Source organism: Photorhabdus laumondii subsp. laumondii (assembly GCF_003343245.1).
Classification (GTDB): Bacteria; Pseudomonadota; Gammaproteobacteria; order Enterobacterales; family Enterobacteriaceae; genus Photorhabdus; species Photorhabdus laumondii.
On the sequence record NZ_CP024901.1, the window covers coordinates 3,229,603 to 3,287,273 of the forward strand.

A 57,671-nucleotide genomic window follows, 5' to 3' on the forward strand; every position below is an offset into this window, starting at 1 on the left:
ACACACTGATGTCGTCCCTGCGGGCGATGAATCTCAGTGGGAATATCCCCCATTTGAGCCCACTATCCGTAATGGCATGTTATATGGTCGGGGTGCGGCAGATATGAAAGGATCATTAGCTGCCATGATTGTTGCGGCTGAACGTTTCGTTGCCGCCCATCCCAACCATAATGGACGTCTGGCCTTTCTTATTACTTCAGACGAGGAAGCGAAAGCCACCCACGGCACCGTTAAAGTGGTTGAAGCCTTGATGTCCCGCAATGAACGATTGGATTATTGCCTGATAGGTGAACCTTCTAGCCAGCACCGTCTTGGCGATATGGTGAAAAATGGCCGTCGAGGTTCCCTGACGGCGAATCTCACTGTTCACGGTATCCAAGGCCACGTTGCCTATCCGCATTTAGCTGATAACCCTATCCACCGTGTCCTTCCTGCTTTACAGACATTGGTCAATACACATTGGGATGAAGGGAACGAATTTTTCCCGGCGACCAGTATGCAAATTGCCAATATCCACGCGGGAACAGGCAGCCACAATGTGATCCCTGGGAATGTGCAAGTTCAATTCAATTTCCGTTTCAGTACAGAACTGACTGACAGCCAAATCCGTGAACAGGTTGAAACTATCCTCAAAAATCACAATCTCAATTACACGATTGAGTGGATACTGGCAGGTCAGCCTTTCCTAACAGCCAAAGGTGAGTTAGTCAATGCCGTCATCCAGTCAATAGACCAATATTGTGGCTATCAACCTGAATTATCTACCAGTGGTGGTACATCCGATGGACGATTTATCGCTCAGATGGGCGCTCAAGTTGTCGAACTGGGGCCACTCAACTCAACAATTCATAAAGTTAATGAGTCCGTCAGCGCCGCCGATCTGCAACAACTTAGCCGGATTTATCAACGTGTTATGGAGCAGTTAATCCAGTGATCACAGCAAATATGTTAACCGGTCTGGCGACTGGCCACTTGATTGCCCTCTTTGGCAATCACCGATTACAACCAGAAGCCGCCAATGCTTTTTTTTCCATGCAGCAAGCCGCTGAAAAGGCCGGAATTAATCTGCAACCGGCCAGCACGTTCCGTGATTTTCAACGTCAGCAAGCTATCTGGAATGGAAAATTCCGTGGTGAACGCCCGGTGTTGGATGAAAACAGCCAGCCAATGGATATCACCCAGTTATCAGAAGGAGAACGCTGTAAGGCAATTCTTCGTTGGTCTGCCCTGCCCGGTGGTAGTCGTCATCACTGGGGAACCGATCTGGATGTCTATGATCCAACAATGCTACCGGCTAACCAGATGTTATTACTCGAACCTTGGGAATATGAAAATGGTGGTTATTTCGCACCATTAACTCATTGGTTGACCGAGAATATGGCTCATTTCGGTTTTTACCGTCCTTTTGTCGGTAACTGTGGCAGTGTCGCTGATGAACCGTGGCATATCAGCTACCAACCATTCGCCAAGCAATTGGAAAAATTGCTGACTCAGCAAATGTTACTGGATGTATGGCAGCAGCATGACATCGCCGGTATTGACTGGTTATCTGCTAACTTACCCTATATATTTGAAAATTACCTCCATGTTGCGCAGGAGACAACCTAATGCAATGGTTAGCTGATTACTGGTGGATTATTTTAATTTTATTGGTTGGCGTTCTTCTCAATGCCATTAAAGAGTTACGCCGACTGGATGTTAAAAAATTTCTGGACAATAAACCGGAACTGCCTCCTCATCGGGATCTTAATAGCAAGTGGGATGATGAAGATGATTGGCCTCAAAAAAAGCCGTAGTCCACTCTTGCCAATCTTTGGCAAGTTTCTTATCCAGACTTGATAACGCCTGTGCGGTTTCTTGCCGCCAGAGTCGCATTAATGCCTTATATCCACTCAACTGCAATACGGTGATGCATTGCTCAACACGCATTTCCTGCTGGAGATGATTTCTCAGCGCAATCAACGGCAAATCACTGTTCAGCAACAACCGTTGCAAGGACGGTAATGAAGCAGAAAATGGTCGGTGAGCAAATGCAAAACCTGACAGTTCCTGCCAATCATGTTGATTGAGATGATGGTCAGTTTGGTAATCAACAGGCAAGCTAAATCCAATCTGCAATTCCAGCCAATATGCATCACGGGCAAGCTGTTGCTGAGCTTGAATCCCCAGCAAAATCCCTTGTTCACTCAGGGGAAAAATAGCCATTGCCGTATAACAACCACTGCTGGCTTCTAAATGAGTTCCCATTCGCACTAATTGGAAGCCACATTTCTGCCACAATGCCCAGAGCTCCGCGGTATAACCAAAGCTAACAGAAATAAAATCCACCCCCTGTTTTTCTGCCCTTTCCCGTTGATACGCGATCATTCCCTGAGCAATACCGTGCCTGCGATGATTAGCCTGTACAGCAACTCTGCTGATCCGTTGAGATTTCAAAACCGCCGCCTGCGGTAAACCGCTATGGGCAGCTAACGATTGAACAACCAAATTTCCTCTTGGACGACGCCTGCCTGCCCATATTTCATGGGCTAACTCAAGCGTCAACCCACCCTCTTCAACCATCCACAAAGCCCCCATCAAGGCATTATTTCCAAGAGCCGCAACAAATTGCATGCCTTTAGCATCAAGTAAACGCCGTAAATCCAAAGGTGAAGTTTTGTAGTGAGCACTGGTTAATATGCCGTAAAACTGCCTCAGTAATTCAGGCTGTTTAATCCATTGCTGCTGATGATAGACCTGATAACTGATCGCCTGATCAGAATTGTTGACAGGAATTGCATCCTCAAACAGTAAAGCGCTTTCCAACCAATTTTCCAGCGGATCATTTTCCGCCCAACGCACAGGAGCTGTCAGGTTCAGGACATGACGATCAGGAAGCCCAACGCAAAATTTAAGTAAAAATCCGCGCCCTGTGCCTTCATATCCCTGTACCGTTGTGGTCAACAATATGCGGGGAAAATAGCCGATTAATTCAGATAATTGAGGCATTGGAATAGCAGCGGCTTCATCGATAAGCAACCAATCAATATCTGACACGCTATTTTGTCTACAATATTTGAGCAAATTATCTACGGCCCAGAATTTTCCCTTTTCCCCCGCATAGCACCTAATGACTGCTGTTGTTGCCTTCGCCGGTGCAGTTAACCAACAATTTCCTTGCCATTGCTGCATTAACATACCTGCAAGTGTCGATTTACCTCGCCCTCTTGGCGCAGTAATAACCCATACCCCCTGACTTGCCCGCAAAAGTCGCGCCAAAATGGCATGCTGGCTGGCTGTTGGGCTGCCATTAGGCAGTTGCCACGCGCTGTATTGTGGAAATACAGGGATGCATAAGGGATCATTTTGCCGCCATAGTAAAACTTGGGGATCGCTAACAATTTGCTGCTGAATATGCTGAACAAAATGCGGTGTTGGAATCGCCTCTAACTGTTCGTTCCAACGCGCGCTATCCTTATCGGGTTGATCACGCCATTGGTACCAAGATGGAACCATCATCACCAACCAACTTCCAGCTTTCAATGTACCTGCCAATATCGCCAGTGCTTCCGCATTAAAACCTTCGGTAGCATCAAATATTCCGTGCAGATATTCCTGACCTAATAAACTGACCGCCTTTTCTGGCAACACAGCGTGCTGTTTACGATGAGAGATCCATAACCAATCACCGATAAATCTCCGCTGTAATTCATTAGCCTGTAAATAGCACCAATGATCATCTCCACTCAACACCAGCAAACGACGTAACCCTTGCTGCTGCATTTCAGTCTGTATCACACTCAATTCTGGCAACATAAGGCTATGATTTACCAATCAACAATGACAAAATCCCTGCCGCAATCAGCGGTCCCACAGGAACACCTTTAAATAAAGCAACACCTAATACCGTCCCCACCAGCAAACCAGCAACTGTTGATGGCTGATTAGACATGAGTGAAACACCCCGGCTACCCAGCCATGACACTAATACACCTATTACTATCGCGAGCAACGATTTCCAATTCATAAACGAGTTGAGGACAGCTTGTACCGTAATTTTTCCACTGGCGATAGGCGCCATGACTCCCACGGTCAAAATAAGTACACCGATAGTCAACCCATATTTTTCCACCCACGGGAAAAAATGATTCAGTGGCGTTATGCGGATAACCAACAACAGCAGCATTGCAAGAGTGACGGTCATGTTGTGGCTGATGATACCCAGTGCTGCCAACACGAGCAGCACCAGTAAAGTAGGATCGAGATGACTCATAGATTTCAATACCCTATACCCGTTATCTTTCAAGTTGCTTCTTTGTTGGCTGCACTCGCTCACCCCGGTCACATAGTTTGCTATGCTCCCGGGGATTCACTCCCTTGCCGCCGCGATCCATCTTGAAATCTATAGGGTATATACCCGTTATCCTTCAAGTTGCTTCTTTGTTGGCTGCACGCGCTCACCCAGGTCACATCGTTATCGATGCTCCCAGGGATTCGCTCCCTTGCCGCCGCGATCCATCTTGAAATCCATAGGGTATTAATCCTATTAGGCTAGGGCAATTTTTCCTTACGTTACAGAAATGACAGGTATTTTCGTATTAATTCAAACAATTAACAAGCTAACGTCGCACCACCATCAACCACAATATCTTGTAGCGTTATATGGCTTGCCAAATCAGAAGACAAGAACAGTACGGTATGTGAAATTTCATTAACACTTGCAATTTTACCGAGGGGAATACCTAATTTATATCGCTCAGGATACCCGTTAATCGTATTTTTTTCATCATCATCGGTTTTCCACATAGAACGCTGCATAAATGTATCCGTCGAACCCGGCGATACAACATTACAACGTACACCAAACGGCGCAAGTTCTAACCCAACACAATGCGTTAAACTTGTCAGTGCTGATTTTGATGCACAATAAGCCGCCATTTGCATACGTGGAACACGTGCCGCATTAGAGCTGACGCTGATAATAGTGCCACCACGCTGACGTTTAAAATGGGGAATCACGCTACGAAATAGATAAAAAGCCCCAGAAGCATTCACATTAATACAACGATGCCAGTCACTAATATTTAGCTCATCAATATTTCCCAATTGTAATATACCGGCAGCATTAACCAGAATATCTAACTCGGCTGAGACAGACAGTTGTTGGGAACAGATCATTTCGACCTTTTCTGGATCACTGATATCGAGTTGTATACATTTATAAGGCAAATTATCTTGCTCAAATACGCGATCGAAACCTATTACGTTAGCGCCCAGCGCGGTAAAATCACGGGCAATTTGTTCACCAATACCACGTGCCGCCCCAGTTACCCAGACGGTTTTATGGCTAAAATCCATTTGTAAATTTTGTTTATTTTTCATCTTATTTCTTCTTTAATTTTAATAGCGATTTATTATGCATTTTTTATAAATTCAGTTTATCGAAATTTACCGATGAAATTATTTCTTTAGTACTCATGACCATTCCTGATTTTTCAGCAACATATTTTAAAGCCATGAGGTGATCTTCCAGCGTAAAATCCGCTATCGCATCACCCACTAAAAAAGGCTTTATATCTCTCATGAATGCGTCAACCGCAGTAATCATACAACCAATATGTCCATACACCCCGCAAATAATTAATTGATCCCGGCCTAAGTCTTTTATATTTTTTTCTAACGAAGAGCGTTGAAATGCACTATAACGCCACTTAACTATCACAATATCATCGTTATTAGGGGCCAAAGCAGGGTTAATATTTTGTAAATGGGGTGATCTATTCAAGCCGGCCCCCCATATATCATTAAGTAATGCGCGTTCTTCATCACTTTGCATTTTAGGTTGTGCTGTATATATAATGGGGATCTCTTTTTCTTTACAAAAGACTCTCAACAAATGGATATTTTCAATTAATTTATTGATTAGAGGGCTATTATCACCGAAAAACTGTAAGAAATAGTCCTGCATATCATGAATAAGTAAAATTGCCCTATGGGGTTCGAATAACCAAGATGCTTTATTGCCTGGAAAATCTTTTGGCTGAGGTAGCATATAATTTTTCAATGATGGAATGGTCATTTTAATACCTTCATGTCATTAATTAATTTTCTAATTTGTCTCGAATGAGTTTTCTTAATAATAATTTATCAATCTTTCCGACGGGTGTAACCGGCATAACATCAATAATCTCGAAACGATCAGGCAATTTATATTCAGCAATCCCCATTCCCCTTAAATATTTCCGCAGTTGCAACGTGTTTATATTCGGATCAGCCACCACAATAAAAGCACAGCTTTTTTCTCCCATCAAAGGATCAGGCATCGAAACCAAAGCGCTATGGATAACATCTTCATGTTTGAGTAGCAAAGATTCAATTTCTTCCGAAGCAATTTTTTCACCACCGCGATTAATTTGATCTTTCTCACGCCCGACAATACATATATAACCCTCTTTCGTCATATAGGCTAAATCACCGGTATAATAAAAACCTTCTTTGTCGAATACCTTCGCATTGTGCGCTGGGCTTTTATAATATCCCCGGAATGTATATGGCCCACGAATGATTAACATCCCCGCTGAACCTGGCGCTTGTATATTGCCGTTATCATCAACGATACGTACCTCATCATCTCCACTCATTGGGCATCCCTGAGTGGTAAATATACGCTCATCATCGTCATTAAGCCGGGTATAACATACCAACCCTTCGGCCATACCAAAAACCTGTTGCAACTTACATGAAAAAAGTTTCGGTATCACTCGCGCCACACTTTCACTTAACTTTGCTCCACCGACTTGTAATAGCCGAAGACTTTCTAGTGAATATTGGTATTTCCTCATCGTCTGAATCCATAACGCAACAGCCGATGGCACCAATGAGGTCATTGTTACTTTATGTTCACGTATAAGTGGAAAGCAGGTCGTAGGCCCAGGATCTGTTGCTAATATAAGACAACCACCAGCATAAAATACGCCAAGCGCCCCCGGAGAACTCAAAGGATAATTATGTTGCGCCGGCAAAGCACAAAGATAACGGGTCTGTTGTGTCAACTCACAAATTTCGACACTGCGCCTCACACTATAATAGTAATCGTCATGCGTCCTTGGAATTAATTTAGGTGTCCCTGTACTCCCGCCTGAAAGTTGAAAAAAAGCGACTTCATCTGAACGTGTCGCCTCAAAATTCAAAGGTAAATTTGTTGACTCTAACCACGATTTTAATTCATTGGTATATTGTATTTTTCGACCATCAACGACGATATTCCTTAACCGTGGGCAATGTATTTTTAATTGCTCCAGGAAATCATTATTCTGTAAAAGTGAATGCTCTGACGAAAGTACAATCAGACTTGGATCAATTTGTTGTGCATAAGCAAGTAACTCTAATTTATTATGGCTAAACAATGCATTAATAGGTACTACCCCCATTTTCAGTAGCGCAAAAAATGTAATATAAAATTCAGCTATATTTGGCAATTGTACGATAGCAGTATCACCTCTCTTTATTCCCGCTAAAGTTAAATTTGAGGCTAATGCAGATGATTGTTGATCAAGTTGATGATAACTAAATTTACGGTTACCACAGATAATAGCTATTGCTTCAGGTTGTCGCTGACATTGTTTATAAAGTATGTCAGTTAAGGGTTTACCCAGCCAATAACCCTTTTCACGATAACGCTCTGCTAACTCAACCGGCCAGGGTGTAAATTCAATAGACATGATTTTATTCCTTACAATAATATTCAATACCTTGAACAATCGTCGATTACTGTTTATACATATTTACTTTATCTCCCATCAGAAATATTTCGACTCTTATTTTGTGAGCTGCTTCTAAATAAATTCATTTCGTAACAAATCATACTTCGAGCAAACGCTCAAAATACAAATTTAATTACCTAATACATTGCAAAATAAAATCATATTGCTAATAGTTAGTAACGTATATGCCCTATGGATTTCAAGATGCATCGCGACGGCAAGGGAGCGAATCCCCGGGAGCATAGAAAACTATGTGACCGGGGTGAGTGAGTGCAGCCAACAAAGAGGCAACTTGAAAGATGACGGGTATCACCTTTAATCCAACAGGGGTAAATTATGCCATGCTTCCCTCCTGGATATTGGGAACAATATCCAAACACCGCCACCGTGATCACAACCTATACTTGCAATGCTGCTTGCAAAGAATGTTGTTTTGAATGTAACCCCTCGGTAAAAGCGCGTTTAAGCCTGGATGAAATTAAACAATTTATTGCACACTCAAAAGCTAATTTTCCAGGGCTAAAGTTAGTTGTTTTCAGTGGTGGGGAGTGTTTCCTGCTAGGTAAAGATCTGATTGAAGCCATTCGCTTTGCCTCAGATCACGGCTTATTAACTCGTTGCGTGACTAACGGTTATTGGGGGAAAAATAGAGAAAAGGCGCAAAAAATCGCTCAAGATTTAATAAATGCGGGCATCACAGAGATGAATATCAGTACAGGGAAAGATCACAGTGAATGGATTCCCCTTGATAGCGTAGTGACAGCGGCAGAAGCATTGGCCGAACAAAATATTACAACACTGATTACAGTAGAACAGGATACCTTTGATTCCGCCATTGCAACGCAAATCACCCAGAATCCCGTTATTAAGCGACTGAAAGAGCAAAACAAGATTAATTTACAGCGAAATACCTGGATGCCGTTTTATGACACCAGCGAAGAACGAAAAGATATTCCAAACCGGGATCAGCAACTGGCAAAAGGGTGCGATCAGGTCTTTGAAAATATTGTACTGACACCACACGGTGAAATTTCCGCTTGCTGTGGGCTGACATTAGAACATATCCCCGAAATGAAACTTGGCCGTTTACAAGGAGGCGATGTATCTCAGCTTTTTAAAGGTCAGGAAGAAGACTTTATGAAAGTCTGGTTAAGAACTGAGGGACCATACAACATCCTAAAAAAATATCGCCCGCAGGATAGCAATATTAATCTGGAAAAAATCGTTCATCCCTGCCAAGCCTGTGCTCATTTGCATAAAGACGAGAGGACACGCCGGAATCTGTTAGATAATTATCACAAAGAAATTATTCCGGTAATAAAGAAATTTAACGCTAAAGAACGGCTGGATCTCATCTACTACTCAGCAGAAAAAAATGCCGTTAACTTAATTGAAGAATGAAAATATAACAGAATCGAATCCATATTTTAACGTTATTACTAACAAATATCGCCAAAATAACTCTTTTTCGGTTAACAAATTTTTATTAAATGGGGAGGTAATCAAGGAAAAGAAATATTTTATTCTTCTTTATGAATATTTTTACTTGTTATTTTGTGATCGGACTCTAAATAAGGATATTTTGTCGAAAAATATATTTAGTCTAAACGCTCAAAATATAAATTTAATCAACTAACCTATTGCAAAATGTCACCATCCAGCTAATAGTTAGTACCATCTAACCTTTAATCGAACGGAGGGTAAATTATTCTATACCCAATGGATTTCAAGATGCATCGCGGCGGCAAGAGAGCGAATCCCCGGGAGCATAGATAACTATGTGACCGGGGTGAGTGAGTGCAGCCAACAAAGAAGCAACTTGAAAGATGACGGGTATATACCCAAATACTGTTATGGTCATCACAATATACACTTACAATTAATATAGCAGGTAAGAAATATCAGTTAGATAATTATTTCATGAAATTATCTCAGTAATGAAGAAGCTTAATAAGGAAAGGTTACATATTATCTTATATATACCCTATGGATGCATCGCGACGGCAAGGGAACGAATCCCCGGGAGCATAGATAACGATGTGACCGGGGTGAGTGAGAGCAGCCAACAAAGAAGCAACTTGAAAGATGACGGGTATAAAGCTCAATAAAAAAAGAATTCCGTTAACTTATAAAGGAACGAATGATGAAAAGACGTACATTTATTGGCGTGGCTGCCGGTGCAGCTATTGGCAGTGTCATACCCACCGTCAATGCTAGCACTGATAGCAACCGCCTGTTTGGCGTGCCACGTTCATTACTCTCTCCGGGAGAGGTTGAAGAAAATAAGCTAAGGTTGTCAATGTCAAACGCCAAACTCCCGGTTGAAGTTTGGGAAGAGATCATCACCTATAACCGATTCTGGGAAACCCTACAACAACAGCCCAATTTAGCATTAGAATACCGGGAGTCACCGGAAAAAGTGTTAGCTGAATTTGGCATAGACAAAGATATCGTTAGCCCCGGTTCCGCAGAGGAATTACTGTTATTCATCACTTATGATAAAGACTTAATGAATGCGGTAAAAATCAACGACTATGAAGCGCTCTTTTCCCGCCTAAAAACCTATGGTTTAAACGAAAGGGGCTCAAGTCTGAGAAGCCGAATCAATCACCATCTCAATCAAGATGCCAGCCTGTTCGCACATTTTAAAGAAAACATCGAATCCTATCAGCTCCAAGATACAAACAGTCCTCCTCTTCTCCGGCTGAAAGAAATTCTGGAACCCTTAAACAGTGAAGATGATACCAGTATTGAAATTGCTCGCCTTGCCGTAGGGGCCAATGTCGTTGCTGCGGTCAACGTGGCTGTCGGCACCCGAGTTGTCGCAGCAGTGAATGCGGCGGCGGCAGTTAACGTAGTAGCCTACTTAAGCCTCGCGGTACAAACAGCGGTGACTGTATGTATGGCAAATTATTTACCCAAACTTGATCATAGCGACCTTTCAGCCGGCACGGCTTCTCTTCATCTTGCCAGACTCTATAACAACCAAGAAATGGTCGATACACTGGTTAAAGAAGCTGTCAGAAGGGAAATCACCGCTTGCCTGTTTGCGGCGCAAAAGTGTGGTTATATCAATCTGCCCGCAACACGTGAAGAACGTAAAGAAGTGATTCATCTCTTTACCGAATTATCTTTAGGAATGGCAGCAGCATGAATAATATCGTGGGATTAAATCCAGACTTCAAAGTCATATTAATGAATGTCGCTATGCTCGTCCTGATCGCTTTAGTTTTTCTGCCTGTGCCATACTGGCTCAGTAACAGCAATCCCAACAAGCTGGCGGCAAGTATTGCGACGACTCTCTTTATCATCATTGCCTTATTTGTAGGCTATCAACTGTTATCAAATAAAGCCGTGGCCAAGGAAGGAAAATTATTGATGAAGTCCGGGGTATATTCACACGAATGGGTTATTTCCTCATTACGCCGGGAAGCAGGCGTTTCCTTGGAAGATTTTAGCCGAAGCAATGGTATACATATTATCCATTATTCGTCTGGATACTATCACAAGGGAAAAAATAAATATTTCATTCTGCGTGTAAGCAAACGCCCTCTGATCTGCTTTAATTCAGAAGGTAATATTGGATTATGCATAGATGAATCTATTTTTGAAAAAATAAAGGGCGAGTTGCAAGATAAAATATAGCGTGGAGCCGCACAATAATGGAATATAATAACAACTATTGGCCGTTGAATTATACACAGCTCCGCTTAGCTATTGCTAATACTGTTGCTGACGATAAGTCTGTCTTCAATGTCGGTGAATTCATCAGCTTCAGTGATAATATTAGTCTGGCAAGATTGAAGCAGGCCATTATTACCATTCATCAATTCAATGATGGTTTTTCCTTACGTTACCGTATTGCCGAACACAATATTTTTCAGGAAAAGAGCTCTACGCCGGTCGACGTTATACCAATAAAACTGTCAGATCCAGCAGTAGAACCAGCGGCAAAAGCGGATTTTGCAAAGAGAACAACTCAACCGCTAGCGCCTGAAAAGGGTGTGACGATAAGGCATTATCTTTACTTTAATGATGTTGGGTGCTGTTTCTGGGGAATCATCGCTCACCATATTGCCACAGATTATTGGGGCATAGGTCAGTTGATTCATGATGTTTTGTCTTGCTATGAACAACAAACATTCCACCCAACATCAGCACCGATCTTTACCTATCAGGCTTATCTTGACGAGGTTAAATATAAAGCAAACGTGCATTATGCTAACAACAAAGAGTATTGGAATAATTACCTCAACCAACTGCCCAAATTAGAGGATTATACCCGTAAACGTCTATTTCCCTCAAAAGCAATTAAAGTAAGCCGGCCGCTCACCGCAAACAACCATAGTTTTACTTTCAATGATAAATTAATGATGATGTTGGCTTTATGTCTGCAAATGAGCAAACGAGGCCGCGTATCAACAAATATCATCAATTTACCTTTCTCTAACCGACGTGATAAAGGAGAATACCGCTATTATCGTCCGGCAATGAACACGTTACCTCTGATGGTTTCTTTGGCCCCACAGGCAACCATAAAACAGATCCTCGTAGCAATGCAGTCGCAAATTAGTCTGCATAGCAAGCATAGCCGTATTGATATAAATGATTTGAATGATGAAGCAATCAATCGGGCAGATCAATTCATTGCCGCCCCCTATGTTAATTTGCTGCATGAGCTTGAACATGATCTTATGAAAGATAATCGCGCTATACGCGGTTGTATGACTTCTGGCGCGGTCAATAATTATGGTATTAACATCCGGTTTTCTCCTGATGGGATATCAGCATTAGTCGAATTGGATGTGGGGAGCCGCCTGTATAGTCATTTTGCCGCCCATACTCTGATCGACGATTATTTACATATTTATAGTACGATTGCAGAAAATATTAATGAAACCGTTGAGGCATATTGGGTGAAATATAAAGAAATTGAACCAACGGATAATATTATATCTAGCCTGGATAACCCCAAAAATATTGTTATTAATCATCCTATCAAAGAGAATATTATTGCCCGAATAGCACAAATCGTTGCAGTATCGCCGGATAAAAAATCAGTCATTCATGGAGATCAAACAGAAATAAACACCGTGCATCGCCTTAATTACGGTGAACTTTACCACAAATTATTCACTTTCAGTCAATTGCTATTATCCTGCCCACTACAAAATCGAAGGGTAGCCGTATTATTACCCAGAGGGATGGATTCCTTATTATCTATATTATCTATCCATACTGCGGGATTATGTTTTGTCCCAATCAATATGACATTTGGTCAAGAAGAGATAAATAACATATTAAATAGTCTGAATATTTCTTTATTAATCACTGCTCGTCATTACCATGAAAAAATAAACGGTGTTAATAATACGCATATTCTCTTTATTGAAGATATAGAAACTCGCCCTTCCGAGATATTTCTGGGGCATGATATAAAACGTCCGGCGACTCAAGAAGACGAAGCCTATATCTTTTTCACATCAGGCACCACAGGTGTACCGAAAGCAGTACCAATAACGTTTAAGGGGCTTTATGCCTATTTGGCTGCAATGACAGAGCAGTATGATATTAAACAAGATGACGTTATTCTCAATTTCAGCACACCCGTTTTCGATGCTTATATTGAAGAAGTGTTCGGATGTTTTTATCAAGGTGCCACATTAGCCATTGCCAACGATAATATGATCGTTGAACTTGAGACACTGTTTTCATTTTGCCATGCACAATCGGTCACTATAGTTAATTTTCCTACCAATTATTGGCATCAAATTGTCTTTTTCCTACATGCAGCCATTAAAGAACTCGCACCTTCGATTAGAATGACAATTATCGGTGGCGATCTGGCAATGGATAAAGCCATTCATCATTGGTTGGAAAAAGTCGGATGTGGTATTTCTCTGATTAACTCTTATGGCCCAACAGAATGTTGCGTTGTGGCTAGCAGTCACAAAATAGCTGATAAATTTCAACCCGGTAATATCATTGGTAAAGCGCTAGCCAATACCAATATCGTTATTCGGGAATATGGAACTAATAAGATCATTAATGGCAGTAATGGAGAAATATGCATCCGTGGCGATTCTATCTGTAGCGGATATATTAACGATAATCAGTCAACTTCACGTAGGTTCTTACAGTTGAACGATGGAGAAATCTATTATTTAACCGGAGACCGTGGATTTTATGATGCCCAAGGGAATTTAAATTTCATTGGCCGTCTGGATAAAGAACATAAAATTGACGGGAAACGTGTCGATCTGGATGAAATGCAAAAATTACTTACGGCGGCGATTAATATTGATGACATTCATTTAGCGATAAAAGAAAATGAAACTGGCTACCAATATATTAATATATTTATACCTGATAGATCATGCTCAATTACACGTCACGAAATCGTCTCATTCTTGCGTGGATGTTATCCAAAATTGCAGGTACCTTTTATTGTCGAATTATCATCATCCAACAATTCTGCTCCAATATCAGAATTGAATAAAGAAGATAATATTTCGCAGATTAAAGGAGAAAAACGAGAAATATTTTTTACTTTATGGCGGGAAGTTTTTGGCGATAGCGACGGCATTGTTGATGAAGAGACTAATTTCTTTGATGCCGGCGGTACTTCGCTTAAGGCATTATTATTAATAAACAAGATCCAGCAACGTTTTAATTGTTCTATTCACCTGGAAGATTTCTATCACACCCCTAGATTAGGTTATCTATTACAATCTGTCATTCAACAAGGGCAAATACCGGTTTTAATCGATAAAAATAGTTCTTGCCTGACAGAACAACACGACCAATATTATTGGATTATCGATACTATCTCTAATCGTTCCGGCGCTCATAATATCCCGCTATATTATCATCTGATCGGCGAGATTGATTTAAAGAAATTACGTTACGCTTTGCTGTATATCATGCAATATTTCCCTGCTCTCTGCCAAAGAGTCACCATAATAGATGGGCAGCTCTCTTTAACCTTCTCGCCTGCTATTGAAGAGAACCTGCCTTTCGAATATATTGATTTAACTCATGCTACCGGCATTAATATTGAAATTTCATTCCGCAAAATCTTAAATGATATGGCATTTAAGCCGATGGCGTTACAGGATAATCCACCGGTATATTTTAAGTTATTAAAAATAGCAGAACATGAGCACTACCTTTTATTAAATTTCCATCATGCGTTTTGTGACGGGATGTCGATTGCTCATGTGTTGCAAAAATTATCTTCCGCTTACGCAGATAATGTACCGAAGATTGAAGCTGCGACGGAAACAGGCATTAATGTCATTAATCAGCGCATGTCAGACGAAACATTAAATTTTTGGACAGAAAAATTATTCAACGTCCTTTCGGTTGTCGGACAGAATAATGAGTCATCGGAAACTCATCTTAGGGCCCGAGGCCGACGTTATTCAATGCCGTTGTCTCCACAATTAATGGCCGAACTATCCAGCACGCAGAAAAAATATGCGGTGACTCTGGAACATATTATGATTGGCGCATTTCTGATGACCATTAATTCATTACTCAATAAAGATGAGATTATCGTCGGTATTCCTTGTGCCAACCGAGCTCCTCCCATATCGTTTGACAGTGTTGGTAGCTTCGCAACCACACTACTGCTGCCCTACGTTACTGCGGAAACTTCGCTGATTAACCTATCCATATATGTCCGCGAATTTCTGGCCGACGCGAATACTCATTCCAATATCTCACTGGCCTATTTAAAACAACATCTTCATCACCATCACGGTATGCAATTGCCAGAAGTCACTTATTATTTTTCTTCTCAAATAGGGTTTGAAACCGGTTTATATCTTGGTGAAACCCGTTGCACCAAAGAAAAAATCAAGGGGCTTAAGCCTAAAGGAGATATTGCGCTCGAACTGATCAATTTGCCAACTGGAATAGGTCTGGAATGGCTCTACGATGATGATATTTTCTCTGAAGATATCATCAGCGACATGGGGCTGTTTTTGATTGATTTATTGGATTGCATAGGCACTCAGCATAACTTGATGCCTGGTGATACGGAACGATAACAAATCGTAAAATGGATGCTGATTGTGCTGGTCAAAAAAAAGAAATGGGTTGTTATCACCATCATCATGATCGCTTTTCTTGCCGTGGCTTATAACCACTTTAGCCAAAAAGAGACATCTACGGTGATGACAGAACAAATCGTCACCGGAACGTTAGGTGATGTTATTACTACGGTCAATGCTGCCGGTATTGTACAACCAACCAGTCAAGTCAATGTTGGTAGCCAAATTTCAGGCCAGTTAACCAAGTTATATGTTGAAGTCGGGGATATTGTTGAAACAGGTAAGCTGGTCGCTAGCATTGATGATACTTTTTATCGTACTAAAGTTGAGGCAAGCCGAGCGCGACTAGAAAAATTGCGAGCCATGTTGCAAGAAGAACAATACGCTTATCAACTTCTGGTCATCACGGAAAAACGCCAAAGAGAGCTTAACCTGCGTTCCGCAACCAGCCAGCAACTGCTGGATGAGGCTGCTTTTGGCGTCAAAAAAAGTCAGGCAAGAATTGAAAGTCTCAAAGCAGACATCAGGCAAAATGAACATATTTTGCACAGTGAAGAAGTCAGCCTCAGTTATAGCCAAATCTATTCGCCTATTGCTGGCGTCGTGACCGCAATTCATGTTGACCCCGGGCAAACACTAAATGTCAATCAACAGACACCGGTTCTCATGCAAATTGCCGACCTCAAAAATATGACGGTTTATGCAAAGGTTTCCGAAGCAGATATTAACCAAATCGTGACGGGGCAAAAAGCTTCCTTCAAGATCTATAGTACAAATCAGCATATATGGCACGGTAATGTTAAGAAGATTATGTATAAACCCGATCTCATTAATAATGCTGTTTATTATACTGTGCTATTTGATGTCCCTAATGATAATTTCCTGCTTAAACCCAGTATGAGTGCGGATGTCACTATTGTGACCCACGAAAGCACCGGAGTAGTGACTATACCCAGTGATATACTGAATAATAAACGGCATCAACCTTTGAACGATGATCTAACTACCTATTTTTTACGTGAGATGAAAGATGGAAACATCGTAGTAAGACAATTATTGATCGGTCATAACAATGGAAGGCGTTCAGTCGTTGTCAGCGGATTGCAGAGTAACGAGCAGATCGTTGTACTTTCCAAACAAGATAATCTTGGGAAGATCCAAAATGATAACGCTAAATAATATCTGCAAAACCTATGGTAATGAGGGTAAACAACATCTTGTCCTGAAAGATATTTGCTTAACCATAGACCAAAATGATTATGTTGCTATTCTTGGTCGCTCCGGTTCAGGGAAAAGTACCTTATTGAATATAATAGGACTTTTGGATATCGCCAGTGCGGGAGAATATCTTATTAATGATCTCACGGTAACTCAGCAAAAGATTCACTCATTGGCGCTTTTACGGCGAAAATATTTTGGCTTTGTCTTTCAAAATTATAACCTGCTGGAAAACTACCGCATTGATGAAAATATCTTGATGCCCATGTACTACTTAAAAAGAAACTTCGATTATGACAGAGAACATTTCCGTTACTTAATCGATCGTCTCCAACTTGACAATTTATTAGATAAATACCCGCGCCATCTATCAGGAGGAGAACAGCAGCGCGTTGCTGTCGCTCGCGCTTTGATCAACAATCCAAAGTTTATTATTGCCGATGAACCTACCGGCGCATTAGATACCACTAATGCGACCAACCTCATGCAACTTTTTACTGAGTTACATCATAATGGATGCGGCATCATTCTAGTAACACATGACCAAGTTGTTGCCGAATATGCCAAACGCCGACTATATCTGGACAGTGGTTCTTTGGTGGCTCAATGAGCATGAGTAAAATAACTTTAAAATTTAATATTTATTCAACCGTCATCCTATTTAATCTCAAGATGACGGTACGCTCTCTTGCCGCCCATAAAACACGAGTCTTCCTGACGCTATTATGCATTGCCATCGGCGTAGCTTCGATTGTGATCATGCAAGCAATCGGCGAAGAAACCAAGCATCATATTGTTAAGATGGTCTCCTCAATGGGAAGTAATATCATTTCAGTAAAATATAAGGGACAAGAAAACGGCGCTTTCGATTCCCATCATGATTATCTGACACAAGAGGATATAACGTCACTTTCAGGTAATCCCCATATTAGCCACAGCACTCTATTTTATACTGCGCCAGGAACAATCGTTTCTCCACAAGGCTCTGCTGATGTTCAATTAATTGGTGCCAATGCAGATATCGCGATTATCCGTAATCTGGTGATTGATCGTGGACGTTTTTACACACCACAAGACAATACTGCCCTAGCAAATGTCGTTGTCTTGGGAGCATCTCTGGCCGAGAGACTTTTTCCGCAAAAAGAAACCGCATTTGGGCAGAGCATCAAGATTAACGACATCTCGATGCAAGTTATCGGTATCCTGACACAGAAAGGCGAAGGTATGGACGCAGGGGTAGATGATGCCGCATTTTTGCCAAGCAACAGCTATCTGGTACGGCTGTTCGGTCATACGCCGCCTAGTGGCATGGTGTTGAAAGCCAAAGATGCCTCTCATATTGAACCGGTTAAATACGCTATTGAACAACGGTTGTCACGGTTTAAACATCAACAAAGTTACGAGATACGTAATACCACCGAATTGTTGAAAACCTTGCATGAAACCCAATCAAAAATTAACCTTTTCCTCTTATCAATATCATCAGTGACTCTCTTTGTTGCGGGTGTCAGTGTCATGAATACCATTCTCATTAGTGTTAGAGAACGTAGAAGAGAGATTGGTATACGGCTTGCCGTAGGAGCCAGTTATTCCGACATTTTTTACCAGTTTCTTACCGAAGCATTTTTGATTTCATTATTGGGAACATTATTAGGATTGTTATTTTCATTTATCGGTTTCAGAATTTTATTACTATTTGATATTACGGTTGGCTTCTCTTTCTATTCCTTTTTACTCGCTTCCCTTGCAGCCTGCTTTATTACCGTCGTGTTTGGTGTATATCCATCACATCGTGCAGCTGCATCAGCGCCAATCGAAGGTATCAGAGAATTGTAGTTTGTTTTGTTTCATAAAACTTTTTGGAGGCACAATGAAAAATCAGCTTATCTATGAAATTTTACATCGAGAAATCAAAGCGCTTCATCCAGAAGCAGAGACAATACCGGAGGATGAAAACCTTTTTGATATCGGTTTCGATTCGGTAAAAATGCTGATGCTGGTTGATCGGCTAAATGATGTGGGGTATCCAATTAACTTTGCAGATTTAGCCCGCTGGCCGACAATCAATGATTGGGTCAAGCTGCTCGCAAAAAATGAATAGCGCTGCCTATTTCATGACGAATGGTGGATGATCCATGCAGTCAAATCTGCAATTACCTGCGCCGGGATCTGACCTGGGTGCAGATAATCCTCTCCACCATCGCACCCCATTGTGGGCAATAAAATATGATTCAATCCAGTGTAGAGTTTGAACTCTGCCTGCCTATTATTTTGCAGTGCAGTTTTCCACATCGTGAAATCAACATTATGCAAAATCTGGCAATCCTGATCTCCCTGAGCAAAAAATAACGGCATGGCAGGCAAGCTGTTTAAGCAGTCAAATGCATGATAATTCTCAATCTGTTTGAGATAACTATCCGGCACTGATAAAAAGCTCGCAAGAGATATCGTATCTTGCTCTTTCCCACTGGGTAATTGGGATAAAATCACCCGGAGTAAATTACGGAAAGGCGCCGCCAACATCGCAATACCCGTAACATTTAAACCCGATTTTTGCTGTAAGTTCTCTGCAATTAATGGGCTGACATATCCGCCGAAACTGTGCCCAACCAGAAATACTGGCACATCGTGAAATTCAATATGTCCCATTAAACCGGTCAGTATATTACAAGCATCGTCAACAATTTCCGTATTGAGATCGACAACCTCAGGGTCCATATTTCTCTGCCGGATACGGTAATAGCGTTTGTCAAAACGTACACTCGCAATTCCATATTGACTTAATTCATGTGCCAGCATACGAAACAGTGAATTAGGCCCAACATCATAATCCATCGAATGAGGACCAGAACCTGCAAGCAATAGTACAAGTGCTTTGGCATCATTATGTGGTGATGGCAAACAGACCAAACCATCCGGGACATCTCTAAGACCAAACGTCTTTAACGTTTTTTCGATAAAAATACCCTGTTTTGCATACGCATCAGGTATTGGGCATCGAGATAACGAGAGAGAATTAATTTGCCGATCTTTAATCCCAATATAAAGATTGAACTTTCCATTGAGAGTATTTAGCCGCAGATGACAAGCACCTTGCTGCTGATAAATAATATCGATATCTGAGTTACACAAACTGTCTGCCAATACAGTTAAAGCTAAATCATCAGCCGCCATACGCAATGATTCATTCATTAATTCCCTAGCGGCTTCCCATTGCTCATTAAGCAATGTGGTTATTAATATCTGTATTTCACCTTCCAATGTGGCAATTAATTTCTTAATAAGCATGTAATTACTCAACTTCCTACGGCCACAATCGTGATGTATGCACTAAAGCTAAAATCCAGACAGTTCTCATAAACCAGTCGATGGCACCTGAGGTGTCCAAATTACGTTCACTTACGAGCCTTAAACTGTTCTCTTCGAGCCGCAAAAATCGCTTTTACGTCGCTATGTTCAACACCATTACCCTCTTTTACAGATTGGCGTGCGATATCAACCTTTTCCTGAAGGAAAGCACGATATTTATGACGCTGGACATATTCACACATCAGTTCACAGGCTGGGCGATATTCTGCTGCCTCAAGACGAGAATTAGACATTCAAAAAACCATTCCCCTGCTCATGGATGAGTCGTTCAATCAGCTGACGCTCTTGAAGTCCAAGCTTATCTTCTTCGATATATTTCCAATTGCGTTCGTAAAATGCAAGCGCATCACGATCAGTTAACTCAATATCCTCAGCCAAATACCAAGCATAATTTTTCATTTGTGGATAATCAGCGATTTTTACCATAACAACCTCTCTTTTCATATTTACAATATAACAGAGTGAACGACCAACTCAACCCTATTGCAAATATACACATATTCACCGCAATAGCAGCCACGAAGTAATCATGCAGATCTGATTCAAGTTTCATACTATAAATAGTTTACTTACTCATAATCCCCTTTCACCAGATATGGAAAAAATATATACCATTTCATTATTGACATCCACTCCTACCGACTTAGCCAGGAGTGGATATCCAATGGATTATGCTAATTCTCTCCGCTGTTGAACGGTAACAATATGATCCGCTTTAGCGAGAAGATCGGCATTATGCGAGACAACAATCCACAAACCAGGCCAATGCTCAGGTAAAACAGTCCATAAACGACGGGCCGTATCCGTATCTAATGATGAATCGCAGTTATCAACAATATAAACGTCAGCGGGACGGCATAACATCCGGGCCAATGCCAAACGTTGACGCTGACCGCCAGATAATTGACCGGCACAGCCAGAATTAATGACAGTATCGAGCCCGTCTGGCAATTCATATGAGCCGGGCGTCAAACCTACCGCCTCCAGCGCCCGTACCATGACATCATCATCGATATCCTTATCACCCAACGCGAGGTTTTGCCTTACAGTTCCACCAAAAAAACCGGCTTTCTGTCTGGCATATCCAATACGTGGATTCCGCCACCAGTTTTCATTGCCCAGAACCTCTCGGTTATTCCACAGTACACTGCCGGAACTGGATTTTTCCAGACCAATCAAGTAACGCAAAAAAGTGGTTTTACCCGAACCAATATCACCGACAATGCCAATAACCTGATTAGCCGTTGCCTCAAACGAAACTGGGGGCTGAGTTTTTGAGTAAGCGAGATGATTAACACTTAACTTATGCAGAATTTCATCTGGCTCATATTCTTTGGTCTCTTTTTTATCTACTTTATTATTTGCCAGAAACTGTCTGATTCGCCCATAACACACATCAGCATTTTTATAATAGGCAACTGACCGACCAAAGAAGAGTATCTGTTCACTGATCCAACCGATATAGGTCAAAAATAGTGCCAGATTCCCTACAGTAAAACTGCCATCAACGATCCGTTTACTCACTATCAATAAAACAGCCGACGTCCCAAGTATGACAATATTTTTGAACAGCCCAGAAAGAAGGTCAGTAAATACCTGATGTTTGGCTTGAATCGCCCGTCGACTGACAAATTTCTGCGATAATCGCTCAATCTGCCCTTCCATTTTGTTGCCAAGGCGCAAGTCGCGTATACCCGTTAAGACGTCAGTAATCTTGCCGGCAATATCCCCTTGCGATTGACGTTTACTCTTCTGTAAATTCCCTACCTTGCGTTTAAGTATCGCTCCAACCCAAAGGCCCACAATCATAGGCATAAGAGCAAGTGTGGTTATTATGTCAGTGTTGATAAGCACAACCAATGCGATAATTAAAAGTAATGCGCGGTAAATAAAATCAGAGGTCCAACTTAGAAACTCCGCAATTTCATCACTATCATCACGAATACGGTTCAGAATATCGCCTTGAGAAAAAGTCTGTCTCTGATTGCGGGAACAGTGGCTTACTCCCCATAAAACCCGCTCTTTCAGGTAAGCGCTGACTTTGAAGATTAACGTAAAATCAAAGGTTAACCCCAAGAACAGAAATAGTGATCGCAAGACCATTGTGGCAATCGCAGAGGCAAGCAACCACCAGACCACAGGGTTAGTTGGCTCATTCATCGCTCTATCGAGTAATTTGCTGATTTGGTAACCAATCAACAGAGGAAAACCATGCATCAATGTCCACACAAACATGGTAATGAAATAGAGAGGAGCAAACTTTTTTATCAGCTCAGTCAAGGCCGGTAACATTTTAACTTTAGTTGATACATTGGATATAGTCATACCATGAGCCCATGATTACTCGTTAACATTGCGATTTCTGTTTCAGGGATTCGCTGTTGAATCCGCCCATCATCGATAATGATAATTTCATCAACGACCGAAAGTGTGTGAAGGCGATGTGCGACCATCACAACCGTGCAATTGTGACTTAACTTTTCAAGCAATTTCAGCCAACTCTCTTCTGTTCGGGGATCAAGTTGAGAAGTTCCCTCATCAATAATCACCAACGAGCAATGCTGTAACATCACTCTGGCTCCCGCTATCATTTGAATTTCTCCTGCTGATAGCATCAGACCATTAGTACCAACCTGTGTATCAAGGCCATCTGGCAGTGCTCTAACCCATTCAAGCGCATCTAATTCTTGAAGAACCTCCCAAATTTGATCGTCAGATATTTCATTACTGAAAAGCGTTAAATTCTCCCGCAATGTTGCGGAAAACAGATGAGACCGTTGACTAAGAACAGCAATCTTTTTCGCAAACTCTTCCGGCTTAATCGTTGAAACATCGACATTGCCAATGGTCACTCTTCCTGAATCGGGTCGCGCAAATCCACACATCAAATTAAGAATGGTACTTTTCCCCGCCCCCGTTCTACCAATAATGCCAATTTTACTCCCCGGAGCGACGTAAAAATTAACACCGTGCAAAACCTGAGTTTCTTCTCCGTTATAACTGAAATCAACATTATCGAAATGGATAGAGAGAGGACCATCAGGCAATAAATTATCCGATGATTTATCTGGGGTGCCTTCATTTAACATTTTTGCTGAAAGTGATAAAGCAGCAAATAATTTCTGTATTAGCTCTATTTCCGATGACATATCCTCCACCGGCTCCCGCAGTTTATCAACGTAAAGATAAACCATCGTTAATGTGCCGATGCTTAAGCTGTTCTCACCAAGTAATTGAAGCCCAAAACCAAAACCTATACCGAAACAGAGTGCAAAGAAGATCTGGGTAATTGGCCAAAAAGCCCGGCCACCAATATAAGCACTGCGTTCAAATTTGAGCAACATTGACAGCATTTTACGAAATGCAATGGCAGGCCAATGCGCTTGCGACAATGGCTGTAAATCATCCATTGCATGTAATGAATCACCGACAAAACCAAAGATTCGGGCTTTTTCATTTCGCGCAATTAGCCAGCGGCGAACAGAAAGTCTGGTTAATTGAATCAACACATACGCCACGAGTATGACGACGATTGCTATGGCAATACCTGCCTGAGGCATGACGCTGAATATAATGACCAATGTCCCTAATGTCAGCGCTACATTAGCAATAGCCTTAAAGCCTGCTTTAGAAATCGTTTTTCCTATAATATCAGCATTACCTTCGATATTTTCCAGCAATTCTCCCTGTGATCGCCGTTCTATTTCCAATACAGGTAAAACTGTCATCACATGGTGAAAGAGCTTATATCTAATGGTATCAGCAATACCCCAACCAGCCTTGGTGCTCATGTAACTGGTTACCAGACTACCGATAACACCAATCGACGCAATAAAAACATAAATGATTGCCAACATGATAAGCTGATCAACAGTCGTTCCTGATGTCGCCTTATCAACATAATTCCTGATAATATAAGGGCCGCTTAGATCGCACGATAATGTAACGGTTAAGGCCAAAAACGCACATACAACTGTCCCCTTAAATGGTACGGCACTCTGTAGCAGTATCCGCCATACAGTTAAATTCTTTGACATGACGCTTTTCATTTTTAGGTTATGGCACCTCATTCAAATTAAAAATGTTATTTGCAACATCAGTATATGCAGCCAACATCAAAGTTATTAATAACCGATCGTTCACAACAGCAAGATCTGGTTCACATTTAGCGAAGTGCAATTATCGCAGAATACCCGCATTTATCACGATCTGATTGAAATGTTTATAAACGCTATCACAAGAAAATAGCCAAAAAATAAAATTAATAGCTTATTCTACCATGTCAATCCCTTTATTAGGTCATTTAACAACCTATCATCAAAAACATTCTCAATATGAATATACCCAAGAAACTTCAAGATGCAGTTTTTAGCACCTGAAAATGGTCGTTAATTCTAGACATCAGCGAGTCCGCTATATCCGGTAGCGTTGTGGTGAAAAATTTGAAGACGTTGTCTCGAAATTCATGTTTATCCGCAAAATAACGGTTATTTCGAACCTGTTCATTCATGACCTTCCATAATCGCTCTATTGGGTTTAAATTTGGGCTATAGGGAGGAAGGTAATGTAACTCAATATTGCTAACATAAGCCCACTCCTTAACAAGATGAGCTTTGTTGTAACCCGCCCCATCCACAATAAGATGAATTTTTTGATGATAGTCAGGATAAGACTTTCTTATTTCATTGAAAAAACAGCAAATGTTGTAGTCATTGATGGTTTGATATTCCTGGAACACCGTACGACCAATGGCATTCAGGTTGAGCGCGCCCAATATATTCAGGCGAGTCCGGCTTCCTGTTGTTTTTACTGTTTTTTTCTCGCCTTTTCGCATCCAGCCATAACCGAGTTTGGTGCCTTGAGTCGGGTGAACAGCATCAAGAAAAAGGATGGGTTCGTCTTTCGCTGTGACTTTAAGATTCTCATAATATTCAATAAATTGTCGCTGTTTTTCTGCGTCGAATTTATGAGGGACGCCACAAGGTTTTTTATAAGAAAAACCCTGACGGTGTAGCCATTTATTCATGCCGGGAATGCTAAAGGTAATATTCCAGAGCTGAGCAACATAGGCCACGATTTCATGGGTGTGATGGAAAAGATGTTGAGATAAGTGATTGATTAAAAAATCAGTTTGTTCTTGAGAAAGCAAACTATCAGACCCCCCATTATCAGATTTAAGTTTACCTTGATTAAGGTAATCGCTGATATGACGGTTAACGGTCATTTCATGAAGACGCAGGGCCTGAGCGATCATCACTGAACTCCAGCCTTCAGAGGCCAGCAGGACCGCTTTGATGCGATCACACTCCCTCTTATCACGGCAGGTGTGATGGAGATGTTCAAGTTCGGCTTTTTGTTCATCGGTAATGAATATTTTCATAGCGAGGATAATGATCTCCATTTCGGATAAAATCAAGCATCTTCAATGATTACGGGTATATACCCGTTATCTTTCAAGTTGCTTCTTTGTTGGCTGCACTCACTCACCCCGGTCACATAGTTGTCTATGCTCCCGGGGATTCGTTCCCTTGCCGCCGCGATGCATCTTGAAATCCATAGGGTATAATGAACAATAAATAACTTATTCCAATCAATGAATCATAAATGGAGTAAAAAATAGCAATAATTCCACCGAATTATAATGATTTTCACAAATATATCGCGACTATATAAATGAATTCCTATTCAATATTAACGCATCTCAAATAGCTCGTGCAAATAAAAGGGCCTTTCGGCCCAGGTAATCGTTTGCGTAATTAGTCCAAAATAACACCGATACGGCGTGCTACCTCTTCATACGCTTCAATCAGGCCACCAAGACTTTGGCGGAAGCGATCTTTATCCATTTTGTCCAATGTCTCTTTATCCCACAAACGGCTACCATCAGGAGAGAATTCATCCCCTAGGACTATCTGCCCTTTGAACAAACCAAATTCCAGTTTAAAGTCAACCAAAATCAAACCCGCATCATCAAACAATTTGCTCAATACTTCATTGGCCTTGAGGCTCAATTCTTTCATCTCAGCCAAATGTTCTTTGCTAACCCAACCAAAAGTTTCACAATAAGATTCATTCACCATTGGATCGTGCTTAGCATCATTTTTCAGAAACAGATCGAACAGCGGTGGATTCAATACCAAACCTTCCTCAATACCAAGACGTCTGACCAATGAACCCGCAGCCCGATTACGCACAACACATTCAACCGGCACCATATCCAACTTTTTAACTAATACCTCAGTGTCCGATAATAGTCGTTCCATTTGCGTCGGAATCCCTGCTTCTGCCAATTTGCTCATAATGAAATGGTTAAATTTATTATTCACCATCCCTTTACGATCAAACTGCTCAATACGTTCGCCATCCAATGCTGATGTATCATTACGGAACTCCAGCACTAGCAAATCAGGATCATCCGTGGTGTACACCGTTTTTGCCTTTCCACGATACAACTCAGCTTTTTTTTGCATTTTATATACTCCAGAGATATTACTACTATGATATTACTACTATACAAATACCAAAGATAAATAATAAAACAGATTGCTGACAAAATCCTGCCCAAAGGGCCGATTTTTTCTATATCGAAAAGAAATGATGTGGAGAGGATATTCTTCACACTACGCTAGTTTGTTTTTTTATCCGAGATTTTAGCGATCAAACACTGATTTAAAAAACAGCGCTTTATCAATCAAAGCGCTCACTAAACAGCCAGCGCTTTGTCAATAATATGAGGGGCTTTCCTAGATCTATGATCCTGTGGTCTGGCTGAAAGCCGCCTTCAACGCTGCAACCAATTCATCATTTTGTGATTGGGTCAACGGCTTACCTTTATCACTAATAAACTGTAAGCTGCTCCGGTTATTCAAATCACCAACCTGTAATTTGTAATCACCTTCACTAATGGATGGTTCATTAACACCCATTGATTTCCAACTAGATGAACTGAGACTTTTATAAGTTACAGTAATAGAACCCGTTGAACGACTGCGGCTACCCACTTTCATACCGACTTTTTCCAGTACTGCCGGTAATCTATCCCAAACAATATTATAGGGTGCCCGAACAATCATCTGAGGTAATCCAGATCTATCACCACCACTCTGTACATCCAATGAACCTAGATTACGCGCTACAGAGTCATCGCTAATACGTTCACGCTGCTGGTTCACACCTTCAATTAATTCATTGAGCATCAGTGTGTTATAACGTTGGATTTCAAGAGGATCAGTTATCTGATGATCACCTTGTCTCAGCCCTTCATTAGTAACGGATAATTCAATCTGATAGCTCTGGCGTGCAACACTAATACGATGACGAGCCTGATATGGAACATTTTCATCTGCACGCAGCCAATCGATCCAATCAGTTGTCAATGTCTGGCTAGCATCATCACGTTGGCTAACTTGGAAACCTTTTTTCAATAGCACATTGTTAATCTGTGACCACAGATGACTATTCTCAGGAGTGCTTTCAAGTAGCAACTTACTGCTCTTTGCACTGTTTTCAGTACGGGAACCACTCAATAGGGCTAGTGCCTGAGATGGCGGGCGAATATCAAGCGCTTTCCCAACCTGCCCTTGAGAGGCTATTGCTGGAATATCATATTCACCATTCTGCAATGGCAATACCATACCCGCAGGAACTTTCAACGCCTTTCGGGGAGGTGCTTCAAGATATGTCTCATCATCATTGATTTGGCGCTTATAGCTCTGGTCGCTGGAACAGGCTGCCAATAACATGACAAGTGACATACCAGCAACCGTCATCACCTTCGATTTTTGCAACAATATTGCCATTAAAATTCCCTAAATTTTACAATAATCCGGCCATTTTCAAGGCTTTTTCAACTGAGACTTTTCCTGCATCCGTCAATGGCGTCATCGGCAGACGCACGGTGTCATCAGCAATCAAACCCAATTTTTGACATCCCCATTTAACTGGAATCGGATTAGGTTCAACAAATAGCTGACGGTGTAAATCCATCAGGCGATTATTTAACTTACGCGCCTCTGCAAACTGGCCGTTTAATGCCAATTCACAAAACTTAGCAACGTCAGGCGCTGCAATGTTTGCAGTAACAGAAATAACCCCTTTACCACCGAGCTGAATAAAATCCAACCCACTTGCATCATCACCACTTAATAAGATGAAACTATCATCATTAACCAATTCTTGGATTTGACTAACACGATTTAAGTTCCCTGTAGCTTCTTTAATTGCGACAATATTTTTAATCTTCGCCAAACGCGCTACAGTTAATGGCAGCAGATCACACCCGGTACGAGAAGGCACATTATACAAAATTTGTGGTAAATCCGTATTTTCAGCAATCGTTTTAAAATGCTGATATAAACCTTCCTGCGACGGCTTATTATAATAAGGCGTTACCGTTAGGCAACCAACAACGCCACTGTTTTCAAAACGTTTCGTTAGGGATATTGCCTCAGCAGTCGCATTTGCACCTGTTCCGGCAATAACCGGAATACGCCCATCAGCCAATTCTATGGTTGTCAAAACAACATCACCGTGCTCATCATGACTCAATGTGGCAGATTCTCCGGTTGTCCCTACCGAGACTATCGCTGATGTCCCACTAGCAACATGGTAATCGATTAACTTTTTCAAACTGGCCTTATCAACCTGACCACTCGCATCCATTGGTGTTACCAGCGCAACAATGCTACCTGTAAATTCAAATCTCCCGCTAGACATTACATAACCCCCTATACAAACAAGAGCTCCATGGTACTTTTTAGTCATTCAGAAGGAAACTATTTAACACAGGATTTCAATGAATTTTGTTAATACCAGATAACCTCTGTTAAAAAGATGTGATAACCAAAGTAATTTATTGAAATTCAATGATAGAGAATGGAAATACCATATACCCTATGGATTTCAAGATGCATCGCGACGGCAAGGGAGTGAATCCCCGGGAGCATAGCAAACGATGTGACCGGGATGAGCGAATGCAGCCAACAAAGAGGCAACTTGAAGGATAACGGGTATAGAGCAACTTTGATGCAATTGACCTTGGCAGCATAGCCTTTTTATGTTTACCTTAACGAAACCACAGTAGAGAAGGAAAAGTGACTTTGCCACAATCAGAACAACATTTTCTCGTTATAACCGCTTTAGGTGCTGACCGTTCTGGTATCGTCAACACCATTACTCGTCTTGTGAGTGAGTGTGGTTGTAACATTGAAGACAGCCGCTTAGCCATGTTTGGCGAGGAATTCACCTTCATTATGCTACTTTCCGGTAGCTGGAACGCTATCACAATGATTGAATCCTCACTGCCACAGAAAGGGGCCGAGCTCGATCTTCTTATCGTCATGAAACGCACAAAGTGCGATACCCACACAACATTTCCTGCTACGGTTTCCGTTAAGGTTGATGTTGATGATTCATCCGGTATTGTTGAGCAGTTTACTAATCTGTTTACTACACAGGATTTTAATATTGCTGAACTGGTATCAAAAACACATCCACCAGAAGGCAATATCCCTGCTCGATTGCAAATCCAAATTACCGCCCACAGCCTATTAGAGGATGATGGCATAATTATTAAGCAGGCGTTTAATAAGTTATGTACAGATCTAAATGCACAAGGCAGTATTAGTATTCTTGAACCACTTTAGTTGAAAGATTAAACGGAGAATACGGGATGAACCCATTGAAAGCCGGTGATAAGGCCCCTCAGTTCAGCCTTCCTGACCAAGATGGAGAAACAATCAATTTATCTGATTTCGAAGGCCAGCGTGTTTTAGTCTATTTTTACCCTAAAGCAATGACTCCTGGTTGTACTGTACAGGCCTGTGGTCTGCGCGATGAAATGGATACATTAAAGGATTCAGGTGTAGAAGTGCTAGGCATTAGCACAGATAGCCCAAGTAAATTGTCACGCTTTGTGGAGAAAGAAATGCTGAACTTCACATTATTGTCCGACGAGGATCACCAAGTTGCTGAACAGTTTGGTGTCTGGGGCAAGAAACAATTTATGGGAAAAACCTACGATGGTATCCACCGTATCAGTTTCCTGATTGATACCAACGGTAATATTGAGCACGTTTTTGATAAATTTAAGACCAGTGATCATCACCAAATCGTGGTGGATTATCTGAAACTGCACCCTTAAATAGAAAATGACTCAAAACTTAATCACGCTCATTTAACAGCTCAAGATGCCAGGGGCAAGTACGGGAGGGATATCACCACCCGTGCTTCCTCTAATAACGGGTACCAGCATCATTAAAAATAAATTTACTCTTTTATTTCATCGTCTCCTATTATAACGATCTCTTCCGGCCAGGCTTGGATCACCGCTTTAATCAGCGTCGCCAGCGGAATAGCAAAAAATACGCCCCAAAACCCCCACAAACCACCAAAAGTAATCACAGAGAGAATGATGACCAACGGGTGTAAGTTTACGGCTTCAGAGAATAAAATCGGCACCAGCAAGTTACCATCCAGCCCCTGAACAACCAAATAGGCAATAATCAAAGTCCAGAAATCTGTTCCGACTCCCCATTGAAATAGCGCAACCAGTACAACAGGAATCGTGACAATCAACGCACCCACATAAGGAATTAACACTGATAGCCCAACCAAAACAGAAAGCAGCAATGAATAATCCAATCCAAGAAATGCAAACACCGCGTAGGTACAAATACCGACGATCACCATCTCGGTGACTTTACCCCGAATATAGTTAGTGATTTGCTGGTTCATCTCGCGCCATACCTGCCCGGCCAAAATGCGGTTACGTGGCAGGACCCGTTGCAATGCTTGCAACATCTGGTTTTTATCTTTTAGCAAGAAGAAGGCCATCAGTGGCACAAGAATCAGATAGATAGCCAGCGTTAACAGACCAATCAGCGAAGCCACCGAAAATTTCACTACAGACTCTCCGGCAATTGAAATCTTACTGCGCAAATTTTCGGCCATCATATCAATAATGCCAGCATCAACCAACGCCGGATAACGGGCTGGTAATGTCTGAGCATATTCATTAAACCGATTAAGCATATTGGGTATATCTGACAACAGATTAATTCCCTGCTGCCATACAGTTGGCGCCACAATCAAGATGACCAACAAACTAATACTGGAAAAAATAATCAGCACAATACAAACAGCCACTGTGCGCGAACACCCCAGTTTTTCAAGTTTAGCCGTTGGCCATTCCAACAAATAGGCAAGAACAATCGCCACCAGCAAAGGTGTCAAAATGCCATGTAAGAAATAAATAATGCAAAACCCTGCCAACAGGATGACAAATAACGCAATAACTTGCGGATCAGTAAACCGACGGCGATACCACTGTATAATCATATCCAGCATTGACCAGGCTCCTTGATAGCAATATTCATATTTCTATTTTTCTTAAAAATTGTACTAATTGATTAATTTTAAGGTACCCTTGTTTATCATACACGCATTATCTAAAACGATGGTCAAATGAGAGCATTTTTGTTTCATGAAAATAATGTCTAATCAATCTCTGACAGCAATATTAATCAGCACATTATTGCTAACAAGCTCCCCTGTTCTCAGCGCCTCTATTGAAGATTCACTGCCGGATATCGGTACCACGGCAGGTTCAATCCTGAGCATCAATCAGGAACTGGCAATGGGCGATTTCTACGTTCGCCAGATACGTAACAACGCTCCGCTGATTTATGACCCATTATTGACACAATACATTAATGCCCTTGGACAAAGGCTAGTAGCTCATGCAGACTCAGTTAAAACGCCTTTCCATTTCTATCTGATTGATAACCCGAATATCAACGCTTATGCTTTCTTTGGCGGTAATGTCGTACTCCATGCTGCACTTTTTCGTTATAGTCGTAATGAAAGCGAGCTTGCCTCGGTAATGGCTCACGAAATTTCCCACGTTACTCAACGCCACCTGGCACGAATGATGGAAGATCAGCAACGTACAGCACCGCTAGCTTGGGCGGGTACGTTGGGTTCTATTCTTTTGCTAATGGCGAGCCCACAAGCAGGGATGGCAGCCCTCAGCGGCACTATTGCCGGTATACAACAAGGCATGATCAGTTTTACTCAATCCAATGAACAAGAAGCTGATCGTATTGGCATGCAGACATTACGTAGAGCTGGCTTTGATCCTCAAGGTATGCCAGATTTTATGCAGATCATGGTAGATCAAACCCGTTACAGTTCTAAGCCACCAGAAATGTTACTCACTCACCCGTTACCTGACAGCCGCCTTGCTGATGCACGTAACCGTGCTAATCAATACCCGGCCCAAAACATTCCACAATCTCAAGATTTTCTGTTCGCCAGAGTTCGTGTTATGGGCATGTACACCACCGAGCAACGCGGCTATCTTGAGCAAATTTTAGAAAACTACCGTAGAGGCACAGCTAAAGAGCAACTTGCCGCTGCTTATGGCCGGGCAATCTTGCTTTCTCAAGATAAAAAATACCCTGAGGCACGGGCTATTTTAGAACCACTGTTAGCAAAACAACCGGATAATGTCTGGTTCATTGACACAATGACTGATATCGACATTGAACAGAACCGAATTGCTCAGGCTATCACCCGGTTACAGAACGCTTTGCAGAAACAAAAGGACAATTTGGTATTGCAAATCAATCTCGCTAATGCACTTATTCACGCAAAACAATATCAACAGGCTTTAAAACTACTTCATCGCTATACATTCAATAATCCAGATGATCCCAACGGTTGGCACCTGATAGCCGAAGCCGCCGCCAAACAAGGTAAACGCCATGAAGAATTATCAGCACACGCTGAAGAAATGGCACTTCGCGGTCAGTTTGACAATGCTATCAAATACCTCAGTAGTGCCAGTGCACTCGTAAAATTAGGTAGTTACGATCAAGCACGTTATGATGCTCGTATCGATCAATTACGCCAGCTACAACAGCGTTACAGTCAATACAAACGTTAAGGAACTCTCATGCAACAGGTGACGATTTATCATAATCCCCGCTGCTCAAAAAGCCGTGAAACTTTGGCACTTATTGAAGAACGGGGAATTAAGCCACAGATTATTCTCTATCTGGAGGCTCCTCTCGCGGTAGAGCAATTATCCGTTCTGCTAGAACAGCTTGGTTTTCACGATGCACGCCAATTGATGAGAACGAAAGAAGATCTATACAAAGAGTTGAATCTGGCTGATGAAAAACTCACTCAGCATGATTTACTGAAAGCAATGATTGTCAATCCTAAACTGATTGAGCGCCCAATCGTGGTTTGCGGTGATAAAGCCAGACTTGGGCGCCCACCGGAAAAAGTAAAAGAAATTCTTGATTGATAAGAATATACCCAATGGATTTCAAGATGGATCGCGGCGGCAAGGGAGCGAATCCCCGGGAGCATAGATAACTATGTGACCGGGGTGAGCGAATGCAGTCAACAAAGAGGCAACTTGAAAGATGACGAGTATAGATGTGATATCACCATCACCTTTAAAGGTGCAAAATATCCTTCACAAATGGAATCGTCAGCTTGCGCTGGGCAACTATCGAAGCGTGATCTAACTGATTCAATGCCATAAACAGGGTCCGCATTTCTCTGTCTAATCTTTTCAGTAAAAAGCGCCCTACATCTTCCGGCAATTCAAAACCGCGTAACTTCGCTCGCAATTGCAAGGCTTGTAATTTCTCATCATCGGAAAGCGGTTGTAATTTATAAATTTGCCCCCAATCCAGACGAGAAGCCAAATCAGGTAACTTAAGATTAATCTGGCGAGGTGGCCGATCGCCGCTAATAAGCAAACAAGTGCGGCCAATCTCCAGAATGCGATTATAAAGATTAAAAATCGCCATTTCCCACTCTTCATCACCAGCAATACTCTCAATATTATCGATACAAACCAGTGATAAGTGTTCCATGCCATCAAGCACCTCAGGGATAAAATAGGCACGTTTATCCAGCGGAACATAACCCACAGCTTCATCTTTCAGGGACAATTCAGCACAGGCGGCATGCAACAAATGACTTCGGCCCCCACTATCACGGGACCAGAAATAAATATAGCTGCCATGCGGCTGATTAATGGCCAATTTGATTGCAGCTAACAGGGTGGCATTTTCCCCCGGAAAGAAACTGGCAAAAGTTTCATCATCGGGAAGATACAAAGGTAACGAAAGCTGCGATGGTGTGTTCAGAAGCACCTCAAACAGAGCTGGTAATAAACGCCAACAAGTTTATCACAGAAAATAGTTGTAAATGAACTGTATAGGTAAATAATAAAAAAACTATTTTTAGGATTCAATAAGTTAAATCCTTTTCAGGCTCAGAAGCGCATAATATCTCGTCATAGCACAGAACAGACCGCAAACGCCTATAAAATATTCTGCATGTAACAACATGAAAAATTTAAGTTTTCAGTCCTATGTTATTTAAGAAAAAGCTATCAGATAGTGAGTTTTATTCATTCTTAGCAGAGATCAATGTAATCGCTCTTTACTGATAACAAAAAGGCGATGATAGTGATAATCCTTGTCATGGCCCCAGCAATAGTTAGCCCAGGTTACATAGAAGTCATCCCATGAGGTAATCAGGCTCAGTGGACGCTCCTCTTTGGTGCTATCAGAAACATACACATGATAGCCATTAATACTGATAGCCCAAGCAATCATACGTTCCCAAAACCTACGTCCATCTAGCGTTTGCTCACTGTCAGACACAATGATGGAGTATCTTTCAAGGAAAAACCTAAAAAACTCTTGTGACAAACCTCTCACTGCCCCGTCATGTTGAGGAAGAACTGTACGCCACACCAGTATCTGTGTGCATGTTTTCTTCGATGGAACAATATGTTCCATGAATTCGAGCTTTACCACGTAAACCGTCTCCGGCATATCTGCATCAGTCACCAATCTATATTGATTGCCAGAAACAGATGCCAGCAAACGGTAACCATATGGCGTAACAAATCCAGGCAGAGAAAAGTCTTGCACCCCGCGTTCAATGAAAGCTTGGGTGTGTTCTACATTTTTCTCTGTCATGTTAAGTTTGATATCGAAATCTGATTCAGAGATTAACTTTCGCATTGCTTCATCACTAGTTGCCAATACTTACTGTATCCAAACATTCACCCTTATTCCATCAGTGAAAAATCTCGCTGCAACATCCTATACAACCTAAAATTTTCACACTCTGTACAATACAAACGAAGATCACACTCTATCGCTATTCCTTAAACTATTCTTGATTAATATGCGAACAAAATCGCAACATATTTAACATAAGTTGCTAGTCTTAATAAACAGTGAAAGTTCTCATCAACCACTTATCCCATAAGAAACGATATAACAAACTGGAGACTGAACAATGAAAAAAATCCTATTGTGTTGTGCGGCCGGTATGTCCACCAGCATGCTAGTACAACGCATGCAGGCAGAAGTGATAAAACGGGCATTGGACATTGAGATCAAGGCTGTTCCCACGGTTGAATTAGAACACCTGATAGCCGACGCTGACGTTATTTTACTCGGCCCACAGGTGAGATATCAATTGGCCCATTTTTCCGCTATTGCCAAACCACTCGGTAAACCAATAGACGTTATTGACATGATGGATTATGGCACTCTTCGTGGTGATAAGGTTCTCGATAAGGCATTGAGCCTGTTGGAATAAACAATTTCATCATCACGCGGAGTACCCTCATGAGTCTCTATACCTCTTTTATGCGTGTCTTAGAAAACCACATTATCCCGTTTGCCGGGCGAATCGGTAACCAGCGGCATATTACAGCAATGCGTGACGGCTTTATCTCAGCCATGCCATTTTTGATCATCGGCAGCATGATGTTAATTGTGGCAAATCCCCCCTTCGATTTACAGACTACATCCTCATTCGGCCAGGCTTGGTTATCCTTTGCCAAAACTCACTGGGACACCATCACAATGCCTTACTTTATGACGATGGGATTAATGAGTGTCTTTGTTTCGGTCGGTACCGCCTACAGTTTAGCTAAATCCTACGGTCTGGACGGGTTAACTTCGGCTTTACTATCACTCATGGCGTTTTTGCTAGCAGCAGCACCACAAATAGAAAACAAAATAGCACTCGATTTCCTCGGTGGCGCAGGTGTATTTACCGCATTAATTTGCGCTATCTGGTCAGTTGAACTAACACGTTTACTAAAAAAATATAACATCACCATCCGAATGCCAACACAAGTGCCACCAGCCATTGCCCGTTCTTTTGAACTTCTATATCCAGTCATAGGTATCTTGTTAACCGTTTATCCTGCCAGCTTGCTATTACAGAGTGAATTCAATCTACTTATTCCCGCAGCCATAATGCAGATGTTCCAACCCCTCATTTCCGTCGGTGATACTCTGCCTGCCATTATACTGGCGCTACTCATTGCTAACTTACTGTGGTTTGCCGGTATTCATGGCGCCAACATTGTCACTGGCTTGATGGCCCCTATTTTTATGGCAAATATTGCTACCAATGCAACATTAATGGCCCACGGTACTGCTGCAACACAAATTCTCACCGATCCTTACTGGGCGTTTTATATCTGTATTGGCGGCTCTGGTTCTACGTTGGTTCTGGCGATTCTGTATCTGCGCAGCCGCTCTATACATTTGCGTACTATCGGAAAATTGAGCGTGGTTCCATCCATATTCAATATTAACGAACCACTGCTGTTTGGTTCACCGATTGTGATGAATCCGACCTTATTTATTCCACTATTGGTTGTGCCACTGGTCAATGCAGTATTGTCCTACAGCGTCCTGCATCTTGATCTGGTACATAAAATGGTCGCCATTTCGCCCTGGACTACGCCGGCACCCATCGGCGCAATGATTTCCGCCGCTTGGGATTATCGGGCGGCAGTGCTAGTTATCATACTCACGATAATCGATCTCTTTATCTGGTATCCCTTCTTCAAAATTTATGAAAAACAATTGATCGACGAAGAAAATAAACAGCAAGAAAACACAGCATCCACAGGTGTAGAAACTCAATCCCAACCCTAATTTTCGGAGGATTTACACATGGATTTAGAACAAGCTATTGATTTAGAAAAAACTATTGATTTAGAAAAAACTATTGTAGAACTGCTGGTTTATGCCGGAAGCGCACGCAGTCATGCACTAATGGCATTACAACATGCCAGAAACGGTGATTTTCAAACAGCACAAACACTGATGGCTGAATCTCAACAGGCGATCAAAGAAGCACACACGATTCAGACTACCCTCATTGGATTAGATGAAGGCTGCGGTAAATTACCTGTCAATCTCATCACCGTCCATGCGCAAGATCATTTAATGAACGCAATGGTTATTCAAGATCTTGCCAGCGATATGATTGAACTCTATCGCCGAATGTCATCACAAGAGGAAAAAACATGAAACAAATCAAAATAGCCATTATTGGTGGCGGTAGCAGCTACACACCTGAATTAGTCGAAGGGCTTATTCAACATAAAAAAGAGATTCCACTATCTGAACTGGCACTAGTTGACATTGACAGTGGAAAACAGAAAGTAGAAATTATCGCCGCGCTTACTCGCCGTATGTTAGCTCGTTACGGCATGGAACACGTTATTGTCAGCGTCCATTTCACACCAGATAACGCCATTCGCGGTGCCAGTTTTATTTTAACTCAACTACGGGTCGGTCAGCTTCCAGCTCGCGTTGCGGACGAGCGTCTGGGGCTAAAATATGGCTTGATCGGTCAGGAAACTACTGGCGTAGGTGGCTTTGCCAAAGCATTACGCACCATCCCCGTATTGCTAGATATTGCCCATAAAGTTGAGCAACTTGCACCCGACGCATGGATTATTAACTTCACCAATCCAGCCGGGATCGTTACCGAAGCGATTTCCCGCTATAGCAAAGCAAAAATTATCGGCCTATGTAATGTCCCGGTTACCATGCATCACATGATAGCGAATATGCTACAACGCCCTTATCAGGACGTGCAGTTACACTTTGCCGGGCTGAATCATATGGTCTGGGTACATCAAGTACTGGTTTCAGGTCAGGATAAAACTCAACAGGTACTTGATATGCTATGCAATGGTGCAATCTTAACCATGAATAATATTCAAGAAGCACCCTGGCCCCCGCCGCTACTCAAGGCACTAGGTGCCATCCCCTGCCCTTATCATCGCTACTTCTACCAAACCCGCAATATGTTACAGGAGGAGCGCGAGGCTGCGTTCGAACAAGGCACACGAGCAGAACAGGTCATGAAAGTAGAACAGGAACTATTTGAACTGTATGCGGATCCAGAACTCGATCACAAGCCAGAACAACTCAGTTTCCGCGGTGGTGCATTCTATTCTGAGGTTGCACTGGATCTGATTTGCGCCATCCATAACAATCTCAATAGTCAATTGGTGGTCAATACCACAAACCACGGCGCTATTCGAGGTTTACCGGACGATGCTGTCATTGAAACTAATTGTATTATTAATGCAGAAGGTGCCCACCCGCTGACGTTCGGCCGCCTGCCTGACAGTATGTATGCTCTGACACAACAGATAAAAACCTATGAACGCTTAACGATCAAAGCAGCGATTCATGGCGATCGCAATGCTGCACTGTTGGCACTGATCACCAACCCGCTGGTTGCCGATATAGACATTGCTTCACCACTATTGGATGACGTATTAACGATAAACCGTGATTATCTGCCACAATTTCAATGAATAAGCGGTACCTGATCAGTTAATTTGAAATCAGAACAAACATAAAATTAAAGCGATATCTGTTACTTCTGACTAATAGATATCGCTAACTGACTTTGTAACCTCTTTTTTTTTGCGGCACCGTACGCATTTATCTTTCACATTAATGCACAAGAAACTTGACTTATTTGATATTTGTAACTACTGTTAGTTACATTATTGAGGGAAAGGAAGAGTACATGAGCAAAGCGGAGAAACTGATAGAAAAGTTTCTTAATAGCCAAAAAACTTTTGAATGGTCTGAACTTGTTGTGTTATTAAGCCTATTAAACTATGAGAAATAAGAAAAGCAAGGTTCGAGGGTACGATTCTTCAATGAATCATTGAATCACACAATTTTAATGCACCGCCCTCATCCTGAAAATTACATTAAAGGTGGTACACTAAAAGCCGTGAAACAGACTTTAAAAGAAGTGGGGTTGATATGAAATATTTAAAATATAAAGGTTATTTAGGTACAATTGAATTTGACTTGGAAAACAATACTCTTTTTGGTAAATTGGAATATATCCGCGATTTAGTGACTTATGAAGCAAAAACAATTGCAGAATTGGAAAATGAATTTAAAATCTCGGTTGATTTGTATTTGCAAGACTGCAAGGAATTAAATAAGAATCCTGATATACCATATAAAGGGATTTTTAATGTTAGAGTTAATCCAGAATTGCATAGAAAAATTGCAGAACTAGCACTTGAAGAAGATGTGACGATTAACGCTTTCGTGAATCAAGCGCTAGAAAATGAAGTCAGTAAACATTATGTAGGGCCTTAATAGCCCCATCGGATTAATGACAAAAGTCTAGCTATCGGGGCCAAGTCTTTGATCTAATAAAGACACTGGAAAATGGGTACCTTGATATACTAAAAGACCCCACACTACAACAATATGATTGACATCAACAGAACCCCACTTTTTGAATGGGGTTCGTCAGCAATCTGAACAAAGTGTCGGATAAAAAACCAGCACTTTGTCAATAATCTGAAGCCGACTCAACAGTCGGCTAACTTATTATTTCGTACCAAATATCTTATCGCCTGCATCCCCCAGGCCGGGCACAATGTATCCCTGTTCATTGAGTCTCTCATCAATAGAAGCTGTATACAGTTCCACATCAGGATGGGCTTTTTCCAACGCGGCAATACCTTCAGGAGCAGCCACCAAAACTAGCACTTTAATCGACTGACAGCCTGCTTTTTTCAATAAATCGATAGTTGCAATCATGGAACCACCGGTTGCCAACATCGGGTCAACCAACAGCGCCATACGTTCATCAATATTGGAAGCCAACTTCTGAAAATAAGGGACAGGTTCTAAGGTTTCTTCATTACGATAAACCCCTACGACGCTAATCCGGGCACTGGGAACATTCTCTAATACGCCATCCATCATCCCCAATCCCGCACGCAAAATAGGTACGACAGTTATTTTTTTACCTTTAATCTGCTCAACTACCACCGGACCACACCAGCCATCAATAGTGACTTTTTCTGTTTCTAAATCAGCAGTTGCTTCATAAGTCAAAAGGCTTCCAATTTCTGCGGCCAGTTCACGAAAGCGTTTGGTGCTGATATCATGCGCTCGCATCAGACCGAGTTTATGTTTAACAAGTGGGTGATTCACCTCAACGATCTTCATGGACCTCTCCTACTGTATGTCATGTCGCCAGCAGACAAAAAAACGGCGAGATTATACCGTCTTTTACCCATAACACCACTACCAATCCGTTGATTTTCATCAAACATAGCCCTAATTGCCGAGAACCGAGATCCTAAACAAGAGTCTCGCAAACGTTTGCTTAGACTGTTAGAATTGCTACTATTCTGTCTTAATTTATCAAACGCAACCGCCTTGGGGGCTTCGAGTGACCAACAAAACCTCTCTCAGTTATAAAGATGCCGGTGTCGATATCGACGCCGGTAATGCCTTAGTCAACCGTATTAAAGGTGTTGTAAAACAGACCCGTCGCCCAGAAGTAATGGGCGGTTTAGGTGGGTTTGGCGCTTTATGTGCATTACCACAAAAATACCGCGAGCCAATTCTGGTTTCTGGTACTGATGGTGTCGGCACCAAGTTGCGTCTGGCAATGGATCTCAAACGCCATGACACTATCGGCATTGACTTAGTTGCAATGTGCGTCAATGACCTGGTTGTTCAAGGTGCGGAACCCCTGTTTTTCCTTGATTACTATGCAACCGGGAAACTGGATGTTGATACGGCTGCCAGCGTTATCAGCGGTATCGCAGAAGGCTGTCAATTATCCGGCTGTGCTCTGGTTGGTGGCGAAACCGCAGAAATGCCGGGAATGTACCACGGTGAAGATTATGATGTTGCCGGTTTCTGCGTTGGCGTGGTTGAAAAATCAGAAATCATTGATGGCAGTAAAGTTCAGGCGGGTGATGCCTTGATTGCCCTCGCCGCCAGTGGCCCTCACTCAAACGGCTATTCTCTGATACGCAAAATTCTGGCCGTCAGCAACACCGATCCAGAAGCAACCGAGCTTGAAAGTAAATCATTGGCAGATCACCTACTCGCCCCGACAAAAATTTATGTGAAATCCCTTTTATCCTTGATTGAACAGGTTGATATTCACGCTATTGCTCATCTAACCGGTGGCGGTTTCTGGGAAAATATTCCGCGTGTCCTGCCTGAAAATACCCAAGCACAGATTAACGAATCCAGTTGGCAATGGCCGGCCATATTTAACTGGCTGCAACAGACAGGCAATGTCAGCCGTCATGAAATGTACCGTACATTCAACTGTGGTGTTGGAATGGTGATTGCCTTACCACCAACAGCCGTTGAACAGGCGATTGAATTACTCACTGCTGCCGGTGAGAAAGCCTGGCAAATCGGCACTATCGCGACACTGAAAGAGGGTGAACAACAGGTTGTCATTCAATGAAAAATATCGTTGTACTCATCTCTGGCAGCGGCAGCAATCTCCAAGCGGTGATTGATGCCTGCCAGCAGAACAGAATCAATGGGCAGGTTTGCGCGGTATTGAGTAATACAGCAAATGCTTACGGTCTGTTACGCGCTAAACAGGCGGATATTCCCACCCATGTTATTAGCCCGAAAAACTATGCAGATCGTCAGACTTATGATGAAGCGCTAAAACACACGATTGATCAGTATCAACCAGATTTGCTGGTCCTCGCGGGTTATATGCGTATTCTGACGCCAGATTTTGTGCAACATTATCTTGGCCGCCTGTTAAACATTCATCCTTCTCTGTTACCCAAATATCCTGGTCTGCATACTCACCGCAAAGCAATAACAAATGGAGATACAGAACACGGCACTTCCGTCCATTTTGTAACAGAAGAGTTGGATGGCGGCCCGGTAATCTTACAAGCTAAAGTTCCTATTTTTGCCGGGGATCAGGAGAATGAGGTTGTCAAACGGGTTCAGACTCAGGAACACAACATCTATCCATTAGTTATCAACTGGTTTATCGAAGGGCGCCTAAGTATGGTTAATGGCAAAGCGTATCTGGATGGAAAGATCCTCCCTCCAGAAGGCTATGCCGCAGAATAATCTATTTATACCCTAATGGGTATATTAACGGCTAATTACAGTGCTGTGGTAACATACCCGGCACTGCGAACTATGATTAATTATGTTCCTTTTTTATTAAAAACACTGAGGTGTCAAATGTCTGGTGGTTCTCATACCTCACCTGTTAGGTTACGTCCCCTTGAGCGGGAAGATCTCCCTTTTGTCCATCAATTAGATAACAATGCTAGCGTCATGCGTTACTGGTTCGAAGAACCTTATGAAGCTTTCGTTGAACTGTGCGATCTCTATGACAAACATATTCACGACCAAAGCGAGCGCCGGTTTATTATCGCCAGTTCTGACGCCAAAGTGGGTTTGGTTGAATTAGTCGAAATCGACTATATCCATCGCCGGTCAGAATTTCAGATTATTATCGATCCCACCTATCAGGGCCAAGGCCATGCAACCAAAGCGGCAAAACTGGCAATGGAATATGCATTTTCCGTACTTAATCTGTATAAACTCTACCTGATTGTTGATAAAGAGAATGTCAAGGCCATTCACATCTATAATAAGCTAGGTTTCTATACTGAGGGCGAATTAATAGACGAATTCTTTATTAATGGCAGTTACCGCACCGCCATTCGCATGTGCGTTTTCCAACATCAATATTTTGCCTCCAAGGAAGATGAAAAAATGAGTCAGCAACTACTGACGAGAAGATAGCGATAAACGACGCCCCGTCGTATTCAAAGTTTCAATACTTTTACCTCAACACCTGGAGTAACAATGTCCCAAGACAGGCTCTATACCGATAAAGAACTTAGTTGGTTATCATTCAACGAACGTGTGCTTCAAGAAGCGGCGGATAAGAGCAATCCACTAATAGAACGGATGCGGTTCCTTGGTATTTACTCCAATAATCTGGATGAATTTTACAAAGTCCGTTTTGCTGATGTAAAACGACGAATATTAATTAATGAAGAACGAGGATCAGCCACCAGCGCCCGAAATGTATTGAAAAAAATTCAAGCTAAAGTGGCTAAAACCGATCAAGAATTTGATGTGCTCTATAATGAACTGTTATTAGAAATTGCTCGCAATCAAATTTTTCTCATCAATGAACGACAAATTTCACCCAATCAACAAATCTGGTTACGCCAATATTTTCGTCAACATCTGCGGCCACACATTACACCAATTCTGATCAATCCAGAAACCAACCTGGTTGAATTTCTAAAAGATGACTACACTTATCTGGCAGTTGAAATTGTCCACAGCCAGAATATTCAATATGCACTATTAGAAATTCCGTCAGATAAGGTGCCACGTTTTGTTAACTTGCCGCCCGAAATGCCACACCGCCGCAAGTCAATGATCCTGCTAGACAATATTATGCGTTATTGTCTTGATGAAATTTTCAAAGGCTTTTTCGATTATGATTCACTGAACGCCTATTCAATGAAAATGACCCGTGATTCTGAATATGATTTAGCAACAGAGATGGAATCAAGCTTGCTCGAACTCATGTCATCCACGCTGAAACAGCGGCTGACAGCGGAACCCGTAAGATTCGTTTATCAACGAGAAATGCCAGATGAAATGGTAGAATTACTGCGTAGCAAACTTGGCTTGTCAAACAATGACTCGGTGATTGCTGGCGGACGCTATCACAATTTTAAAGATTTCATTAAATTCCCCAATGAGGGGAAGAGAAACCTACTCAATAAACCTTTGCCAAGATTACGACACACTTGGTTTGATAATTTCCGCAATGGTTTTGATGCGATTCGTGAACAAGATGTGCTGCTCTATTATCCCTATCACACCTTTGAACACGTATTGGAATTATTACGTCAGGCATCTTTCGACCCGAGTGTACTCTCCATCAAAATTAATATTTATCGAGTAGCAAAAGACTCCCGCATTATTGATTCCATGATCCATGCTGCCCATAACGGTAAAAAAGTGACCGTCGTGGTTGAATTACAGGCTCGATTTGATGAAGAAGCCAATATTCATTGGGCCAAACGGCTCACCGAAGCGGGTGTACATGTTATTTTCTCAGCACCGGGACTAAAAATTCACGCAAAACTGTTTGTTATTTCCCGTCTGGAAGGTGAAGAAATTGTTCGCTATGCCCATATTGGTACCGGTAATTTTAATGAAAAAACCGCTCGCCTCTACACCGACTACTCCTTGCTGACCGCAAATCCCAAAATTACTAACGAAGTGCGCCGGGTATTCAACTTTATTGAAAATCCCTACCGCCCGGTCAAATTTGAAAACCTGATGGTTTCGCCGCAAAATTCCCGCGCAATGCTCAACCAGCTTATTTCACAGGAAATCGCCAACGCCAGCGCGAATAAGCCCGCAGGTATTATGTTAAAGATTAATAATCTGGTTGATAAAGAGCTGGTGGACCGCCTATACGACGCTTCGGAAGCAGGGGTAAAAATACGCCTACTGATACGTGGTATGTGTTCACTGGTGCCCAGCCAGCCAGGATTTAGCGAAAATATTCAGATCACCAGTATCGTTGACCGTTTCCTCGAACATGATCGGGTTTACGTATTCACTAATGACGGAGACGAAAAAGTCTTTCTCTCGTCTGCTGATTGGATGACCCGTAATATCGACTACCGAATTGAAGTTGCGGTTTGCCTGCTTGATCCACAATTGAAACAACGGGTACTGGATATTCTCGAATTACAATTCAACGATACAGTAAAAGCCCGTTACGTCGATAAAGAGCTGAGCAATAGTTATGTGCTACGGGGCAATAAGCGGAAAATCCGGGCACAACTGGCTATTTATGACTATCTAAAAGCCCTCGAACAACCTGAACCAAGAGCTTAATTTATGCCGCTAACACATGACAAGCCGACGCCCAGACCAATAGAAATTGCGGCTATTGATCTAGGTTCAAATAGTTTTCATATGATTATCGCACGAATTGTCAACGATGCATTTCAGATTTTAGGTCGCTTAAAACAACGGGTCCATCTGGCCGACGGTCTTGATAACAACAATCAATTAAGCGAAGAAGCAATAACACGCGGTCTTGCCTGTCTGGCTTTATTTGCTGAACGGTTACAAGGCTTTCCTGCTGATAACGTTTGTCTGGTGGGCACTCACAGCTTACGTGAAGCCAGCAATGCCAAAGAATTTATTAAACGCGCTAAAGAGGTTATCCCCTACCCGATTGAAATTATTTCCGGCCATGAAGAAGCTCGTCTGATCTATATGGGGGTAGAACATACACAACCAGAAAAAAACCGTAAACTGGTGATTGATATTGGCGGCGGCTCCACTGAACTGGTCATTGGTGAAAATTTTGAACCATTATTGGTAGAAAGCCGCCGAATGGGATGCATTAGTTTCGCCCACCAATTCTTTCCTGATGACGAAATTAGCGCAGAAAAATTCCGCCGAGCGCGGCTTGAAGCTGCACAAAAACTGGAAAATCTCTCATGGCAGTACCGCATCACTGGCTGGAATTCAGCGCTTGGGGCATCCGGGACCATTAAAGCGGTGTATGAAGTGCTGGTCGCCATGGGGGAAAAGGACGGATTAATCACCCCTGAACGGCTGGAGATGTTGGTCAAAGAAATACTCAAATTCAAGAAATTAAAAACCCTCGACTTACCCGGACTAGCGGATGATCGTAAACACTTTTTTATTCCTGGTTTGGCTATCTTATGCGGTATATTCGATACCCTGCATATAAAAGCATTACAACTCTCAGATGGTGCGCTACGTGAAGGCGTTTTATATGAAATGGAAGGCCGTTTCCGTCATCAAGATATCCGCCAGAGAACCGCAAGAAGCCTGGCTGAGCACTATAATATCGACCGAGAACAGGCAAAGCGTGTACTTAATACGACTGAAACACTTTACCAACAGTGGGCAATCCAGAACCCTAAACTAGTGCAACCACAACTCGAAGCGATTTTACACTGGGCGGCAATGTTACACGAAGTTGGATTAAGTATTAACTTAAGCGGATTACAGCGACACTCTGCCTATATTCTGCAAAACACCAACTTACCCGGCTTTAATCAGGAACAGCAATTACTGCTGGCAACCTTAGTTCGCTGTCATCGTAAAACCATAAAACTGGATGATTTGCCAAGATTCAATTTATTCAAGAAAAAACAGTATCTGCCATTAATTCAAATCCTACGTCTGGCAACTTTACTCAATAATCAACGCCAATCCACAACCATCCCTGAATCACTCAGACTAGTTACTGATGATAGTCATTGGGCGCTCTACCTGCCTTACAACTATTTATCAGCAAACACCCTGATGCAGCTTGATCTGGAAAAAGAGCAAGGTTACTGGCATAACGTTACGGGTTGGCAATTAGAAATAGCCGAGGAATCAATATAAAGATACCAAACCATTTTCTGATTTTATTTAGCCGTTTCATTTACTCATCCATAGCGGCATTAGAGCATCATCAGCAAAATAAAAAGGTCATAATAGAGAAAGGTGAAAATCATCAAATGAAATAATCAACTTAATGCAGATTATCATTAATCAATGTCATTACCTCACTGTTCCCCCGAATTCTTCGGGGAAACAAGCTATTATATACCCTATGGATTTCAAGATGCATCGCGGCGGCAAGGGAGCGAATCCCCGGGAGCATAGATAACTATGTGACCGGGGTGAGTGAGTGCAGCCAACAAAGAAGCAACTTGAAAGATGACGGGTATAAATGTCATAATTTCAAAAGAATGACACCGGCTATAATTATCACAATACCCATCCACTGAATGCGGCTCAACCGCTCTCCACGAATAAAAAAACCTAATAACGCGGTGACGCCACTTGCCAATGAACTCAGAACGGTAACAACGGCAACATGTCCCGTAGCAGAACCGTAAGCTAATGAAGCAAACCCAATCAGACTAAAGAAACTAATTGAAAAAACCAGAGCAATAATTGAAATCGGCGGTAATGATAAATTTCCTTTTTTTAATAGCGTGAGAAATAAAACCACCACAGCGGTTAAATAGTAAACCCATAATGCATTGATAACCCCCAGATCTCTAACAGCAAATTCCCCTTGCAGCCAGAAACCTAACCCAAACATCAGTGAAGACAAAAGTGCAAAGAAAATTGAACCAGATGATTCTCGTTGTCCATCTTTTGATTTCGGCATACTGGTTAGACAGGCACCAATAACACAAATAAATAGACTAAACAAAACCAAAACGGTCATTGGTTTCCCATTTATCAGTGACAAAATCGTGGTAACCGCACCATAAAGCGAAACAATCGGCGCGACAATCGAAGCTTTACCGATTGATAATGCTTTAAGCAGAAACACCATTGCCATTAAATTACAAACCGAAGCAACAACACAGAGGGTCAATTGAAAAAAGCTTGCATTAACAAACGACATCTCAAAATAAAAAAACAGCAACAACGATAAAACAAAAAAACCAAATAGCTGACTATAGAATAAAGATTTAGCAACGCCGACTTTTCTTGCGACTTGCCCTGCCAAAAAATCCGTACTTCCCCAACATAATGCTGAAATCAACCCCATCAGAATCGCCATAGTGATAATCTCTCATTAATTCGTTATTAACTGAACGCTATTAGCAATACGTGTCGCATTTTCCATCGCTTCCTCACAGCTATCACCATAAGCCAGAACATAACCGACAATAGAACCAAAGTTTTTATTTTTCGATGAACTTTTACTTTTTAATGAAATAGCAAAAGGCGTTTTCTTAAACCCTGCGGAGATGAAATAAGGGATATCAGCATCTATTCTGATATCATTGACAACCCCCTCACCACGATAAAAAACAAATGCATCAGCGACAAATGGATAAACTATTTCCGACGCTGGTGATATAGAACTTTCGATACCACAAACAAAATCGACCAAGTATTTGACCATATTAATCCCAGAGGTCATGAATATCTGTTGAGCCGCTCTGGCACCTGCTATGCGCAAATTGATTTCAACTAATATTGGCCCACGAGAGGTATAAATAAATTCTACATTTATTGCACCACCCCGTAATCCCAAAGCAGCTAGCCACTCCTTAACAAGCTTACAAGCCATTGCAAACTCAAACTCAGGCAGTTCAGCAGGATGAGATAAACCGATCATACACAGGTCATCGTCAGGAGAAACGAAAATTCTATTGATACCAATTAAATGCCATTCATCATGACTATAAATTAATTCTGCCCCATAAAAATTTCCCTGCAAGAACTCTTCTATCAAGAACTCTTCATTGACTTTACCGAGCATTGACATTGTGCCATGAGATGAAATTTCTGAAAGCACATGGTGGTAATCATCTTGAGATTTACAAAGTGATACCCCATAAGCCCCCGCATCACGAAGTGGCTTAATCACAAACGGAAAAGGAACCTTAGGATTTTCTGGAATATTATTATAAGAAAAAACCGCGTAAGCAGGTTGCTCATAACCATGTTGTGCCAGAATATCCCTGACATTCTTCTTACTAAATGCATTCCTCAAACCATTTATATCCGGGTGAGGTAAACCGAATTCTAATGCTACTTCAGACGCCACAATCATAAAATCATCATAGCAACCTAGGATTGCAGCAACAGGAATACGGGTATCTTTAATTAAATTAATAATATCGGTACTATTTCTCGTATCAACATAATAAATATTATCAAATAATTCCTTTCTTAAATCATCATATAATCCTTTATTCATTGATTCCATTGAAGTCAATAACACGGGAGAAAACCCCAAATCTCTAATATAATCAATTGCCGAGCATTCAACCGGTCTTGCTTCAATAAAAATAAAAACACTCATATCTACCCCATCGTTAGTTGATATTTATTAATTTATGATGCTTTCTTCATTCCTGAAATTATCTAACTTTACTTAATAATAAAAAATTTCATTAAAATTAAGACAACCTAATCATCATGTATAGTTCCAACTAAGATGACTTTCAAATAAAAAAACCGTCAGAATACAACCAGACTCAGCGCTTTAATACATAACCAATTAAATAATCACAGGAATTTTTTCATAAAAATAATTTTTCCGCCAAGAAAAAATATTTATTCATTTTTAAAATAAAAAAACAACCAATTATTCTATTTTAATAATCAATTTTATTTGACATATCAGGCTTTATATACTTTTATTAATACTACATTGATTTACGGATATTTTTTAGTTAACGGAATAAACTGTTTAAATTAATTTATTGTTCCAAAATCTTCTTATACCCTATGGATTTCGAGATGCATCGCGACGGCAAGGGAACCAATCCCCGGGAGCATAGAGAACTATGTGACCGGGGTGAGTGAGTGCAGCCAACAAAGAGGCAACTTGAAAGATAACAGGTATATATATTTTCATTTATAGGAGTATTTATGCCATCTCATGAAATTAAAAAAACAGTATTTAGCCCCTCTCCGTGGGAAAATAAAATGGGATACTCAAGAGGGAAAAGAGTTGGTAATCAGATCTTTATTGCAGGATGTGTCGCTTCGGATGGTGATGGAAATGTTATGGGGGAAAATGCTTACGAGCAAACTCTATTTATCATAGAAAAAATTGAGAAATATTTAAAAGAGCTTGATGCAGAACTGACTGATGTTGTCAGCACAGTAACACATTTAACAGATTTCCAACATTTTGATGATTATTGTCGAGCCTTTAATGAGAAATTTGGCGATATACGCCCGGTCAATACGACTATTGCCGTTAAATCAATGGTAAAGCCAGAACATTACGTTGAAATTACAACTATTGCTATCGATAGTAAATAGTTAAATTAAAGAATAATACCAATGGTAATTGATCTACCTGGAGGCTTGGCATGAATAAAATTAGCGTGCTCCCCGGTTCCACTCTTAACGGGGAAATAGTCATACCATCATCTAAGCCTCATATCCAAAGAGCGCTACTATTAGCACTATTGAATCAAGAAACAACAACCGTAAATAATATATCGTGGTGTACTGAAACCGAAGATCTCCTTATTGCTTTACAACAATTTGGTCTGCAAATTCTGGATAGAAGTGAAAACCACATCATATTGAAAGGGGCACATCCAATATATCATTGTAATGGGATCATTAATGCTAACGGTTCTGGCATGTTATTTAGAATCAGTGTCGCTTTAGCATCACTAACAGAAAAGGAAGTTTATATAAAATGCAATGATTCACTGTTTAACAGAGAAAGTCTGTATGATGAATCATTTTTTTCATACCTGAATGTATTTGCAGAAAAGCGAAAAGAAAATATTGTCATTATTTCCAGAAGAATATATCCATCACAATCACCATTAAACTTCAATAAGAGTACTCAATTCCTATCATTCTCTCTTCTTGTTTCACCATTTATGAAAGGGAAAAGTATTATCATTAACAACAACGGTGAAACTAAGAATGGATATGTCGATATAACAATTACCATGATGGCATTATTGGGGAGTAAAATCTCTCGAACAGGTAGCACATTTATTTCAACTGAATATCAACCAAGGGATATTACTATTAACATCCCTTCTGATTTCACATCACTAAGCTATATTGCTTCGTCAATATTAAGTATTAATCGACCAAGCAAAATCACTATCAGAAGTTATTATTTTGGTAATACCATTAACGAAAGAGTATTATTTGACATATATAAAAAATTTGGTATGAATTTAAACTATAACCCAATTAAGAATGAACTTAATATCAGCCTGGAAAAGGAGCATAACACCATTACCGATGAAATCTATTTACATGAACTTCCTTCCGTTGCCACTAACATTATCGCGGCAGCGATTAATGGCAATGGCGATATCACATTTTCCGGTCTTAATGCTATAAATAATCATAAATGTCAACGCGCATTTATTATCAACGAAAATATACGCATGATGGGCGGAAAAAGTTATTTAATTTTTAATGATACTGGGGCTTTCAACAAAATAAGGATCAACAGTAACGGACCATTAAATGGAGGCATCGAAATATTCAGTTACTATGATCATCGGATTTGCGCATCCAATATTATTGCATCACTAGGGGCAAAAGAACGAACAACAGTTAATCATATACATAAATTAGATGATGGTTTTCCTGGATTTATCCAATCCTTAAACTCTCTCGGCGCTAGAATAAGTTAGCTAACAGTATAAAAGCGAGAAAAAAATATGAATTATTATGGTAATAATCATCCGCCATTTATCGAAATAAACAAAACCAAATCATTAAATGGCTCAATAACTTTACCTGCCTCCAAAAGTTCTTCAACTCGCGCCATTCTGACTGCATCATTAACGGAAGGTACAAGTAAAATAAATAACATGGCATCAGGGAACAATACAACAGCAATGAAATTAAACTGTTCCCGTTTAGGGGCATCATTTAATAGTGATATTACAGGGACAATCGTAGAAGGCATAGATATCAGACAAATTGATAAAAAAATCATCTTTAACCCAGGTAATTCTGGCGTTGTATTACGGCTATTAATGGGAGTAGCCGGTTATTTACCGGATACTGAATTTATTACAGAATACAGTTACTCCCTGGGTACACGATCACAATTGGAAATGGTCAATGCACTAAAATCACTCAATATTCAGTGCACCGCAGTTGGGCCTGATTCACTTTTACCGATAAGCATGAAATCAGATAAAAACATCGGTAATTACACTGAAATTTCATGCAGAAAGAGCTCTCAATTCCTAAGTGGGCTACTTTACTTAGGTGCCATTAGCGAACGAGATCTGCAAATAAAAGTCATCGATACAATTACCGCACCATCAATGGTTCACACGACAATTAATAATTTACGCAAAGCGGGCATTAATATCGAATATGATGATAAATTCCGCAATTTCTTTACGACAGGAAAGAGTCGATTTATTCCATCAGAATTTAGCGTCGGCGCTGATCCAGCCAGCACGGCGGCAATCCTTGCACTTTGCGCCTCACTGAATTCTGATGTCACCCTAAACGGTTTCTTTGAGGAAGAATTAGGTAATGGCGCGGTGGTGAACTATTTAATTAACAGTGGAACGAAAATCAGCTTCATCAGGGATGATTGTCTCAATATTCGATCTGGCGGCACCCTAAAAGCGCAAGATTTCGATGGTTCACTGGCACCAGATGCGGTGCCTGCACTGGCTGCATTAGCTGCGTTTGCCAACGGTAAAAGCGTTTTCTATAACATTGAACATATCCGCTATAAAGAATCAGACAGAATTTCTGATTTTCGGCGGGAATTAGACAAAATAGGAATTAGATCAGAAGAGAGACTAGACCAATTAATTATTTATGGCAATCCATATGGATATAAAGGCGGTGTTATTGTTGATGGTCATTACGATCATGGATTAATCATGGCACTTACAACAATAGGTTTACATTGTGATGAGCCCCTGATTATCAGTGAGCCATATCATGTTGGTCAAACCTATCCAGAATATTTTGCCGAAATATCTACATTAGGTGCCAATGTGAACGAATTAAAATATTCTGCCCCTATACTAGAAGACGTTTAAATATCATTGATAGCTCTTAACCAAAGGAATTACCTATGTGTGGAATTGGTGGTGTTTTTAATACAGAAAATAGGCTTATTGATGATATTGAAAATAAGCTACAGACTATAATGTCAAAAATAGCACATCGTGGCGATCCATCTCGATTTAATGAGAAGGTTGTCAGAAATAACTTTTCAATTGCAACCAACAGACTTGCTATTGTCGAACGCGATTCAGCCTATCAACCCATATCAAATCAGGAACATGATCTTCATCTTGTTCTGAATGGTCAAATTTATAATTACAAGTCTCTTCGAAATGAATTAATTAAACAAGGTTATCAATTTAAAAATGGGGGCGATGCAGAAGTTGCCCTAATTGCCTACATTTGCTATGGCAAGTCATTTATTAAAAAATTAGATGGCATGTTTAGTTTTATTCTATTTGATAATAAGAATAATAAATTCTTATTAGGCAGAGATCACGTCGGTATAAAACCGCTCTATTACACCCAAAAAGAGGGTAACTGGTATGTAGCCTCAGAAATAAAATCATTAATCGAATTTAACTCAGAAATTAAACCTGTTGAACCCGGTTCAATTTTCGACGGATTGACTAGTGAGAAATATATTAGCTACGACACAACTATCCCAGCAAGCAGCGATAACGTCGAACAGGCAAAAGAAAAAATCTATTCACTGTTAGATAATGCCGTCAGAAAGCGGGTTGACACAGACCTGCCAGTGTCAATTATGTTTAGCGGCGGCATAGACAGTACTATCGTGCTTTATCTTGCAAAAAAATATCACCACGATATTACGGCGATTTCATTTGGATTACCGGGTTCAAAAGACATTGAAATTGCCCAACGATATTGTACTGAGAATAATATAAAGCATATTATATATACATTTACTCAGGAAGAATTAATCAATAATATCCAAGATGCTATCTATTATGGTGAATTTTTCGAACAAATCGATGCGATTGATTCAACTATTGCTCACTTTGGCTATTATATTGCTAACCGTCTTGGCTTTAAAATTGCTTTATGTGGAGAAGGTAGTGATGAAATTTTTGCTGGTTACGATCTATTTAAAACATACCCCGATCCCCATCACCTCTCCCTATATCGATTAAATAATCTTCATAGGACTGATTTACAAAGAGTTGATCGGGCAAGCATGAGAAATACTGTTGAAGCAAGAGTTCCCTTTATGGATTCAGCACTAGTGCCTTATGTTTTAAGCTTGGATTTTTCTTACAAACTCAATAATGGGATAGAAAAATATATTTTACGCGAAGCATTCAGAGGAAAAATACCCGAATATATCATTGACAGACCAAAAATAAGAATGCCAGATGGCAGTGGTGTAAAAAATACTATCATTGATTACGTTAAAGATATTAAATGCAATCTACCGAGAAACATGGTTGACAGCCTTAATTCTATCGGATTAACCCATCAAAGTTCATTATATTTCGCTGAAAAGTATCTCTCTTTGGGTTATCCACTACCGAAAGAACGTTTTAAAGAATCTGGCAAAGATTTTTCAGAATCGGGTTACTTTAATTTCATATCGTAATTTAACCATTATACCCGTCATCTTTCAAGTTGCCTCTTTGTTGGCTGCACTCTCTCACCCCGGTCACATAGTTCTCTATGCGCCCGGGGATTCGCTCCTTTGCCGCCGCGAAGCATCTCGAAATCCATAGGGTATATTCTGTTAACAATGCAGCTATTTAGCGATAAAAATAGGATTTTTTATTTTCATCACTTAGCGTCAAATTGAAACTCAATATCCTTTTTTAAGAAATCATAATCAATAATGTCAACTCTCTTATTCTTCGATACAATTATTCCTTTTTCATTCAAACTCTTAATAGCTCTATTTAATTGCCTGACTGAAACACCTAAAACAGATGCTAAATCTTCCCTTTTCTCTAATACCAACACAGTTCCATTTCTTTTCGAATGATAGTAAAGAAATCGCTTTAGCTTATCCTCAACAGTTAAAAATATCCCCGTTCGAAACAAAGAAGACTCAAAAAGCTTATTACTGAGTTGCTTACAAACAAATTGAAGAAATCCAACATCTGTTAATCCAAATATTCTTACCGTTTCTAACGGAATTGATAGCAGAACTGATCGCTCCTGAGCAAAGACAGTATTAATTATGTTATCGCCTTGGGCATGAAAAAGTTCTAAATCTCCAATAAGAAAAAGAGGCGTAGCAAAGGCAAAAACAGAAAATTTTCCATTAACATTATAAAACTCAACCTTTAGTTTACCCTCAACTAAAATATAGAGATGAGTAAAAATTGATGACTGATGTGTAAGATAGGTATTTTTCTTAATTTCAACCACATCTAACTTTGGCATAAATTCTGCTGGAAAAATACTATCAAGATGATATTTATCAATATAATCTTTCAATTTATTCTCTTTTTACAGATTACAGATTACAGATTACAGATTACAGATTACAGATTACAGATTACAGATTACAGATTACAGATTACAGATTACAGATTACAGATTACAGATTACAGATTACAGATTACAGATTACAGATTACAGATTACAGATTACAGATTACAGATTACAGATTACAGATTACAGATTACAGATTACAGATTACAGATTACAGATTACAGATTACAGATTACAGATTACAGATTACAGATTACAGATTACAGATTTAATATAAATTTTTTACGATTATACATAAAGATGAATAAAATGCAATTTTTCACTACGATAATCTCATTATTTCCTTTTCCAATCGACTTTTCAGTTCATTACTGGAAAATGAAGCATGTAATGCATTCAAATTTGTTTCAATAAAATCACTATATTGCCAACCAAAATATCGATTAATCCTCAGATATTCTTCACATAAGGTGATATTTGCAACTGTCCGGGCATCCGTATTAATCCCAATATTTACACCAACCTCTTTTAAAAAATTAACTGGATGATTTTCATAGATATCATAAATATCATAAATATCATAAATATCACAAATAATATTACACGTCGGGCATACTTCTAAATGTATATTTCTCTCTATAAGGAGTTCAATAACATCTCGATCTTCAATACTTCTAACACCATGACCTATACGAGAAATATTTAATTTATTAATAGTCTCGCGCACACTTTCAGCCCCTTTCGCTTCTCCTGCATGCGCAATAATATTTCCACCATTTTCCAACACCATTCTAAACGCATTCAAATGTGCACTAAGTGGATATCTTGCCTCATCGGCAGCAAGATCGAGAGCAACAACGCCGTAATTAGAATATTCATTGACAAGATATGCGGTTCTCAAACTTTGATCTTCTGAAAAATTCCGCAATGTACATAATATTAAACCTGCTGCTATACCATATTTGATTGAATAATTTTTCATTGCTTCCAAAACAATTTCTACAATATCGCGTTCATTTAATCCTAAGCGAAGATGAAGTAAAGGTGCAAATCTAATTTCAGCATAAACTACATTATCGCTTTTTAATTGTATGAAAAGATCTTCTACAGCATCAGCGATTACGTCCCTTTTTTGTAGTAAATCCAGTGAAGGAATGATCTTATTTAAAAAATCACCTAAATCATGACATTTTTCAGCGGCAATATATTTTTCACAAAATGACTTACGGGTAATATCAGGAATGAATTTTTTAACGAAATGATAACTCAACCCACAATCAAGATGTGTATGTAATTCTACCTTTCTCAGTAAATCAGGATTAAAATTCATCTTTTATTCTCCTATATGACTAAAATTACGATAATAATGTAAATAGTTTATTCTTAAATACCTCACCCTTGATTTTAGTCACCACACTCATATTATGGGGATGATTGAGAAGATCGGTTGAATCAATCACTAAATGCCCATATGAACGTGCGCTTTGATATTCAACATAACCATACACCGCTAATTTATCCTCTATCATTTCATTCGGATATAAAGCAATAGCCATTGTTATAGGATCAGGCAGATCAAATCCTTTTCTATTCGTTCTTCCCGCATTGAATTCAATCAATGTTCTATTACAGCTCACTGCAAACTGACCAAGATCACCTAAAGAATTTAATTTATCCATATCGAATTCATTAATAAAAGCCTCCTCCATACCTAACTCCCATCCACAAAATATAAGAGGTAATCCAGAATTCAATACTATATGTGCTGCTTCAGCATCAGAATAGAGATTGAATTCAGCCAATGGCGTAATATTACCTGACTTCAACCCAGAGCCACCCATAATATATATCACTTTGACAGATTTATATAAATTTGGCTCTTTTAAGACAGCCATTGCTATATTTGTCAATGGTCCCAAAGTGATTATCTCTATCTCACCAGGAAATTTTTTCACGATATCAATAATGGCATCTACTGCATGTTTATCTTCTACTATTAACGAAGACTCTGGTAAATTCATATTACCCATACCATCTTTTCCATGAATATGATATGAAGCATAATGCTCTCTAAATAATGGTTTACTCATCCCTTCATATACCGGAGGAAT

At 40.7% G+C, this 57,671-nt stretch carries 51 protein-coding genes and 2 pseudogenes (2 of these 53 only partly in view); 30 read left to right on the forward strand and 23 right to left on the reverse strand.

Features of this window, described 5'->3' with window-relative positions; genetic code table 11:
- The 3 genes in view from dapE to PluTT01m_RS14020 are tightly spaced (each overlapping or abutting the next) and all read left to right on the forward strand, a layout consistent with a single transcriptional unit that may run on beyond the window.
- On the forward strand, window positions 1-934 hold the 3' portion of the coding sequence (gene dapE / locus PluTT01m_RS14010; RefSeq protein ID WP_011146943.1) for a succinyl-diaminopimelate desuccinylase. 194 nt of this gene lie to the left of the window's left edge; only the last 934 of its 1,128 coding nucleotides appear in the window; its start codon lies off the left edge, out of view; it ends in the stop codon at window positions 932-934.
- Window positions 931-1,608, forward strand: coding sequence for a M15 family metallopeptidase (locus tag PluTT01m_RS14015; RefSeq protein ID WP_011146944.1), 678 nt, complete (start codon window positions 931-933; stop codon window positions 1,606-1,608). The genes dapE and PluTT01m_RS14015 overlap by 4 nt, the downstream gene beginning before the upstream one ends.
- The gene (locus PluTT01m_RS14020) at window positions 1,608-1,796 is read left to right on the forward strand and encodes a YpfN family protein (protein ID WP_011146945.1); all 189 of its coding nucleotides are present in this window, start codon (window positions 1,608-1,610) and stop codon (window positions 1,794-1,796) included. Before PluTT01m_RS14015 ends, PluTT01m_RS14020 begins: the two co-directional genes overlap by 1 nt.
- On the opposite strand, the gene PluTT01m_RS14025 is transcribed toward PluTT01m_RS14020, so the two are convergent.
- The 5 genes and pseudogenes from PluTT01m_RS14025 to PluTT01m_RS14045 all read right to left on the reverse strand — a co-directional run bounded on the left by PluTT01m_RS14025 (window position 1,747) and on the right by PluTT01m_RS14045 (window position 7,700).
- Window positions 1,747-3,795 (reverse strand): tRNA(Met) cytidine acetyltransferase TmcA, encoded by a 2,049-nt coding sequence (locus PluTT01m_RS14025; protein ID WP_011146946.1) that lies wholly within the window; start codon window positions 3,793-3,795, stop codon window positions 1,747-1,749. The two genes, PluTT01m_RS14020 and PluTT01m_RS14025, sit on opposite strands and share 50 nt — an antisense overlap.
- A gap of 4 nt (window positions 3,796-3,799) precedes the next feature.
- Window positions 3,800-4,252 carry a DUF441 domain-containing protein gene (locus PluTT01m_RS14030; protein WP_011146947.1) on the reverse strand — a complete coding sequence of 151 codons (453 nt, stop codon included), beginning with the start codon at window positions 4,250-4,252 and terminating at the stop codon, window positions 3,800-3,802.
- 338 nt (window positions 4,253-4,590) lie between these two features.
- Complete coding sequence (gene dhbA / locus PluTT01m_RS14035) at window positions 4,591-5,361, reverse strand: 2,3-dihydro-2,3-dihydroxybenzoate dehydrogenase (RefSeq protein WP_041380111.1); 771 nt, start codon at window positions 5,359-5,361, stop codon at window positions 4,591-4,593.
- Window positions 5,362-5,437: 76 nt separating this feature from the next.
- Window positions 5,438-6,058, reverse strand: a pseudogene (locus PluTT01m_RS14040) (isochorismatase family protein); the annotation flags it as partial.
- A 22-nt stretch (window positions 6,059-6,080) separates the two neighbouring features.
- Window positions 6,081-7,700: a (2,3-dihydroxybenzoyl)adenylate synthase gene (locus PluTT01m_RS14045; RefSeq protein WP_011146950.1), complete on the reverse strand. Its 1,620-nt coding sequence runs from the start codon at window positions 7,698-7,700 to the stop codon at window positions 6,081-6,083.
- Between the two features lie 378 nt (window positions 7,701-8,078).
- Between PluTT01m_RS14045 and PluTT01m_RS14050 the strand changes: the two genes are divergently transcribed.
- The 8 genes from PluTT01m_RS14050 (at window position 8,079) to PluTT01m_RS14085 (ending at window position 19,118) form a co-directional block, all read left to right on the forward strand.
- Window positions 8,079-9,143, forward strand: a complete 1,065-nt coding sequence (locus PluTT01m_RS14050) for a radical SAM protein (RefSeq protein ID WP_011146951.1) — start codon at window positions 8,079-8,081, stop codon at window positions 9,141-9,143.
- 742 nt (window positions 9,144-9,885) lie between these two features.
- Window positions 9,886-10,896, forward strand: coding sequence for a hypothetical protein (locus tag PluTT01m_RS14055; protein ID WP_011146952.1), 1,011 nt, complete (start codon window positions 9,886-9,888; stop codon window positions 10,894-10,896).
- Complete coding sequence (locus PluTT01m_RS14060) at window positions 10,893-11,387, forward strand: hypothetical protein (RefSeq protein ID WP_011146953.1); 495 nt, start codon at window positions 10,893-10,895, stop codon at window positions 11,385-11,387. Before PluTT01m_RS14055 ends, PluTT01m_RS14060 begins: the two co-directional genes overlap by 4 nt.
- 17 nt (window positions 11,388-11,404) lie before the next feature.
- Window positions 11,405-15,796 carry a condensation domain-containing protein gene (locus PluTT01m_RS14065; protein WP_011146954.1) on the forward strand — a complete coding sequence of 1,464 codons (4,392 nt, stop codon included), beginning with the start codon at window positions 11,405-11,407 and terminating at the stop codon, window positions 15,794-15,796.
- Between the two features lie 15 nt (window positions 15,797-15,811).
- A complete protein-coding gene (locus tag PluTT01m_RS14070; RefSeq protein ID WP_202926053.1) occupies window positions 15,812-16,978 on the forward strand; it encodes an efflux RND transporter periplasmic adaptor subunit in 1,167 nt (388 codons plus the stop codon).
- Complete coding sequence (locus PluTT01m_RS14075; protein ID WP_011146956.1) at window positions 16,962-17,627, forward strand: ABC transporter ATP-binding protein; 666 nt, start codon at window positions 16,962-16,964, stop codon at window positions 17,625-17,627. The genes PluTT01m_RS14070 and PluTT01m_RS14075 overlap by 17 nt, the downstream gene beginning before the upstream one ends.
- A 2-nt stretch (window positions 17,628-17,629) precedes the next feature.
- On the forward strand, window positions 17,630-18,853 hold the full coding sequence (locus tag PluTT01m_RS14080; RefSeq protein WP_011146957.1) for an ABC transporter permease: 1,224 nt from the start codon (window positions 17,630-17,632) through the stop codon (window positions 18,851-18,853).
- Between the two features lie 34 nt (window positions 18,854-18,887).
- Window positions 18,888-19,118, forward strand: coding sequence for a phosphopantetheine-binding protein (locus PluTT01m_RS14085; RefSeq protein ID WP_011146958.1), 231 nt, complete (start codon window positions 18,888-18,890; stop codon window positions 19,116-19,118).
- Window positions 19,119-19,129: 11 nt separating this feature from the next.
- Here PluTT01m_RS14085 and PluTT01m_RS14090 read toward each other — a convergent pair whose 3' ends face one another.
- From PluTT01m_RS14090 to dapA, 9 genes are all read right to left on the reverse strand, one after another.
- A complete protein-coding gene (locus tag PluTT01m_RS14090; RefSeq protein WP_011146959.1) occupies window positions 19,130-20,305 on the reverse strand; it encodes an alpha/beta hydrolase in 1,176 nt (391 codons plus the stop codon).
- 107 nt (window positions 20,306-20,412) lie between these two features.
- Window positions 20,413-20,619, reverse strand: coding sequence for a hypothetical protein (locus tag PluTT01m_RS14095; RefSeq protein WP_011146960.1), 207 nt, complete (start codon window positions 20,617-20,619; stop codon window positions 20,413-20,415).
- Window positions 20,612-20,812 carry a hypothetical protein gene (locus PluTT01m_RS14100; protein WP_011146961.1) on the reverse strand — a complete coding sequence of 67 codons (201 nt, stop codon included), beginning with the start codon at window positions 20,810-20,812 and terminating at the stop codon, window positions 20,612-20,614. Before PluTT01m_RS14100 ends, PluTT01m_RS14095 begins: the two co-directional genes overlap by 8 nt.
- Window positions 20,813-21,055: 243 nt before the next feature.
- Window positions 21,056-22,711 (reverse strand): ATP-binding cassette domain-containing protein, encoded by a 1,656-nt coding sequence (locus PluTT01m_RS14105; RefSeq protein ID WP_011146962.1) that lies wholly within the window; start codon window positions 22,709-22,711, stop codon window positions 21,056-21,058.
- Window positions 22,708-24,423, reverse strand: a complete 1,716-nt coding sequence (locus PluTT01m_RS14110) for an ABC transporter ATP-binding protein (protein WP_228956915.1) — start codon at window positions 24,421-24,423, stop codon at window positions 22,708-22,710. The genes PluTT01m_RS14105 and PluTT01m_RS14110 overlap by 4 nt, the downstream gene beginning before the upstream one ends.
- Window positions 24,424-24,740: 317 nt before the next feature.
- Window positions 24,741-25,766, reverse strand: coding sequence for an IS630-like element ISPlu19 family transposase (locus tag PluTT01m_RS14115; protein WP_011144720.1), 1,026 nt, complete (start codon window positions 25,764-25,766; stop codon window positions 24,741-24,743).
- 376 nt (window positions 25,767-26,142) lie between these two features.
- Entirely contained in the window at window positions 26,143-26,856 is a 714-nt protein-coding gene (purC, locus tag PluTT01m_RS14120) for a phosphoribosylaminoimidazolesuccinocarboxamide synthase (protein ID WP_011146964.1), read from the reverse strand.
- A 279-nt stretch (window positions 26,857-27,135) separates the two neighbouring features.
- Entirely contained in the window at window positions 27,136-28,185 is a 1,050-nt protein-coding gene (gene bamC / locus PluTT01m_RS14125; protein WP_011146965.1) for an outer membrane protein assembly factor BamC, read from the reverse strand.
- A 16-nt stretch (window positions 28,186-28,201) separates the two neighbouring features.
- Complete coding sequence (gene dapA, locus PluTT01m_RS14130; protein WP_011146966.1) at window positions 28,202-29,101, reverse strand: 4-hydroxy-tetrahydrodipicolinate synthase; 900 nt, start codon at window positions 29,099-29,101, stop codon at window positions 28,202-28,204.
- 383 nt (window positions 29,102-29,484) lie between these two features.
- On the opposite strand from dapA, the gene PluTT01m_RS14135 reads away from it, so the two are divergent.
- Window positions 29,485-30,030 (forward strand): glycine cleavage system transcriptional repressor, encoded by a 546-nt coding sequence (locus tag PluTT01m_RS14135; protein ID WP_011146967.1) that lies wholly within the window; start codon window positions 29,485-29,487, stop codon window positions 30,028-30,030.
- 26 nt (window positions 30,031-30,056) lie between these two features.
- On the forward strand, window positions 30,057-30,527 hold the full coding sequence (bcp, locus tag PluTT01m_RS14140; RefSeq protein ID WP_011146968.1) for a thioredoxin-dependent thiol peroxidase: 471 nt from the start codon (window positions 30,057-30,059) through the stop codon (window positions 30,525-30,527).
- 125 nt (window positions 30,528-30,652) lie between these two features.
- Here bcp and PluTT01m_RS14145 read toward each other — a convergent pair whose 3' ends face one another.
- Entirely contained in the window at window positions 30,653-31,732 is a 1,080-nt protein-coding gene (locus tag PluTT01m_RS14145) for an AI-2E family transporter (protein ID WP_011146969.1), read from the reverse strand.
- 136 nt (window positions 31,733-31,868) lie between these two features.
- On the opposite strand from PluTT01m_RS14145, the gene bepA reads away from it, so the two are divergent.
- The gene (gene bepA / locus PluTT01m_RS14150; protein WP_011146970.1) at window positions 31,869-33,332 is read left to right on the forward strand and encodes a beta-barrel assembly-enhancing protease; all 1,464 of its coding nucleotides are present in this window, start codon (window positions 31,869-31,871) and stop codon (window positions 33,330-33,332) included.
- Window positions 33,333-33,341: 9 nt separating this feature from the next.
- Entirely contained in the window at window positions 33,342-33,698 is a 357-nt protein-coding gene (arsC, locus tag PluTT01m_RS14155; protein WP_011146971.1) for an arsenate reductase (glutaredoxin), read from the forward strand.
- Window positions 33,699-33,852: 154 nt separating this feature from the next.
- Here the strand turns inward: arsC and hda are convergent, their stop codons facing one another.
- Together hda and PluTT01m_RS14165 are read right to left on the reverse strand one after the other, a co-directional pair.
- Window positions 33,853-34,560 carry a DnaA inactivator Hda gene (hda, locus tag PluTT01m_RS14160; protein ID WP_011146972.1) on the reverse strand — a complete coding sequence of 236 codons (708 nt, stop codon included), beginning with the start codon at window positions 34,558-34,560 and terminating at the stop codon, window positions 33,853-33,855.
- A 276-nt stretch (window positions 34,561-34,836) separates the two neighbouring features.
- Window positions 34,837-35,442, reverse strand: a complete 606-nt coding sequence (locus PluTT01m_RS14165) for a hypothetical protein (RefSeq protein ID WP_041380911.1) — start codon at window positions 35,440-35,442, stop codon at window positions 34,837-34,839.
- Between the two features lie 280 nt (window positions 35,443-35,722).
- On the opposite strand from PluTT01m_RS14165, the gene PluTT01m_RS14170 reads away from it, so the two are divergent.
- The 6 genes and pseudogenes from PluTT01m_RS14170 to PluTT01m_RS14195 all read left to right on the forward strand — a co-directional run bounded on the left by PluTT01m_RS14170 (window position 35,723) and on the right by PluTT01m_RS14195 (window position 39,879).
- Window positions 35,723-36,028 carry a PTS sugar transporter subunit IIB gene (locus tag PluTT01m_RS14170; RefSeq protein ID WP_011146974.1) on the forward strand — a complete coding sequence of 102 codons (306 nt, stop codon included), beginning with the start codon at window positions 35,723-35,725 and terminating at the stop codon, window positions 36,026-36,028.
- Window positions 36,029-36,057: 29 nt separating this feature from the next.
- Entirely contained in the window at window positions 36,058-37,386 is a 1,329-nt protein-coding gene (locus tag PluTT01m_RS14175; RefSeq protein ID WP_011146975.1) for a PTS cellobiose transporter subunit IIC, read from the forward strand.
- An 18-nt stretch (window positions 37,387-37,404) separates the two neighbouring features.
- Window positions 37,405-37,764 (forward strand): PTS lactose/cellobiose transporter subunit IIA, encoded by a 360-nt coding sequence (locus tag PluTT01m_RS14180; RefSeq protein ID WP_011146976.1) that lies wholly within the window; start codon window positions 37,405-37,407, stop codon window positions 37,762-37,764.
- Window positions 37,761-39,068, forward strand: coding sequence for a 6-phospho-beta-glucosidase (locus PluTT01m_RS14185; RefSeq protein WP_011146977.1), 1,308 nt, complete (start codon window positions 37,761-37,763; stop codon window positions 39,066-39,068). Before PluTT01m_RS14180 ends, PluTT01m_RS14185 begins: the two co-directional genes overlap by 4 nt.
- Window positions 39,069-39,409: 341 nt before the next feature.
- A pseudogene (locus PluTT01m_RS27565) lies at window positions 39,410-39,535 on the forward strand (type II toxin-antitoxin system HicA family toxin); the annotation flags it as partial.
- A complete protein-coding gene (locus PluTT01m_RS14195) occupies window positions 39,532-39,879 on the forward strand; it encodes a type II toxin-antitoxin system HicB family antitoxin (protein ID WP_011146978.1) in 348 nt (115 codons plus the stop codon). The pseudogene PluTT01m_RS27565 and the gene PluTT01m_RS14195, both read left to right, overlap by 4 nt.
- A 237-nt stretch (window positions 39,880-40,116) precedes the next feature.
- Here the strand turns inward: PluTT01m_RS14195 and upp are convergent, their stop codons facing one another.
- Window positions 40,117-40,743 (reverse strand): uracil phosphoribosyltransferase, encoded by a 627-nt coding sequence (gene upp / locus PluTT01m_RS14200; protein WP_011146979.1) that lies wholly within the window; start codon window positions 40,741-40,743, stop codon window positions 40,117-40,119.
- Window positions 40,744-40,969: 226 nt separating this feature from the next.
- Between upp and purM the strand changes: the two genes are divergently transcribed.
- The 5 genes from purM (at window position 40,970) to ppx (ending at window position 47,001) form a co-directional block, all read left to right on the forward strand.
- Window positions 40,970-42,010, forward strand: coding sequence for a phosphoribosylformylglycinamidine cyclo-ligase (gene purM, locus PluTT01m_RS14205; protein WP_011146980.1), 1,041 nt, complete (start codon window positions 40,970-40,972; stop codon window positions 42,008-42,010).
- On the forward strand, window positions 42,007-42,645 hold the full coding sequence (gene purN, locus PluTT01m_RS14210) for a phosphoribosylglycinamide formyltransferase (RefSeq protein WP_011146981.1): 639 nt from the start codon (window positions 42,007-42,009) through the stop codon (window positions 42,643-42,645). Before purM ends, purN begins: the two co-directional genes overlap by 4 nt.
- A gap of 117 nt (window positions 42,646-42,762) precedes the next feature.
- Window positions 42,763-43,332 (forward strand): spermidine N1-acetyltransferase, encoded by a 570-nt coding sequence (gene speG, locus PluTT01m_RS14215; RefSeq protein ID WP_058588425.1) that lies wholly within the window; start codon window positions 42,763-42,765, stop codon window positions 43,330-43,332.
- A gap of 63 nt (window positions 43,333-43,395) precedes the next feature.
- Window positions 43,396-45,465 (forward strand): polyphosphate kinase 1, encoded by a 2,070-nt coding sequence (ppk1, locus tag PluTT01m_RS14220; protein WP_011146983.1) that lies wholly within the window; start codon window positions 43,396-43,398, stop codon window positions 45,463-45,465.
- 3 nt (window positions 45,466-45,468) lie between these two features.
- Window positions 45,469-47,001 carry an exopolyphosphatase gene (gene ppx, locus PluTT01m_RS14225; protein ID WP_011146984.1) on the forward strand — a complete coding sequence of 511 codons (1,533 nt, stop codon included), beginning with the start codon at window positions 45,469-45,471 and terminating at the stop codon, window positions 46,999-47,001.
- A 334-nt stretch (window positions 47,002-47,335) separates the two neighbouring features.
- Here ppx and PluTT01m_RS14235 read toward each other — a convergent pair whose 3' ends face one another.
- Both PluTT01m_RS14235 and PluTT01m_RS14240 read right to left on the reverse strand, forming a co-directional pair.
- Window positions 47,336-48,169 carry a DMT family transporter gene (locus tag PluTT01m_RS14235; RefSeq protein ID WP_244213446.1) on the reverse strand — a complete coding sequence of 278 codons (834 nt, stop codon included), beginning with the start codon at window positions 48,167-48,169 and terminating at the stop codon, window positions 47,336-47,338.
- Between the two features lie 27 nt (window positions 48,170-48,196).
- Complete coding sequence (locus PluTT01m_RS14240) at window positions 48,197-49,435, reverse strand: ATP-grasp domain-containing protein (RefSeq protein ID WP_011146986.1); 1,239 nt, start codon at window positions 49,433-49,435, stop codon at window positions 48,197-48,199.
- Between the two features lie 572 nt (window positions 49,436-50,007).
- Here PluTT01m_RS14240 and PluTT01m_RS14245 point away from each other — a divergent pair.
- Genes PluTT01m_RS14245 through asnB form a run of 4 tightly spaced genes read left to right on the forward strand, consistent with a single transcriptional unit; the run spans window position 50,008 to window position 54,712 of the window.
- Complete coding sequence (locus PluTT01m_RS14245; RefSeq protein WP_011146987.1) at window positions 50,008-50,406, forward strand: RidA family protein; 399 nt, start codon at window positions 50,008-50,010, stop codon at window positions 50,404-50,406.
- Between the two features lie 50 nt (window positions 50,407-50,456).
- Window positions 50,457-51,761 (forward strand): carboxyvinyltransferase, encoded by a 1,305-nt coding sequence (locus tag PluTT01m_RS14250; protein ID WP_011146988.1) that lies wholly within the window; start codon window positions 50,457-50,459, stop codon window positions 51,759-51,761.
- A gap of 27 nt (window positions 51,762-51,788) precedes the next feature.
- A complete protein-coding gene (aroA, locus tag PluTT01m_RS14255; protein ID WP_011146989.1) occupies window positions 51,789-53,144 on the forward strand; it encodes a 3-phosphoshikimate 1-carboxyvinyltransferase in 1,356 nt (451 codons plus the stop codon).
- 35 nt (window positions 53,145-53,179) lie between these two features.
- Window positions 53,180-54,712, forward strand: a complete 1,533-nt coding sequence (gene asnB / locus PluTT01m_RS14260) for an asparagine synthase (glutamine-hydrolyzing) (protein ID WP_011146990.1) — start codon at window positions 53,180-53,182, stop codon at window positions 54,710-54,712.
- Window positions 54,713-54,900: 188 nt separating this feature from the next.
- Here asnB and PluTT01m_RS14265 read toward each other — a convergent pair whose 3' ends face one another.
- From PluTT01m_RS14265 to PluTT01m_RS14280, 3 genes are all read right to left on the reverse strand, one after another.
- Window positions 54,901-55,563, reverse strand: coding sequence for a Crp/Fnr family transcriptional regulator (locus PluTT01m_RS14265; RefSeq protein WP_011146991.1), 663 nt, complete (start codon window positions 55,561-55,563; stop codon window positions 54,901-54,903).
- Between the two features lie 319 nt (window positions 55,564-55,882).
- Window positions 55,883-56,890 carry an adenosine deaminase gene (add, locus tag PluTT01m_RS14275; RefSeq protein WP_011146992.1) on the reverse strand — a complete coding sequence of 336 codons (1,008 nt, stop codon included), beginning with the start codon at window positions 56,888-56,890 and terminating at the stop codon, window positions 55,883-55,885.
- 25 nt (window positions 56,891-56,915) lie between these two features.
- Window positions 56,916-57,671, reverse strand: the 3' portion of a protein-coding gene (locus PluTT01m_RS14280) for a nucleoside hydrolase (RefSeq protein ID WP_011146993.1). It continues 174 nt past the right edge of the window; only the last 756 of its 930 coding nucleotides appear in the window; the start codon falls outside the window, past its right edge; the stop codon is at window positions 56,916-56,918.

What these genes read in the sequence shown, in the direction of transcription:
- PluTT01m_RS14020 (WP_011146945.1), top strand. Translation starts at nt 1,608, where the DNA reads ATGCAATGGTTAGCTGATTACTGGTGGATTATTTTAATTTTATTGGTT.
- PluTT01m_RS14025 (WP_011146946.1), bottom strand. Translation starts at nt 3,795, where the DNA reads ATGTTGCCAGAATTGAGTGTGATACAGACTGAAATGCAGCAGCAAGGG.
- PluTT01m_RS14030 (WP_011146947.1), bottom strand. Translation starts at nt 4,252, where the DNA reads ATGAGTCATCTCGATCCTACTTTACTGGTGCTGCTCGTGTTGGCAGCA.
- dhbA (WP_041380111.1), bottom strand. Translation starts at nt 5,361, where the DNA reads ATGAAAAATAAACAAAATTTACAAATGGATTTTAGCCATAAAACCGTC.
- PluTT01m_RS14045 (WP_011146950.1), bottom strand. Translation starts at nt 7,700, where the DNA reads ATGTCTATTGAATTTACACCCTGGCCGGTTGAGTTAGCAGAGCGTTAT.
- PluTT01m_RS14050 (WP_011146951.1), top strand. Translation starts at nt 8,079, where the DNA reads ATGCCATGCTTCCCTCCTGGATATTGGGAACAATATCCAAACACCGCC.
- PluTT01m_RS14055 (WP_011146952.1), top strand. Translation starts at nt 9,886, where the DNA reads ATGAAAAGACGTACATTTATTGGCGTGGCTGCCGGTGCAGCTATTGGC.
- PluTT01m_RS14060 (WP_011146953.1), top strand. Translation starts at nt 10,893, where the DNA reads ATGAATAATATCGTGGGATTAAATCCAGACTTCAAAGTCATATTAATG.
- PluTT01m_RS14065 (WP_011146954.1), top strand. Translation starts at nt 11,405, where the DNA reads ATGGAATATAATAACAACTATTGGCCGTTGAATTATACACAGCTCCGC.
- PluTT01m_RS14070 (WP_202926053.1), top strand. Translation starts at nt 15,812, where the DNA reads ATGCTGATTGTGCTGGTCAAAAAAAAGAAATGGGTTGTTATCACCATC.
- PluTT01m_RS14075 (WP_011146956.1), top strand. Translation starts at nt 16,962, where the DNA reads ATGATAACGCTAAATAATATCTGCAAAACCTATGGTAATGAGGGTAAA.
- PluTT01m_RS14080 (WP_011146957.1), top strand. Translation starts at nt 17,630, where the DNA reads ATGAGTAAAATAACTTTAAAATTTAATATTTATTCAACCGTCATCCTA.
- PluTT01m_RS14085 (WP_011146958.1), top strand. Translation starts at nt 18,888, where the DNA reads ATGAAAAATCAGCTTATCTATGAAATTTTACATCGAGAAATCAAAGCG.
- PluTT01m_RS14090 (WP_011146959.1), bottom strand. Translation starts at nt 20,305, where the DNA reads ATGCTTATTAAGAAATTAATTGCCACATTGGAAGGTGAAATACAGATA.
- PluTT01m_RS14095 (WP_011146960.1), bottom strand. Translation starts at nt 20,619, where the DNA reads ATGTCTAATTCTCGTCTTGAGGCAGCAGAATATCGCCCAGCCTGTGAA.
- PluTT01m_RS14100 (WP_011146961.1), bottom strand. Translation starts at nt 20,812, where the DNA reads ATGGTAAAAATCGCTGATTATCCACAAATGAAAAATTATGCTTGGTAT.
- PluTT01m_RS14105 (WP_011146962.1), bottom strand. Translation starts at nt 22,711, where the DNA reads ATGACTATATCCAATGTATCAACTAAAGTTAAAATGTTACCGGCCTTG.
- PluTT01m_RS14110 (WP_228956915.1), bottom strand. Translation starts at nt 24,423, where the DNA reads ATGTCAAAGAATTTAACTGTATGGCGGATACTGCTACAGAGTGCCGTA.
- PluTT01m_RS14115 (WP_011144720.1), bottom strand. Translation starts at nt 25,766, where the DNA reads ATGAAAATATTCATTACCGATGAACAAAAAGCCGAACTTGAACATCTC.
- purC (WP_011146964.1), bottom strand. Translation starts at nt 26,856, where the DNA reads ATGCAAAAAAAAGCTGAGTTGTATCGTGGAAAGGCAAAAACGGTGTAC.
- bamC (WP_011146965.1), bottom strand. Translation starts at nt 28,185, where the DNA reads ATGGCAATATTGTTGCAAAAATCGAAGGTGATGACGGTTGCTGGTATG.
- dapA (WP_011146966.1), bottom strand. Translation starts at nt 29,101, where the DNA reads ATGTCTAGCGGGAGATTTGAATTTACAGGTAGCATTGTTGCGCTGGTA.
- bcp (WP_011146968.1), top strand. Translation starts at nt 30,057, where the DNA reads ATGAACCCATTGAAAGCCGGTGATAAGGCCCCTCAGTTCAGCCTTCCT.
- PluTT01m_RS14145 (WP_011146969.1), bottom strand. Translation starts at nt 31,732, where the DNA reads ATGCTGGATATGATTATACAGTGGTATCGCCGTCGGTTTACTGATCCG.
- bepA (WP_011146970.1), top strand. Translation starts at nt 31,869, where the DNA reads ATGAAAATAATGTCTAATCAATCTCTGACAGCAATATTAATCAGCACA.
- arsC (WP_011146971.1), top strand. Translation starts at nt 33,342, where the DNA reads ATGCAACAGGTGACGATTTATCATAATCCCCGCTGCTCAAAAAGCCGT.
- PluTT01m_RS14165 (WP_041380911.1), bottom strand. Translation starts at nt 35,442, where the DNA reads ATGCGAAAGTTAATCTCTGAATCAGATTTCGATATCAAACTTAACATG.
- PluTT01m_RS14170 (WP_011146974.1), top strand. Translation starts at nt 35,723, where the DNA reads ATGAAAAAAATCCTATTGTGTTGTGCGGCCGGTATGTCCACCAGCATG.
- PluTT01m_RS14175 (WP_011146975.1), top strand. Translation starts at nt 36,058, where the DNA reads ATGAGTCTCTATACCTCTTTTATGCGTGTCTTAGAAAACCACATTATC.
- PluTT01m_RS14180 (WP_011146976.1), top strand. Translation starts at nt 37,405, where the DNA reads ATGGATTTAGAACAAGCTATTGATTTAGAAAAAACTATTGATTTAGAA.
- PluTT01m_RS14185 (WP_011146977.1), top strand. Translation starts at nt 37,761, where the DNA reads ATGAAACAAATCAAAATAGCCATTATTGGTGGCGGTAGCAGCTACACA.
- PluTT01m_RS14195 (WP_011146978.1), top strand. Translation starts at nt 39,532, where the DNA reads ATGAAATATTTAAAATATAAAGGTTATTTAGGTACAATTGAATTTGAC.
- upp (WP_011146979.1), bottom strand. Translation starts at nt 40,743, where the DNA reads ATGAAGATCGTTGAGGTGAATCACCCACTTGTTAAACATAAACTCGGT.
- purN (WP_011146981.1), top strand. Translation starts at nt 42,007, where the DNA reads ATGAAAAATATCGTTGTACTCATCTCTGGCAGCGGCAGCAATCTCCAA.
- speG (WP_058588425.1), top strand. Translation starts at nt 42,763, where the DNA reads ATGTCTGGTGGTTCTCATACCTCACCTGTTAGGTTACGTCCCCTTGAG.
- ppk1 (WP_011146983.1), top strand. Translation starts at nt 43,396, where the DNA reads ATGTCCCAAGACAGGCTCTATACCGATAAAGAACTTAGTTGGTTATCA.
- ppx (WP_011146984.1), top strand. Translation starts at nt 45,469, where the DNA reads ATGCCGCTAACACATGACAAGCCGACGCCCAGACCAATAGAAATTGCG.
- PluTT01m_RS14235 (WP_244213446.1), bottom strand. Translation starts at nt 48,169, where the DNA reads ATGGGGTTGATTTCAGCATTATGTTGGGGAAGTACGGATTTTTTGGCA.
- PluTT01m_RS14240 (WP_011146986.1), bottom strand. Translation starts at nt 49,435, where the DNA reads ATGAGTGTTTTTATTTTTATTGAAGCAAGACCGGTTGAATGCTCGGCA.
- PluTT01m_RS14245 (WP_011146987.1), top strand. Translation starts at nt 50,008, where the DNA reads ATGCCATCTCATGAAATTAAAAAAACAGTATTTAGCCCCTCTCCGTGG.
- PluTT01m_RS14250 (WP_011146988.1), top strand. Translation starts at nt 50,457, where the DNA reads ATGAATAAAATTAGCGTGCTCCCCGGTTCCACTCTTAACGGGGAAATA.
- aroA (WP_011146989.1), top strand. Translation starts at nt 51,789, where the DNA reads ATGAATTATTATGGTAATAATCATCCGCCATTTATCGAAATAAACAAA.
- asnB (WP_011146990.1), top strand. Translation starts at nt 53,180, where the DNA reads ATGTGTGGAATTGGTGGTGTTTTTAATACAGAAAATAGGCTTATTGAT.
- add (WP_011146992.1), bottom strand. Translation starts at nt 56,890, where the DNA reads ATGAATTTTAATCCTGATTTACTGAGAAAGGTAGAATTACATACACAT.